The sequence below is a fragment of the Nonomuraea africana genome (assembly GCF_014873535.1).
Taxonomy (GTDB): domain Bacteria; phylum Actinomycetota; class Actinomycetes; order Streptosporangiales; family Streptosporangiaceae; genus Nonomuraea; species Nonomuraea africana.
Genome location: NZ_JADBEF010000001.1, coordinates 2,379,545 through 2,436,752 on the forward strand (window position 1 = coordinate 2,379,545; position 57,208 = coordinate 2,436,752).

Sequence of the window (57,208 nt, forward strand, 5' to 3'; positions counted from 1 at the left end):
CGGCGTCGGCGTGAAGGACGGCGAGCTCGTCCAGTCGCCCGTCCAGGGCTGGAACAACGCCGTCGCGCTCAACGAGGGCGTGGGCCGCGTCCTTCAGATGCACTTCGAGGGCAGCGCCACCCCCTCGGGCGGCGCGCCGATCACGATCACGCAGTTCAACCAGCTCGTCCAGACCGGCGGCGTCGGCCTGTTCACCCCGCTGTGGGGCTCCTACCGGCGCTCGGACGCCGCCAAGGTGACCGAAGTGGTGCTCGTGGACGGCGCGGTCACCGAGGTCCGCACCGGCGCCGGCCAGGGACCCATCCCGGCGGGCACCACGATCCTGGTCGGCAGGGAGGCGGGCGCCGACGCGCTGGCCGCGCTGAAGGCGGGCGACCGCGTTGAGGTAAAGTACCAGCCCAAGCCGTCGGACGGCGGCGCCGTCCAGACCGCGCTCGGCGGCAGGAACGTCCTGGTCAAGGACGGCAAGGCGCAGCCCTTCACCGACACCGACAGCCACCCGCGCACCTCGGTCGGCTTCTCCGCCGACGGCAGGAAGATGTACCTGCTCACGGTGGACGGCCGCCAAGCCGACAGCCGCGGCGTCACGCTCGGCGAGCTGGCCGCGCTGATGGCCGACCTCGGCGCCCACAACGCCCTCGAACTCGACGGCGGCGGCTCCTCCACGATGCTGGCCCGCGAGCCGGGCGCGCCGGCGGTGCAGGTCGAGAACAGCCCGTCCGACGGCGGCGAGCGCCACGTCCCCAACGGCCTGGCCCTCTACGCCCCGCAGGGCAGCGGGAGGCTGGAGGGCTTCTGGCTCGAGACCGCCAGCGACCCGGCCAAGGCGCCGGGCGTCGGACCCGTCGCCGGTGGCCGTCCCGAGCGGGTCTTCCCCGGCCTCACCCGGCGGCTGACCGCCGCCGGATACGACGAGACGTACGGCCCGGCCGAGGGCGCCCCCAACTGGCACGCCGACCACGGCCACATCAGCAAGGACGGCGTCTTCCGCGCCATGCTGCCCGGCACGGCCACGGTCAAGGCCACCAAGAGCGGGGCGAAGGGCAGCATCGAGCTGACCGTGCTCCAGCCGCTGACCCGCCTGGGCGCCACCAAGGACAGGGTGGGGCTGGCGGCCGCCGACGCGACGGGCACGTTCGGCGTCGTCGGCTACGACCGCAACGGCAACTCCGCCCCCATCGAGCCCGGCGATCTCAAGCTCGACTACGACGCCTCCCTGCTGTCCGTCACCCCCGCCCAGCACGGCTACTTCACCGTCAAGGCGCTCAAGGGCGCGGGCTCGGGCCTGATCACCGCCCGCGTGGGCGCGCTGACCGTGGCCGTGCCCGTGACGGTCGGGTTCGAGGATGTCGCGGTCGCCGACTTCGAGAACGCCGCGTCGTGGACCTTCGCCGCCGCCCGCGCGACCGGGTCGCTGTCGGCCGGTCCAGGGCAGAGCGGCGGCGGGCTCAAGCTCGCCTACGACTTCACCCAGTCGACGGCCACCCGCGCCGCGTACGCCTCGCCGCCGCAGCAGCTCGTGGTGCCGGGCCAGCCGCAGGCGTTCGGCCTGTGGATCAACTCCTCGGGCAAGGGGGAGTGGCCCAGCCTCGAGTTCTACGACGGCAACGGGCAGTCGCAGATCCTGCGCGGCCCGTACCTGACCTGGACGGGCTGGAAGTACGTCGAGTTCGCGGTGCCGCCAGGGGTGAGCTACCCGCTGAAGCTGCGCCGCTTCTACGTCGCCGAGACGCGCGGCGACGCCAAGTACACCAATCAGATCACCATCGACGGGCTGGTGGCCAGGGTGTCGCCGACGGTGCAGGCGCCTCCGGTCGCGAAGATCGCCGACCAGGTGGTCAAGCCGACCGTCGCGGCGATGCCGTGGCGGTTCGCGGTGATGTCCGACGCGCAGTTCGTCGCCAGGCAGCCCGACAGCGACATCGTCAGGAACGCCCGCAGGACGCTGCGCGAGCTGAAGGCGGCCGACCCCGACTTCCTGCTGATCAACGGCGACCTCGTGGACGAGGCCTCGCCCGAGGACTTCGCGCTGGCCAAGCGGATCCTGGACGAGGAGCTCGGCGGCGCGCTGCCGTACTACTACGTGCCGGGCAACCACGAGGTGATGGGCGGCAAGATCGACAACTTCAAGGCGGTCTTCGGCGACACCCACCGGGTCTTCGACCACAAGGGCACGCGGTTCGTCACGCTCGACACCTCGCGGCTGAACCTGCGCGGCGGCGGCTTCGACCAGATCGCCCTGCTGCGCGACCAGCTGAGCGCGGCGGCGGAGGACGACTCGGTGGGCTCGGTGGTGGTGGTCTTCCACGTGCCGCCGCGCGACCCGACCCCCGGCAAGGGCAGCCAGCTCGGTGACAGGAAGGAGGCGGCCCTCGTCGAAGGATGGCTGGCCGACTTCCAGCGCACCACCGGCAAGGGCGCGGCCTACCTCGGCGCGCACGTGGGCACGTTCAACGCCGCGCACGTGGACGCCGTGCCGTACTTCATCAACGGCAACTCGGGCAAGAACCCGGCCACGGCCGCAGACGACGGCGGATTCACCGGGTGGTCGCTGTGGGGCGTGGACCCGGTGACGCCGAAGGAGGCCGAGCACGTGCGGCGCAACTGGTTCGTGGACGCGCCCGACTGGATCGGCGCCCAGGTGCGGCCGCACGTGGACACCCTGACGCTGACCGCACCCGCCTCGGTGGCCGTGGGCGCGCCAGGGCAGGTGACGGCCTCGCTCAAGCAGGGCGACCGTACGGTGCCCGTGGCCTACCCGGTCTCCGCCGAGTGGTCGGGCTCGCCGAACCTGCACCTCGGTCCGGTGCAGCGGGCCAAGCCCTGGCACGTGGCCGCGCTCGACCCCGCCACAGGGACGCTCACGGCGCTGCGCGACGGGCAGGTGCTGGTCGCGGTGACGGTGAACGGGGTGAAGAAGGAGGCCGCGATCGCCACGTCGGCCCGCGCCGCCGCCTGAGCCCGTCTGCCGCCTGACCCCATCTCAGGAGCGCGACCCTGAGAAGAGCAGCCGCGAGATCCCGGGCGTTCTTCTCAGGGTCGTCGTTCCGAGGAGGGCGCCCACGTGACCGTCCGGAGCGCGGCGCTACGCGGTGACCTCGACGAGTTCGAGGTCCAGGAGGTCGGCCAGGGCGCGTAGTTCCGCGACGCGGTGCCCCGTGCCGAGCGCCCAGTGGTGCGAGATGCCGGTCGCGCTCCACGCGTCCGTCCACTCGCCGGGGTCGCAGCCGAAGTCCACCCTGGACGTGGTGTTGCCGATCTTCAGGTGCGGACCGTCCACGGTGACGCCCTCGGCGGCGACGAACCCGAACCGGCCGTCGCGCCGCTGCAGCAGGCCGAAGGCGGTCACCGGGCCGTGCGTGACGTCGAACTCCACCGACACGCCCCAGCCGCGCTTGCCGTGGTATACACCGAGGCCGCGCAGCAACGGCCGCTTCGAGCTGATCGCCAGGTGGGCGGGGCCGTCGTGCCCCATCTCCACGTGGCCGCGCAGGAAGTCGAGCGCCTGCAGCTCGGTGAACGACCCGCCCGCGCCCAGCCGGTCCATGATGAGCATGGCCAGCGAGGTGCGCAGCTCGTACTCGCCCGCCGCCGGAACGCCGCGCGCCGTCAGCAGCGAGGCGCCGAGGATCATCCCGGCGCCCAGCCGCTCGTGGATCTCGCCGTCCAGCCCTCGGTGGTAGTAGGCGAGGCTGTCGAGCTCGAAGTCGGCCACCAGGCGGTCGAGGCCGACCGACACCTTCGCGGCCCAGTCGAGGTCCTCGTCCACGACGGAGGCGTCCACGTCGAAGATCTCGCCGGCCTCCCGCACCCTGGCCGCCGTCTCCGCCGCCGTGACCTGCTCGACCCGCACCCGCAGGTCGTCGAACTCCAGCACCTCCACGTGCCCGCCGAAGTTGACCGGTACCAGCGTCAGGTCGGTCGAGACGTCCAGCATGCCGGGGTAGAGGTGCCCCATCAGGCCGTGCCTGCCATGGCGCAGCGCCGCGCGCACGCTCGCCGCCTTCACCCAGCGTTCGATGCGCGCCCAGGCGCGCTCGTCCTCGAGATGGCCGGAGACGGAGCGGAAGGGGATGCCCGCGCGCGTGAACGTGTTGGCCATCTCGGGCAGCGGGCAGGCTCCGCAGTAGGCCAGCCACTGCCCCGTGTCGAAGCTGTCGTGGTCCATGGCGGGGGTGGGCTGCAGGTTGATCAGCAGCACCGGCGCGCCGCTGCGCTGGGCCACGGGCAGCAGCATCGTGGCGGTCATGTACGTGGTCAGGAAGCCCACGATCAGGTCGCACCCCGCCGCGCGCAGCCGTTCCGCGGCGGCCGCGCCCTCCTGCGCGTCGGAGATGAACCCGACGTCGACGACCTCGCACCCGAACCCGTTCATCCGTTCGGAGACGCGCGCGGCCGAGCGCTGGAGCTGGGGGAGCAGGTCGGGGAACTGCGGCCAGTAGGCGCCGAGTCCGCCCGCGACGAGTCCGACTCTCATGAAGGTTCCTCCAGGGGGTGGAAGGTACGCAGGAGGACGGGGCCGAACAGGCCCGTCACCCGCTGGCCGGGGAAGACGAAGTGCGTGGGGCTGACGGCGTCGAGGTAGGGGGCGAGGGTGCCGAGCACGAGGATCTCGATCGTGTTCTCGCCCGCGCCGAGGTCGAGGTCGAAGCGGTACGGCGAGCAGATCCGCACCCCTGCCGCCCCGCCGTTGACGGTGACCTCGGCGGTGCCGCGCACCCTGCCGAGGTCGAGCTCGGCGGGCGTGGGGCGGTGCGCGTGGACGGTGGTGGTGTAGCGCACGCCGCCGCTGTACCCGGCCAGGCCGTGCGACTCCCAGTCGCCCAGCGGCATCCGGCCCGGACCGCACGCGAACCTGACGGGCCCGGCCAGCGCGGCGCCGCCCTCGACGCCGGGTCGCGCCTCGACGGTGAGCTCGGCTCGGGTGGCGCTGCCGTCCAGGACGGCGGGCAGGTCGTGGGCGACGCCGTCGACGACGAGCTGGGCCGGGCCGTGGGTGTCGATGTCCACGCGGACGGCGCCGGGCGGGAGATCCAGCAGGAACCGCTGCACGGGCGCGCCGGGTCCAGGGGCGGGAGGCGCCTGCGCGCCTGCCTGGGTGTCGGCTTCGCGGGGCCGGGCGAAGCGGGCCGGCAGGGCGGTCTCGCGGCCGTCGATCCAGCCCGCGCCCGGAAGCGGGTGCGGGCGGGGGCGCAGGTGCAGGGCGGCGGGGTCGCCGTGCTGCCGCCGCCGCACCAGCGCACCCGCGCCGCCGTCCGACCTCGACAAGCCGGGGTCGCTGTCCGATTTCGACCGGCCGGGGCCGCCGTCCGGTCTCGACCAGCCGGGGCCGGAGACGGCCAGGCCGTCCACCAGGACCGCGCCTGGGCACTCCAGCCTGATCGTGTTGGCGCCCCGGCGGAGCAGAGGGGCGAGGTCGTAGCGGCCCACCCGTGGGATGTCGGCCTCCGCGTAGGGATCGAAGCCGCCCTGGCGGCCCGCCTCCCTGCCGTTCACGAGGATCAGGCAGGGCGCGGTCGAGGCGACCTGAAGGAGACTGTCGGCGCCTCTCTCGACGACGGTCTCCACCACCGGGCCGATGATCCACTCGGGCCTGCGGGCGCGGGCGGGATCGGCGGAGAGCGAGACATGGGCGCGCAGGTCGAGCTCCTCGTCGGGGACGAGCCGCAGTTCCAGCAGATGCTCGCCCGCGGCGACGGGAACGGTGCCGACCGCGAGGTATCCCGCGTCATCGAGCGGCAGCTCCACCCCGTCCAGCCACACGGTCTTCGCCGCCGCCGCGCCCACGACCAGCCGGCCCTCGTCCGGCGTGGTGAGCAGCGCCCGGAAGCGGCAGTCCTGGCCGGCGGAGACCCGGCCGAAGGCGAGGAACTCCTCGGGCACGTGCCCCTTCGGCCCCAGCGTGTCCCGGTGGACGGGGTCCTTGTGGATGCCGCGCGACTCCGACCAGACCGACGGCTGCCAGCCGCCGGCGCCGACCCGCTGCTCGCCGCGCGCGCCGAACGTCGCGTGCGCGATCTCGCCGCCGGGAGTGGCGAGCGTCCACCGCTCGACCGTCGCCGACGTGGCGAAGTCGCCCCACGTGTCGTCCATGGTCGGCACGAGCTCCACGGCCCACTCGCCGCCGAGATCCATCTCGTGCGGGTACGGCTCGCGCGCCGCGCCGACCGGCACGTCCTCGCCGGTGAACAGCAGCATCGCGGCGGGGCCGTCGTCGAACGGGACGACCACCTCCACCACTCCGTCCACGACCGTGTGCGGCAGCGCGCGTGGCGTCCCGCCGAACGGGCCGGCCAGCAGCGGCGTGCCGGTGACGCCCCTGACCCTGACCCGCCTCTCCGCGCGGTAGCGGCCGGGGTCGAAGTCGACGGTGGCGTCCAGCCAGCCGAGCTCGACGCCGCGTTCGCCGGGCCGGCCCACCCGGATCTCGCTCGCCCTCGGGAAGGCGGCGGTGAGGAAGACGAGCGTGGTGCCGTCCACCTCGCGCACCAGTGGAGGGACGTCCGCCTCGACCATCGGCTCGAAACCCGCCAGCGCCTCGCCCAGCCGGTCGGCGCAGGCCACGAACCGCGCCTTGCCGAAGGGCTCGCCCACGGCGATCAGCAGGCCGCCGTCCTCGGCGAACGCCTCCAGCCGGCCGGCGGTCTCCTCGTCCAGGGTGGTGACCGCGGGCAGGATGACGACGCCGTACGACTCGGCCGACACCTTGAGCCGCCCGCCCTCGACCACGGCGCGGGCGACCGAGTCCTCGTCGATCACGTCGGCGTCCAGGCCGAGCAGGTCCAGCGCGCCAGGGACAGTCTGGAACCACGCCATGTCCCCGACGAGCTCGCGGTAGACCCGCTGGGCCCGCTCCGCCGCGGAGCTCACCCCGTCGAGCGCCACGCCCTCCTGCACGGTCGTCGTGGGGAACAACACCGCGATGTCGCACACGTGGCGGCCCAGCGAGAGCGCCGCACACATGCGGGTGACCGCGTCGGCGAAGACCCGGTGATGCCGCCAGTACGGCTGGCGCCAGTCGGTCGACGGCGGCGCCCACTCCCACCACCCCGCCTTGGTCGTGTAGTAGACGGCGTGCGGGTTGTACAGGTTCGCCCCCGCCCGCAGCCATGGCAGCAGCCAGTCGAGGGTCTCCTCGAGCGTGCCGCCCCATCCGCTGGAGTGGAAGGCCTCGATCCAGGTGCGCGGCCTGCCGTACAGGTGGGCCAGAGAGGAGTGCAGCCGGGCGTCGCCGTGGTGGTCGGAGCCCGGAGCGCTGAACCAGCGATGCGTGCGGGTGTAGTCGGCGTACAGCTGGACACCCTCGACGGGATGTCCCGCCCTGGCGGGGTCCTGCTGGTCGCAGCCGTTCAGCAGCCCGTGCCTGGCGTGCCACTCCGCGAGGGGCCGGAAGAAGGCCTCCTCGGCCAGCTCGGCCCTGGTCCTGTGGTAGCCGAGCCAGTCGGGCTCCTCCAGGCGGAACTCGCGGCCCCTGCGGGCCGCGAACTCCGCGGCGAACGTGGCCGACCAGGTCGGCATCGACGGCAGCTCGTCCTGGAACGAGCCGACGATCACGCGGCCGAACCAGTGGCCGAGGCGCCGCTCGAACTCGCCGTGGACGCGGTCGAGCAGCACGGCGCAGGCCGTACGGGACAGGTAGTCGAAGCCGCGCGTGCGCACGGTGCCGTCGGCGGCCAGCCACTGACCGGCGAACTCGGGGCGCTCCCGCACCAGGCGGGCCTGCAGGTCCGCACCCGAGAAGCCGAGCTGGTCGTAGAACCACAGGTAGGCGCCCACCTCCAGCGCGTCCTCGCAGACCCCGTCGAACAGCTCCCACCACGCCTCCGACAGGAACGGCGGCTCGTCGGCGTCGGCGCCGAACAGCGGGCCAGAGGGGGCCAGGTTGAGCACGACCAGCTGGTGCACGCCACCGGCGACCAGGCGCTCCATCTGCCGGCGCAGCCGGTCACGGCGCAGCGGCTCGCCGCTCCACCACCAGATCGCGGCGGGGGAGTGGCTGCGCGGGGGCGCGCCGAGCACGTCGAAGAGGCTCATCCCTTGAGCCCCGAGGAGAAGCCCTTGATCACGTAGCGCTGGAGCACGAGGAAGACCAGCACGATCGGCAGCGCCCCCATGACCAGCCCGGCGAAGACGAGTCCGTAGTCGGAGACGTACTGCCCGACGAAGGAGAAGACGCTGACGGGAACGGTCTCGAAGCCCGAGCCACCGAGGTAGAGCAGCGGAGTGAAGAAGTCGTTCCAGATGAAGACCGCGTTGAGGATCAGCACGGTGCCGGTGATCGGCCGCAGCAGCGGGAAGACCACCCTGGTGAACGCGGTCAGGTGCGAGGCGCCGTCGATCTGGGCGGCGCTGGCGTACTCCCTGGGCAGCGCGCGGATGAACCCGGTGTAGAGGAAGACCGTGAACGGCAGCTGGATGCCGGTGTAGAAGAGGATCATCCCGGCGTGCGTGCCGATCAGGCCGAGATCGGTGACCAGCCGGTACAGCGGGATCATCCCGAGCTGGAACGGCAGCACGATGCCGAGCAGGAACAGCACGTAGAGCCCGTAGCCCAGCCGGGTGTGCGCGCGGGCCAGGAAGTAGGCGGCGAACGAGCCGAGCCCGATCAGCGCCACCAGGCTGACCACGGTGATCACCGTGCTGTTCACCAGTGACGGGCCGAGCGCCGCGGCCGACCAGGCCTTGGCGAAGTTGTCGCCCGTCGGCGGGTTCGGCAGCGCCAGCGGCGTCTGCGAGAGCTGGGCGGGATCCTTGAGCGACAGCGTGACCAGCGCGTAGACGGGGAACAGGAACGCCACCGCCGCCGCGATCATCACGACCTCCAGCAGGAAGGTCCTCCTCACTGAGCCACCTCCCTGGAACGCAGATAGGAGATCTGGACGAGCGAGACCGCGGCCACGAACAGCGCCAGCACCAGCGCGATCGCCGTGCTGTAGCCGAACTTGCCGAACACGAACGCCTGCTTGTACAGCACGGTCGACAGGGTCTCGGTCGCGTAGCCCGGGCCGCCGTTCGTGGCGGCGAAGACCTGGTCGAACAGCTTGAGCCCGCCGATCGTGGAGAGCATCAGGTTGATCGTGAGCGCGGGCGCCAGCAGCGGCCAGGTCACGTACCTGAACCGCTGGAGCGGGCCCGCGCCGTCGATCATGGCCGCCTCGTGCAGCTCGGCGGGGATGCCCTCGAGCCCGGCCAGGAAGATGACCATCGAGTAGCCGGCGTACTGCCACACGACCATCCCGGCGATCGACCACAGCGCGACCGACGGGTCGCCCAGCCAGTCGACCTCGAGACCGAGCAGGCCGTTCAGCCCCGCGGAGGGGTCGGGGTTGTAGACGTACTTCCACAGGAAGGCGACCATCACGGGGCTGACCACGACGGGCGCGAAGAAGACCACCCTGAGCAGCGCGCGGCTCCTGAGTTTCGCGTGCACGCCGAGTGCGAGGAGCAGCCCCACGCCGTTCTGCACGATCACGACCGCGAGCGTGAGCAGCAGCGTGTTGCCGAGCGACCCCATGGCCTGCTCGTCGTCCAGGATCGCCTGGAAGTTGGCCAGGCCGACGAAGGACATGCCCTCGCCGATGCCGCTCCAGTCGGTGAAGGCGTAGAGCACGCCCGCGACGCTCGGGTAGAGCACCACCACCGCGTAGACCAGCAGCGCGGGCGCGGCGAACAGCCAGGACGGCGACAGCGCGGAGAATCGTCTGATCACTTCTGGTAGGCCTCGTCCATCTTCTTCAGCGCCTCGTCGATCGTCGCCTTGCCCGCCAGCAACTCCTGGACGACCGCGAAGTGCACCGGCTGCACCTCGGCGTTGGGCCAGCGCTGATCCATGAACGGCACCGCCCGGTCCTTGGTGAACGGCAGGAAGGACTGCACCGCGGGGTCGATCGTCGAGTTGGCGTCCTGGGTGAGCGGGATGGCCGAGATCGCCTTGGCCCAGCTGTTGATGCTCTCCTGCCTGCCGAGGAAGTCGATGAAGGCCGTGGCCGCCTCGACGTTCCCGCCCTTCGCGCCGGCCCCCAGGCCGACCACCACGCCGGCCGGGATCCACACCTGGTCGGCGCTGTCGGCGCCGGGAACGGGGAACATCGACAGGTCGCCGGGGCTGGAGGCCGACTTGCGGAAGTCGGGCAGCACGGCCGAGACCTGGATCGCCATCGCCGCCCTGCCCGTGGCCACCATCGAGATCTGCTGCTCGAAGGTGGTGCCGTTCGGCTTGTCGTTGAAGAAGCCGCGCTCGTTCAGCTCCAGATACATCTCCATGGCCTGGCGCCAGCCCGACTCGGCGAAGGTCGCCTGCCCCGCGAGCTGCTTGTCGTCGAAGGCGGGATCCTTGGCGTAGACGGTCGAGGGGACCAGCGCGTACGTGATGAGCTGGGTGACCCACGGCGTCTGCGCGCCGAGCGCGATGGGCGCGACCCCCGACTTCTTCAGCTTGTCGCAGAGCGCCAGGAACTCCGTCCACGTGGTCGGGGGCGCCTCGACCCCGGCCTTCTCGAAGACCTTCGTGTTGTAGATGGCGCCGATGACCGACGAGCCCGCCGAGTACATCATGGTCTTGCCGTCCACCTGGAGGGCGGGCTTGAAGCCGGTGGGGATCGTGCCGGTCCACGACTGGCCCGACAGGTCGGCCAGCAGCCCGGCTCCGGCGATCTGCGACATCGACATCGCGCTGCCGTTGCCCGGGTAGACCACGTGCAGGTCGGGCGCGTTGCCCGCGCCGAGCTGGGTGCGCAGCGAGGTCTGGACCTGGTCCGTCGGCGCGTACGACGCGGTGAGCCGCACCTCGGGCCGCACCTTGCGGTAGGCCGCGATCAGCTCGTCCATCGGCGCCTTCTGATCGGCCACCCCCACGAACTTGAGGTCGGTCGCGGCGGCGGACCCGCTCGGGGCGGCGGTCTGCGGTCTGGTCGAGCAGGCGGTCGCCGCGGCGGCCACGGCGAGCCCTCCCATGAGGCGGAGGAACTGGCCGCGGCTCACCTTGGCGTGGCGCAGGTCGGTCATGGTGTGTCTCCTCGGACTGATGCGAAATGGTGGTCCCCCGAGGGCACCCGATGGATCTGGCCATCGGGCAGGTGCACGGTCGCCGAGGCGCCGGGCGGGACGCTCACGTCCAGGTGGAAGGCCTGGCCCGTGCGCTCCCATGAGACGGCGATCCGTCCCCGCACGGATTCGTAGGAGGCCCGCGCCCAGGCCAGGTCTCCAGGAAGGGGGCGGATCACCAGGTCGCGGTAGGCCACCGAGCCCGGCGCCTGGGCGATCCCGGCGACGCCGGAGTACAGCCACTCGCCGACCGACCCGAACGCGTAGTGGTTGAAGGAGTTCATCGAGGGCGGACCCTCGCCGTCCCACCGCTCCCACACCGTCGTGGCGCCGTGGCGCACCTGGTAGAGCCACGACGGCGGGTCGGTACGGCGCAGCAGCGCGTGCGCCAGGTCCGCCCTGCCGGTCGCCGACAGCACGGGGCAGAGCAGGCCGACCCCGAGGAAGCCGGCCTGCGGGCCGTGCTCGGCCACCAGCTCGGCCAGCCGCCGGGCCGCCCTGGGGGCGAGCGGCGGGGGCAGCAGGCCGAAGGCGAGGGCGAGCAGGTAGCCGGTCTGGGTGTCGCCCGCGACCGTCCCCTCCTCGGGATGTACGAACGTTTTAATGAAGGCCGTGCGGATGTCGGCGGCGAGTCGCTGGAATCGCTCCGCGTCGGCGGGCCTGCCCCGCACCAGGGCGGCCCTGGCGGTCAGGTCGGCGCTGCGGTGGAAGAACGCGGTGGCCACGACCTCGCGGGGGGTGGCGGGGCCGGGGGCCAGCCAGTCGGCGTAGTGCGGTCCTGTGCGCTCCCTCCAGATCAGGCCGGGGTTGTGGCGCAGCACGAAGCCGACCCAGGCGCTCATCGAGTCGACGTCGAGGAACCTGGCGTCGCCGTACACCTCGTACAGGTGCCAGGGCACCAGCACGCCGGCGTCGGCCCAGCCGGGCGCGCCCTCCTCGGCGACCCCGGTCAGGCGGGGCGCGACGTTGGGGAAGCCGCCCTCGGGCGACTGCGCGTCGCGCACGTCGCGCAGCCACTTGGTGAAGAAGGCGGCCACGTCGGCGTTGAGGCAGGCGGCCGGCAGGAACACCTGGGCGTCGGCCATCCAGCCGAGCCGCTCGTCGCGTTGGGGGCAGTCGGTGGGGACGCTGACGAAGTTGCCGCGCTGGCCCCACTCGATATTGCGCTGCAGCTGGTTGATCTCGGGGTCCGAGCACTCGAACGTGCCCGTCCACCGGGTGTCGCTGTGCAGCGCCACGGCCCTGACGTCGCCGAGGCTCTCGAGCCCGGATATCTCCGCGTAGCGGAAGCCGTGGTAGGTGAAGCGCGGCTCGAACACCGCTTCAGCACCTGCCGAGATCAGCACGTCGGTGGCGTCGGCGGTGCGCAGGTTCGCGGTGTGCAGCCGGCCGTCGGCGTCGAGCCTCTCTCCGTGCCTGACGGTGACCCGGGTGCCCGGCTCCTGAGCGGGTACGGCCAGGCGGACCCGGCCCGCGAGGTTCTGCCCGAAGTCCACCAGGTGCGTGCGCGGGCCCGTCCTCGTGACGGAGAGCGGCGGCAGCTCGCGCAGCGCCCTGACCGGCTCGTCGCACGAGGACGCGAGCAGGTGGTGGTCGGCGCCCGTCACGGTGACGGGGCTCCAGGACGAGTCGTCGAAGCCGGGGGCGTCCCAGCCGGGCGTCGCGAGACGCAGGTCGTGGCACTCGCCCTTCAGCAGGTCGCCGTGCCTGATGTGCCCCCTCGCGGTGCGCCAGGTGCCGTCGGTCATCACGACCCTGGCCGAACCGTCGGCGAGGGTGAGGTGTAACTCGGCGATGAGCTCGGGGAAGCGGCCGTAGTGGTAGCCGGGCTGCCGTGGATCGAAGCCGGCGTAGCCGCTCCACCAGCCGTCGGCGAGCGTGACCGCGAGCACGTTCTCGCCCTCGCCGAGCAGCCTCGTCACGTCGTGGACCTGGTACTGGACGCGCTGCCGGTAGTCGGTCCAGCCGGGGGCCAGCTCGGCGTCATCCGCCCTGACGCCGTTGATCCTTGCGTCGTAGAGGCCCCTGGCGCTGATGTACAGGCGGGCCGCCGTGACGGCGCGGGGAAGCTCGAAGCTCCTGCGCAACTGCGGGCAGGGGAGCAGCCCGTGCTCGCGCAGCGCCCAGTCGCCCTCGGTGGGCGGGTCCACGTGCTCGACCGCGTCGGGATCGGGCGCGATCCACGAGGCGGTCCAGGCGTCGTGTGCGGTCTCGAACCAGGACTCGGCGGTCCGGGCGGAGCCAGTGGCGTCCCAGAGCGTGACCTGCCAGGTGTGGCGGGTCCTGGGCCGCAACCGAGGCCCGTCGTAGAGGTGGCTGATCGCGGCGGGGTCGTCGACGCGCCCGCTCGACCACTCGTCGCCGATCTCGACCTGGTACGCGACGGGGTCGCTCCCTTCGAGCCGCCATGCCAGCAGCGGCGCGCCCGCCACGCCGAGCGCCGTGGTGCGGTGGTCGCAGCGCAGGTCATGGGGCAGCGCGGATCCCACGGTCACCCCCTCTCGATGCGTGTTAAATCTAACTGAGGTTTCTGTGATGTTGTGATTACCGGGAGGCTACGAGTCACCTCCACGGGTGTCAAGAGTCCCTTTCGCGAGAGAGGGTGGATCGTCCCGGGGGACCGGACCACGACCCGGCACTCACCCGTGGACCATGGGCACCGGACGGCGTCTTGCCGGAACGCCGCCACGACGGCGAGATGGCGACCATGTGAAAACGCTGTGAATTTAACTTAGGTCTTGTTAGATCTATCGCGCTCTTGCTACAAAGTGTGGGCTCCCGTCCCCCCACCCTGGGAGACCCATGGACCGCCGTTCCTTCTTCGGATTAGGCGGGGCCGCCATGGCCCTCGCCTTCACCACCCGCCTGGCCGACCCCTGGACGGCCGAGTCGGCCATGACCCGGTCGGCCGACTACCCCTTCCAGCTCGGCGTCGCGTCGGGCGACCCGCTGCCCGGCAGCGTGATCCTCTGGACCAGGCTGGCCTCCAGGCCGCTCGAACCGCTGGGCGGCATGCCGTACAACAAGATCAGAGTCGAGTGGGAGCTCGCCGAGGACGAGGGGTTCACCCGGCGCGCCGGGCACGGCGTCTCGTGGGCGCTGCCCGAGTACGGCCACTCCGTCCACGTCGACGTCAAGGGCCTGCGACCGGGCCGCGAGTACTTCTACCGGTTCAGGACCGGCGGCGAGCTCAGCCCGGTCGGCAGGACCAAGACCGCGCCCGCCCTCGACAGCAGCCCCGAGGCGCTGACGCTGGCGTTCGCCTCGTGCGCCTCGTGGCAGGACGGCTTCTACACCGCCTACGGCCACCTGGCCGCCGAACGTCCTGACGTCGTCGTCCACCTCGGCGACTACATCTACGAGTACGGGATCGTGGCGAGTGGAGGGAACCGGGCGACGCCCGTGCCCGACCAGTTCAGGGTGCAGTGCGACACCCTCGACCGGTACCGCATCCAGTACGGCCTCTACAAGAGCGATCCCGACCTGATGGCCGCGCACGCGGCGGCCCCGTGGATCGTCACGTGGGACGACCACGAGGTGCTCGACAACTGGGCGGGCGTCCACGGCCCCGGCGGCGAGGTCACCGAGCAGGACTATCTCGTCATCAGGGCCAACGCCTTCCGCGCCTACTGGGAGAACCTGCCCATCAGGGTCCCCGTCGTGCGGGGGCCGGACGCCCGCGTCCACCGCAGGTTCACTTTCGGCGACCTGGCCGAGTTCAACGTGCTCGACACCCGTCAGTACCGCGACGACCAGGTCTGCGGCGACGGCCAGCAGTACGACTGCGCCGAACGGCTCGACCCCTCGCGCCAGATGCTCGGCGCCGAGCAGGAGAAGTGGCTGCTCGACGGCCTGGGCGCGTCGAAGGCCAGGTGGAACGTGCTGGCCCAGCAGATCGCCATGTGTCAGCTCGACTACGACCCCGCCCCGGCGCAGCGGCTCAGCATGGACCTCTGGGACGGCTACAAGGCCGCGAAGGACCGCGTGCTCAACGGTCTGGTCGAGCGGAAGGTCAGCAACCCCGTCGTGCTCACCGGCGACATCCACTACAACCTCGCCGGCGAGCTGAGGACCGACTTCGACGACCCGTCGTCACCGGCCGTCGGCGTGGAGTTCGTCGGCACCTCGATCAGCAGCGGCGGCAACGGCAACCCCGCGACGGGCCTGCCTCCCGGCGGCTCCGACCCGGTCAACCCGCACATCAGGTTCTCCAGCTACCAGCGCGGCTACGTCTCCTGCTCGGTCACCAGGAGCCAGTGGAGGGCCGACTTCAAGGTCGTCCCCTACGTCACCAGGACGGGCGCCCCGATCTCGACAAGGGCCAGTCTCGTGGCGCTCGACGGCGTCCCCGGCCTGCAGGCGCTCTAGGAAGGAGGCACGCAGATGAGACACCTCACCGCCGCGCTGGCCGTCGCCGCCCTCACGGTCACGACGGGCGCCGCCGCCCTGGCCGACCGGGACGATCCCGGGCCCGCCGTCCAGTCGCCGGAGCCGGACCTGCCCTCGGTCTCCTCGCTCAAGGTCACACCGGGCACGAGCAAGGGCACGGGCAGGCTGACTCCGATCGCGGGGGCCGGCCACCTGGTCGCGCCCCTCGGCGTCGACGCCGCCTGCCCGGCCAAGATCGAGGTCGGCATGCGCAGCGACGCCAGGGAAGCCCTGTACGCCGACATGTCCGTCGAGATCGACGCGCCGCTGACCGCCTCCCGCTCGATGCTGTCCAGCTACCTGCCGCCCGGCTACGAGCTCGGCGCGAAACTGCTGGTCGCCGTCCCGCCTGCCACCCCCAAGGGGGAGTACGGCCTGCGGCTCGAGGCGGGGAAGGAGGCGCTGGCCGTTCCGGTGCGGGTGGTCGGCGTGGACGAGCTCGACAACGGCGGCAACCACGCGCTCAGACGCCCCGTCACCGCCTCCTCGCAGCACACCAACGCCAACTATCCGGCCTGCAGCGTCGTCGACGGCGACCGCGGCTCCAACGGCTGGGCCGGCGGGAACGGCTGGAACGACGCCACCGGCAGGGTCTGGCCCGACACGGTCGACATCGCGCTGGGCGGCGCGAAGAGCGTCGCGCACGTCGATCTGTACACCCTCGACACCCAGCGCTACCCGGCGTCCTCCGTGGGGCTGCGCGACTGGGACGTCCAGGCCAGGGTGGAGGGCCAGTGGCGGACCGTCGCCCAGGTGCGCGGCAACACCAAGGGCAGCGCCAGGTCGGACTTCGCCGCCGTCACCACCGACGCGATCCGCATCTCGGCGCTGGCCTCGAACGGCAACAACGACTACACGCGCATCATCGAGGTGGAGGTCTTCTCGTAGCGCCCGTCAGGGCCGGCCCGAATGCGGGGCCGGCCCTGAGGGATCACCCGGGGGGTCAGCCCAGGCCGTTCCTCATCGCGGTGATCAGCTCACCGTTGGCGGTGTCGCCGCTGAGCTCCCAGAAGAACGCGCCGCCGAGGCCCTGGTTCTTCGAGTAGCCCATCTTGCCGCCGATCGTGCTCGGCGTGTCGTAGCTCCACCACTGGTTGCCGCAGTGGGCGTAGGCCGTGCCCGCGACGGTGCCGGTGGCGGGGCAGCGGGTCTTGAGCACCTTGTAGTCCTCGATGCCCTGTTCGTAGGTGCCGGGCGCGGGGCCCGTGGCCGTGCCGCCGGGCGCGGACTGGGTGACGCCGGTCCAGCCCCTGCCGTAGAAGCCGATGCCGAGCAGCAGCTTGCTCGCGGGGACGCCCTTGCTCTTCAGCTTCTGGATGGCGGAGTCGGAGTGGAAGCCCGCGATCGGGATGCCGTTGTAGGAGGTGAGCGGCGAGTGCGGGGCGGTGGGGCCCTGCGCCGCCCAGGCGCCGAAGAAGTCGTAGGTCATGACGTTGTACCAGTCGACGTACTGCGCGGCGCCGCCGTAGTCGGCGGCGTCGATCTTGCCGCCGTTGGTGCCGTCGGCGGTGATGGCCGCGGTGACCAGGTTGCCCGAGCCGAACCGGGTGCGCAGGGCCGACATCATGTTCCTGAACGCGGCGGGCCCGCTGGTGTCGCAGGTGAGGCCGCAGGCGTTCGGGTACTCCCAGTCGATGTCGATGCCGTCGAAGACGTCCGCCCAGCGCGGGTCCTCCACCAGGCGGTAGCAGGACTCGGCGAAGGCGGCGGGGTTCTGCGCGGCCTGGCCGAAGCCGCCGGACCAGGTCCAGCCGCCGAAGGAGAACAGCACCTTCAGGTTCGGGTACTTCTTCTTCAGCTTGCGCAGCTGGTTGAAGTTGCCGCGCAGGGCGCCGGCGTCCCAGGTGTCGGCGACGCCGTCCACGCTCTCGCCCGCCTGGTAGAAGCGGTCGTAGTCGGCGTAGCTGTCGCCGATGGTGCACTGGCCGTTCTGGACGTTGCCGAAGGCGTAGTTGATGTGGGTCAGCTTGGCCGCCGAGCCGCTGGTGTCGATGTTCTTGACGTGGTAGCCGCGCTGGTAGACGCCCCACTGCACGAAGTAGCCGAGGACCTTGTTGCCGCCGCCTCCGCCGCCGCCCGTGGTGGTGGCGGTGACGGCGGCGCTGGCGGCCGAGCGGTTGCCGGCGGCGTCTCTGGCGCGGACGGTGTAGGTGTAGGCGGTGTTGGCGCTCAGGCCGGTGTCGGTGTGGGTGGTGCCGGTCACGGTGGTGACAAGGGTGGTGCCACGGTAGACCTCGTAGCCGGTGACGGCGACGTTGTCGGTGGAGGCGTTCCAGGCGAGGGAGACGCTGCTGGAGGTGACGCCGGTGGAGCGCAGGTTGCCCGGCACCGAGGGCGCGGTGGTGTCGCCTCCGCCGCCGCCCGTGGTGGTGGCGGTGACGGCGGCGCTGGCGGCCGAGCGGTTGCCGGCGGCGTCTCTGGCGCGGACGGTGTAGGTGTAGGCGGTGTTGGCGCTCAGGCCGGTGTCGGTGTGGGTGGTGCCGGTCACGGTGGTGACGAGGGTGGTGCCGCGGTAGACCTCGTAGCCGGTGACGGCGACGTTGTCGGTGGAGGCGTTCCAGGCGAGGGAGACGCTGCTGGAGGTGACGCCGGTGGAGCGCAGGTTGCCCGGCACCGAGGGCGCGGTGGTGTCGCCTCCGCCGCCGCCCGTGGCCAGCCACAGCGCGGGGACGTTGGGCGGCTCCCAGCCGGGCTGGGAGGTGTGACTCTGGCGGCACTCGTACTCGACGCCGTTGTAGGTGACGCGGGTGCCCGCGGTGTAACTCGTCCACGGGGCCCACTCGGCGAAGGCCGCCGAGCCGCTGGAGACCGAGCCGCTGGAGGTCGAGCCGCTGGACAGGGCGGCGCCGTACGCGCCGGGTGGGGTGACGACCGCCGCGGTGAGTGGCAGCAGTAATGCCGCCAGCCCCGCGAGCGCCTTGCTCAGGAGGGTGTTCTTCATGTGCTCCGCCATCCGGTAGGGGGTGTAGGGGGTGGGAGGGGAGGTCAGCGAGGGAACTATTAGGAAGGTTTCCTTTTAATTTGAGTTGACGTTAACCTCTGACCGCTACAGCGTCAATACGTGAATTCCGCGCCAGGGGCCCGTTGGGTGGAGGGGATCCGGGTGCGTCATGATGGCCGAGTGCATGACGTCCTGAAATATGTCGCCTTCACCAGCACCGCTTCCGGCGGCAACGCCGCCGGAGTGGTCCTGGACGCCCGTGGCCTGTCCGACGGCCAGATGCTCGCCATCGCCGCGGACCTCGGCTACTCCGAGAGCGCCTTCCTCTTCCCCGAGGGGGAGCACGCCTACCAGATCCGGTACTTCAGCCCGCTGGCCGAGGTCGCCTTCTGCGGCCACGCCACGATCGCGGCCTCGGTGGCGCTCGGCGAACGCATCGGCCCCGCCGTCGTGGACCTGCGCACCCAGGCGGGTCCCGTCCAGGTGGAGATCACCAAGGGCGACGGCGTCACCGCCACGCTGACCAGCCCGCCCGCCTCGATCCGCCCCGCCACGGACGACGAGGTACGGCGGGCGCTGGCGGCCCTGCGCTGGCCCGCCGAGGACCTGGACCCCGCCTACCCTCCGCACGTGGCCAACGCCGGCAACGACCACCTCGTGCTGGCCGCCGCCACCCGCGAGCGCCTGGCCGACCTCGACTACGACTTCGACGCGCTGGGCGCGCTGATGGCCGAGCGCGGCTGGACCACCGTCCACCTGTTCTGGGCCGAGTCGTCCACCGTCTTCCACGCCCGCGACCCCTTCCCGCCGGGCGGCGTGGTGGAGGACCCGGCGACCGGCGCGGCGGCGGCCGCCTTCACCGGCTACCTCCGGGCCCTGGGCCGTCTCGGTGACGGCGAGGTGGTCACCATCCACCAGGGTGCCGACATGGGCCGTCCGAGCCTCCTGACGACGACTCCGGTTCCCGGCGACACCCGCGTGAAGGTCTCCGGCACGGCCGTCCCCATCCAGTAGCCCTCATCGTGCGGCATGCCTGGAGCGCGCCGAGGTGGGAAGGGCGCCGGCCGCGCGGTCAGGCGGCCGGCGCCCCCCTGTCAGGCCGCTTCCCTGCGGCGCTGGCAGGTCATGCAGTAGCGCGCCAGCGGACGCACCTTCAGCCGTTCGAACGGGATGGCGGCGCCGCAGCCGTCGCAGGTGCCGTAGCTTCCCTCGGCCAGCCGGTCCAGGCACTGCCTGGCCTCGGTGATGGCGTGGTCGGCGGTGGCGACGGCGGCGAGCAGGTCCCGCAGGTCGCCGCCGTCCTCGCCGTCCTCGGCGGACGCCTTGAGGGCGGCCAGCTGGGATACGCGCCAGCGCAGGTGCTCTTCGAGCTCCTCCCGCAGGAGCTGGAGCTGCACGGAGCTGAGTCCGGTGGTCATGTGGGTGGTCCTTTCGACGTGAGGGCGCACAGGCGGGCCCCTTGACGCAGACGTGCAAGGAGCCCGGCGCCGGGCCCGCGGCTCCGCGTGGATCAGCTGGAACAGCGACCGGGGCGCCCCGATGGATGGCGGCGCAGGCGTGGTCCAGCCGCGCCGGATGCCGCGCGACATCGCCTTCTTGGCTTGGTGAAGAGCGAGCCGGGACACGGCTCGGCCGGCCGCCACGAGAGGCCGGGCGGCCGGGTGAGAGGAAGATCGGCTAGATCGCGGGCGGGCTTCGCGGGCCCGCCGTACTGTGCGCGCTCTGGCGCGGGCTGCGCGCGGGATTGACCTCGGGCCAGCCGGCCGGCTGCGGAGACGGCGGGCCGGCCGCGCTCTCCGGCGCGGAGTGGCGCGGTGGCGGCCACAGGGGCAGCACGTGCTCGCGCACGCCCGCGGCGGCCGGCGGCAGGTTCGACGACTGCGCGATCCACGCGCCGGGGGCCCAGACCTCGCCGCCCGTCACGGCGCTCGCGCGGTGCGCGGGGTCGCTGCCGTACCAGGCGGGCGTCGAGCCGACCAGCAGGAAGGCGAGCAGCGTCAGGCCCACCACCAAGGAGAAGGCGGCGGACCCGCGCGGAACCCGCCACGTGGCCATGAAGCCGACCCTAGCTCACGCCGTACGGGATGCGGACTCCGGTGAGGCGCCACGGGGGCCGACCAGGCCATCGACCAGGCCACTGTGAGAGGCGCTCCTCGACCGCACCGGCGACGGACGCGGGTGGAATCCGGTCACCCCGTCCGGCCCACGGAAGCGGCGGGAGCCAGGATGCGCCAGGCCTGCCGCTGGACCGTCCAGGTGCGGCGGGCCGTCGGCGGGCCGAGTTCGCCGTCGGCGTTGACCGGCACGGCCTCGCCCGCGATCGTGATCTCCCCGCCCCGGTAGGTCCGCACGTCGCCGCGCGACCGATGTTCGCCCCTGCGCAGCAGGAGGGCGAAGCCGAGCCGGGCCGGCGGGCTGACGGCGAAGGAGACGACCACGTCGGCCAGGCCGTCGTCGGGCAGTGCGGCGGGGGTCAAAGGGGTCCCGCCGCCGATCGAGGTGCCGTTGCCGATGCCGGCCATCAGGACCCGGCGGCGGCCGTCGGCCACCGGCGTGCCGTCCACGCTGATCCGCAGCCGCCACCCGCGCGCCCGCAGCCCCGCGAGCATCGCCCCCACGGCGTAGGCCGCGCGCCGCAGTACCGGCTTGAGCGCCGTGGCCCGCTCGGAGGCCTGCGCGCCCACCCCGACGTGCACCGCGTTGACCACGATGCCGCCCCTGTCGTCGGTGAGCAGGTCCAGCGCGCGGGTGTGCCCGTCCAGGACGACGCGGGCCGCCTCGCGCGGGTCGAGCGGGATGCCAAGCCCCCTGGCCAGGTCGTTGCCGGTGCCGAGCGGGATCAGCCCGACCGGCCGTCCGGCCAGCTCGCCGCGCGCGGCCAGCGCCGCCACCAGCGCGTGCAGGCTGCCGTCGCCGCCCATCACCACGGGGACGCGGTCGGGGTGCGCCGCCAGCGCGCCGCCCAGGTCGTCCGGGTCCTCGCACGTCAGGACGTCGGCGCCGGCCTCGAGGGTGCGCAGGACCGTGCGGACGCTCTCGTCGTCGGCCCCGCCCGCGGACGAGTTGTGGATCACCAGCAGCTTCACAGCCCTCCTCCCTGCCCTCCCCGGGAGCTCCTAACGCCCAAGTGAGTCAGATAATCCAACTGACTCGCATAGGGTGGATGTCATGAAGACGCAACGTCCGTGCTCGATCGCCGACGCCCTCGCGGTCATCGGTGAGAAGCACTCCTTGCTGGTGTTGCGGGAGGTGTTCTACGGCGTGCGCCGGTTCGACGGTCTCGTGGCCAACATCGGCGCCCCCCGCGACATCCTCGCCGCCCGGCTGCGCCGTCTGGTCGACGTGGGCGTGCTGCGGAAGGTGCCGTACAACGAGCACCCGCCACGCTTCGAGTACCACCTCACCGACGCGGGGCGGGAGCTGCGCCAGGTGCTGCTGGCCCTGATGCGCTGGGGCGACCGGCATCTGGCCGACGTCCCGCCGGTGGTGTTCGAGCACAGCTGCGGGGCGGACCTCGATCCGGTGGTCGTCTGCCGCGCCTGCGGCGAGGAGCCGACCGAGGACAGCCTGACGGCACGCTTCAGGGACGAGGGCTGGACGGCGGCGGGCGCCACCACGTCGTAGCGCGCGGGAGACCGTTCCCCCGCGTGGGGGAGCCCGCTCCCTTCGGCGGGGGATGATCGGGCGCCCGACGGGCTGCGATCTTCGGAGAAGGACGGGCCGTAGCGCCCCCGGCACCGAAGGATCGCACGTGACACCGAACGCCTCATCCCTGACGAGCGCCGCCGAACGCGGGATCCCGCGAGATCCGTGGACGCGGACCTGGCCGTCGTGGGCGCCCTCCGCCGCCGCGGTGTGGGGCGTCCTCTACGCGACCGTGCAGCTCACCTGGGCGGTGACGGGCACCACCGTGCCGTGGACGCCGAGCCGGCCGTACTCCCCGGTGGCGCAGCTCCTGCTCGCCCTGCTCGCCGTCGTCGCGGCCGGGGCCTGTCTCGCCGGCGCCAGGCCGCTCTCCCGTCCGGCGCGGACGGCGGTGACGGCCGTCCTGGTCGCGACCGTCCCGGTCTTCGTGGTGGGCATGATCAGCCTGCCGCTCCACTTCGTGACCCTGGTGTCGGGCTCGGGCGTGGAGAGTGCCACCGGCCTGGCCCATGTCCTGTTCAACACGGCGGGCGCGGGCCTGCTGACCCTCTCGGCGGTGAGCTCCAGGCGCCGGTTGCGCGGCCGGTGCGTCCGCTGCGGCCAGCCGCACCGGGGCTTGGGCAGCGGCCCCCTGGTCCATCCCGCCGCCTCCGCCGCGTCGCGGCGGACCCAGGTCGTGGTGTACGCCCTGATGTGCGGCCTCCTGCCATGGGCAGGGGTCAAGACCATCTGGACGCTGGGCGGCGACGCGCTCGGCCTCACGGCGGAGCGATGGCACCAGATGAACGCCGACGCGCCGGCCTCGGCGCAGGCGCTCGCCTCGGTCGGGATCGACATCACCGTGCTGGCCGCGCTGCTCGCGGTCTTCCTGATCCTCGGCCTGATGTACCGGTGGGGGATGGTCTTCCTGCGCTGGACACTGTTCCTGTCGGGTAGGCGGGTCCCGCGGCTGCTGCCGCTGATCCCCGCCTGGCTGACCGCCGCCAGCCTGTCGGCGTACGGGATCGGGCTCACGGTCTACGCCCCGCTCACCGCGATCGGCGTGCTGCCGAGGATCGAGGCGTCGGGCGGGTTCACCAGCGCGGGCCTGACCTGGATGATCGAATTCGGCGGCCTGGCGTTCGCCGGGCTGGGCCTCGGCCTCGCCACCGCCGCCCGCTCCTACGCCTCGCGTACCCGCCCCGTCTGCGCCATCGGCGGCTGATCAGGGGCTCCCGTTAGGATCGGACGGTGGACGACGACACCGGCACCCCCGCCAGGGACCCGGCGGACGACGCGGTTCCCGCCCAGCTCGTGGCCGTCGCGGACGCCTGGGCGGCGGCGATCGTCTCCAACGACGCGGCGCGGATCGGCGCCTTCATGGCCGACGAATGGGTGATCGTCTCGGAGTCTGGCCTCTCGTCGAAGGAGGAGTTCCTCGCGCTCGTGGCGTCGGGGGAGCTGACCCATTCGGCCATGAGCCTGGTGAACCGGGCCAGGGTGCGGGTCTACGGGGACACCGCGGTCCTCACGGGACGGATCACGAACACGGCCCACTACCGGGGGCGGCGCTTCGACGCCGACGAGTGGACGACGGATGTGTTCGTGAAGAGGGATGGTCGCTGGCTGTGCGTGCTGAGCCATATAACGGCGGCGGCCACCGCGTGACCTCCGGTGCGAACCGGAAGGCCACACGATGGCCGTGTTCTCACCCGCCCTGGAGTGCGAGCCGCGCGTGAGCTAGGCCGACGGCGACAGGAGTCTGAACCCCTCGATCTCTCCGTTAACCTCGTGCTCGCAGTTCTCCGGCCATGCGGGGTTCGGACCCGTGCCCGGTTCTGGGGCGACCGTGCAGCGGGCCTGCAGGATCTGGCCGGTATCACTGCGTACGGTGACGTGGATGTCGGGACCCTGGACCGCCACCGAGACCCCCACCACATTGGCAGGGTGGCCCTCCACCGATGACAGATCGTGCTGTCGGGGAGTCCTGCGCGGGTCGTCGACGATGATGAACGTCCTCCCACCCGATGCGAATCCGACGTACTTCGTGATCTCACGGAAGACCGAGTCGACGCTCGCCGAGGGCCCAGCGGGACCCCTTTCGCCCCTCTCGCCTCTCGGGCCCTGCGGGCCGCGGGCGCCGGGGGGGCACTTGCAGTCATGGTGGCCGTGGTGGTGGTGATGGCAGCAGCGCCGGTGGTGAAAGAAGCCGCCGCAGTGGTGGCCGTGGCAGCGCAGCAGCGGCTTCTCTCCAGCGGGAAGAGCCGGCCGGTTGGCCATGGACTGCGACGACGCCTCGCCCATCGCCTGGCCCGCGGGGACGAGGAGAGCGGTGGTGAAGAGAGTGGCGAGCGCCAGCTTGCGGACGCGTGCGCCACGCCGGGGCAGGGTGGTCTCTATCGTCATTTCTTTCCGTTTTCTGTCAGATGGATCTGAAGAAGCTGTGAATTACGCGACAGACCGCGATAGCTGCCGATCTACCCCGAGAAAGAACGGGTCAGCACCGCCAGTCGTCCACGGAAAGACCAAGATTGGCCGTGCCAACGGAAATAGCGACATACCACGGCAAATTATCAAAATTGCTACGATGTAGCCTTTATAGGCAGGCGTTATTTCCAAAGATTCGCCGACAAGGAGAATTTCATGGGATAATCGCAAAGGATATGGGGGTAACCACTGCGCTGTGTTCAACGATGCTCGATGGGGCGCCGCCCTCGCTCTCGCCCTGGTCTGCGCCACTCCATTGGTCCTCAGCACGCCGGCCCACGCCGAGACGACCCCGCTCCGCTACAGGTCGCGCGGAGCGGCGGTCACCGATCTGCAGAAGGCGCTCCGCGAGCGGGGTTTCCTGTGGAGCAAGCCCACCGGCGTGTACGACTCCCGCACCAGGTTCGCGGTGTGGGCGTTCCAGAAGAGCAGGGGAATGCGCCCGCAGACGCTGGTCGGGCCCGCCACACTGCGGGCGCTGAGCCGCCCGAGCAAGCGCCCCCCGCTGCCCAAGAGCCTGCGCACCGGGGCCGTGATCGACCTGAGGCGCCAGCTGCTGACCGTCTACCGCGACCACCGGAAGGTCATGACGGTGCACGTCTCCACCGGCGCCCACTCGCGCTACTGCCACAGTGGCCGCTGCGCCATCGCCATCACGCCCGTGGGCGACTTCCGTATCACCAAGCGCACCCCCGGCTGGACGACGGGGCCGCTCGGGTCGATGTACAACTCGCTGTACTTCGTCGGCGGCGTGGCCATCCACGGCTCCAGCCAGGTGCCCAGGCGTCCTGCCTCGCACGGGTGCGTCCGCGTCCCGCTGCGCGCCGCGGACCGGCTGTTCGAACTGCTGGACGTCGGTGACCCCGTCCACGTGCGCCGGTCCACGTGAGAGCTCAGCCCATGTGAGACCTGACGTGGTCGATGACCGTCACGAACTCGTTCGTCGGCGAGAAGTCGATGTACTCGCAGTCCTCGATCGCCTCGGGCACGTGACCTGGCGCCCAGTAGAAGGCCTGCCCCGCCTCGTAGATCTCGTCGCCCTCCTTCGTCCGCATCCTCAGCCGTCCCTTGAACATGTATCCCCAGTGCGGGCACTGGCACAGGTCCTCGGGCAGGCCCTTGACCGCCGGGGTCATGTCCGTGCCCTTGGGGAAGCGCACGAAGGCGACGGTCATGCCGCCGCCTACCTCCTGCATGCGTAGCTCCACCCCGTCGCCCTCGATCGCGACGGGCACGTCCATCCGAGTCGTCGCCGTCATGATTCCTCCACGGCCGGCCCCCTGCGGAGCCTCGGGCTCTCCGCCTCATTCCAGTATGAGCCCGAGGCCGTTGCCGGCAGCCCGTCCGAACGCAAAGCCTGACGGCCCGGCGGTCACACCCGCTCACCCCCCGGTGACACCCAGGGCGGGGTGGACCGGGGCGTCGGGCACCCCGGCGGGACGGCGGGCGGCGAACTCCTTCCGCAGCACGGGGATCACCTCCTCGCCCAGGATGTCGAGCTGGTGGAGAACGGTCTTCAGCGACAGCCCCGCGCCGTCCATGAAGAACAGCTGCCGCTGGTAGTCGCCGAAGTGCTCGCGGAAGGTCAGCGTCCTGTCGATGATCTCCTGCGGGCTGCCGACCGTCAGCGGCGTCTGCTCCGTCATCTCCTCCAGCGAGGGGCCGTGGCCGTACACGGAGGAGTTGTCGAAGTACGGGCGGAATTCGCGCACCGCCTCCTGCGAGTTCCTGTGCAGGTAGACCTGGCCGCCGAGGCCGACGATGGCCTGTTCGGGAGCGCCGTGCCCGTAGTGGGCGTACCGCTCGCGGTAGATGCCGATCAGCCGCTGGAAGTGGTTCGTCGGCCAGTAGATGTGGTTGGCGAAGAACCCGTCGCCGTAGTAGGCCGCCTGCTCGGCGATCTCGGGCGAGCGGATGGAGCCGTGCCACACGAACGGCGGCACCCCGTCGAGCGGGCGCGGGGTGGAGGTGAAGCCCTGCAGCGGCGTGCGGAAGCGTCCCGTCCAGTCGACCGCCTCCTCGCGCCACAGCCTGCGCAGCAGCGCGTAGTTCTCGATGGCCAGGGGGATGCCGTCGCGGATGTCCTTGCCGAACCACGGATAGACCGGCCCGGTGTTGCCCCTGCCCATCATGAGGTCCACCCGGCCGTCGGCCAGGTGCTGCAGCATCGCGTAGTCCTCGGCGATCTTCACGGGGTCGTTCGTGGTGATCAGCGTGGTCGAGGTGGACAGGATCAGCCGCTCGGTCCTGGCGGCGATGTAGCCGAGCAGGGTCGTCGGCGACGACGGCACGAACGGCGGGTTGTGGTGCTCGCCGGTGGCGAAGACGTCCATCCCCACCTCCTCGGCCTTGACCGCGATGGCGGTCATCGCCTTGATGCGCTCGTACTCTGTCGGCGCGTGGCCGGTGACCGGGTCGGTCGCCACGTCGCCCACGCTGAAGACGCCGAACTGCATGGTGGTCATCCCTTCTGTCAGGCGGAAACCAGGAGCGCCACGATGGCGGGGCCGAACGCGGTCCCCAGCAGGTAGCACAGGTTGAACAGGCCGATCGCGGCCGCCCTGTGCTCCTCGGGAGCGGCCGAGGTGGCGCGGACCGCCAGCACGCCCTGACCTGAGGCGGCCGCGATCGAGGCGGCGGCCTGGGCGGCCAGCAGGGCGGGCACCCATCCGGTGAAGGCCGCGGTCAGCGCGGCCGCGACGCCCGCGACGACCAGCGCCGTGGTGACGAGCCGTGGCCGTATCCGGGCGGAGGCGGCCACCACGAACCACGACAGACCGCCGCCGAACAGCAGCGGCCACACCATGGCCACGCCGATCTGCGCGGACGTCCAGGTCGTCAGCTCCGTCAGCCGGGCGGGCAGCGCGTAGATCAGCGCGAAGTTGCCCACGGCCAGCGCGAAGGCCGGCCCGGCCGAGCCCAGGAACCGCGGCGACCGGACGAGAACGGCAGGCACGAAACCGTCAGGCGCGCGCCGCAGGTGCAGCGCGAACGCCGCCGCCACGACGATCGCGGCGAGCCCCGCCACCACCGGCTGGTGCGGAACGAACACCAGCGCGGTGACCAGCGCGGTCAGCACGACGGCGCCGGTCGCGTCGAACCGGCCCCGCGACGGCTCCTCGCGCGCCTGACCGAGGACGGCGGGCACCGCCAGCACGGCCACGACCGGCAGCGCGAGCACCACCCGCCACGACAGCAGGTCGCTGAGCAGCGACCCCACCAGCGGTGACACCGAGCCGACCACGGCGAGCGAGGCCGTGGCGACGCCCATCCTGCGAGGGGAGTCGGCCAGGTGCATGGCGAGACCGGTCAGGCCCGCGGCCCCGAGCGCCTGTGCGGCGCTCCCGAACAGGAGGACGGGGAGGGACGGCGCGACGAGGGCGAGGGCCGATCCGGCAAGGACGAGCAGGCCGCACAGCACTGCCGTGGCGCGCACGCCGCGGTGGCCGACCAGCCCCGACATCAGCGGCGTCCCCACCGCGATGCCCCAGCCGAACACCGTCACCAGCCAGGTCGCCGTCGCCGGCGTGCTGCCGAGGCCGCCGGCGACGTCGCCGAGGATGAGCGCGGGGCCGGCGATGCCGAACGACATGGGTCCGGCCAGCACGGCCAGGGAGACGGCGGAGATCTTCGCGTGCCGTACCTGGAGGCTCATCGGAGCTCCATCGCGGGGCAGTCGGTGTAGCCGCGGTGGTCGCCGCCGTAGAAGGAGGCGGGGTCGGCCCGCTGCGCGTAGTACTCGGCCGTCAGGTCGGTCACCAGCCCGCCGTGAGCGCGGCTGCGCGTCATCGGCGCCATCGCCATGCGGTTGGGAAGATCCAGCTTGCCAACGCTGACCTGCTCGAACGGTTCGTTCATGCCGACGAACGTACGAGCGGGGAATGTTCCGGCGCATCAGTAGGATCTACTGGTTCCAGGTACTTGGAGGTTGCGTGCTGTACGGGCGGTCCACTGAGCAGGCCGAGCTCGAATGCCTGATCACCTTGGCACTGCAGGGCGACAGTGGCGCCCTCGTGGTGCGCGGCGAGGCGGGCATCGGCAAGACGGCGCTGCTCGGCTGGGCGGCGGACAGGGCGAGCGCTCTCGGCCTGCGCGTGCTGCGGGTCACGGGTATCGAGCCGGAGGCCGACCTGGCCTTCGGCGGGCTGACGCAACTGCTGTGGCCGCTGCAGGACCGGCTCGACCGGCTGCCCGCGCCGCAGGCCGCCGCGCTGAAGGCGCTGCTCGGGGCCGGCCTGACGCGGGGGCACGACCGCTTCCTCACCGGGCTCGCCGTGCTCACGCTCCTGGCCGACTTGGCGGAGGAGGGCCCGGTGCTCTGCCTGGTCGACGACGCCCAGTGGCTCGACCACGCCAGCGCGGAGGCCATGCTGTTCGCCGCCAGGCGGCTGGCGGCCGAGCGGGTGGCGATGGTCTTCGCCACCCGCGAGGACGGCTTCGCCGCACCCGGCCTGACGGAGCTGCGGCCCTCCAGACTCGACGGCGAGAGCGCGGCCCGCCTGCTGGCCGCGCACGAGGTGGCGCCGGTCCTGCGTGAGCAGGTGATCGCCGAGTCGGCGGGCAACCCGCTGGCGCTGATCGAGTTCGCCGCGGCCAGGCGCGTCCGGTCGACGGAGCCGCTGCACCTGCAGGTGCCGGACAGGGTGCTGTCGTCGTTCCGGGCCCAGATCGGCCGGCTGCCCGAGCGGACCAGGCTGATGGCGCTGATCGCCGCCGCCGAGGGCAGAGGCGATCTCCCCTTGCAGCTGAAGGCGGCCCAGTCGCTCGGTGTCGGCCTCGACGATCTCGAGGAGGCGGAGCGGGCGGGGCTGATCCAGGTCAGCGAGTCGGTCGTCACCTTCCGGCATCCCCTCGTCGCCACCGCCGCCTACCAGGGAGCGGCGCTGGCCCGGCGCGTGGCCGTCCACCGGGCCCTCGCCGAGGCGTCCGACAGCCCTGACTGCCGCGCGCACCACCTGCCCGCCGCGACGGTGGAGCCCGACGCGGGCGTGGCGGCCGAACTGGCCGCCGCCGCCGAGCGCGCCGCCGCCCGCACCGCCTACACCGCCGCCGCCCGGCTGTACGAGCAGGCCGCCAGGGTCGCCATCGACGGGCAGGACCAGGTCGGCTGGCTCACCCGAGCGGCGGCCGCGGCCCTGTCGGGCGGCCATCCCGGCCAGGCCGCCGTCCTGGCCGAACAGGCCGAGCGGGTCGTCGCGCCCGCGCTGCCCGACGCCGAGCTCACCGCGGTGCGCGCGGCGGCGATGTTCGAGCTGGGCGAGGAGGCGGCGGCCGTCCGCCTGCTTCACGACCGTGCCGTCCGCGCGGCCCCGCGCCAGGGGGCGGCCATGCTCCGCACCGGCGTGACCTACGCCTGGTTCACCGGCGACGAGGCCGCGGTGACGGCAGCCGCGGAGAAGCTGGCCGCCCTCGGGAGTCCCGATCCCATGGCCGAGGGACTGTCCCACCTCATGCGCGCCGACTACGCGCGCGGCCTGCCGCTGCTCGTGGACTTCCTGGCCGCCGCCCCCGACACCGAGCGGGCGCTCTACACCGGCCTGATCATCGGGGCCGACGCCGCCACCATGGCCCTGGCCGCCGCCGAGGCGGCGCGCTGCCGCGAGCAGGGCCTCATCGGCGCCCTGCCCCACGTCCTGCAAGTCCTGGCGCAGGCCCAGCTGTGGGCGGGCCTGCACCGCGAGGCCGAGGCCTCGGTGGCCGAGGCCGTCGGCATCGCCTGCGACACCGGCCTGCAGCAGCGCATCGCCTGGCTGAGCGGCGTCACCGCCAGGATCGCCGCGATCGCGGGCGACGAGGCCCGCTGCCGCGGCCTGGTGGCCGCGGCCCCCGACGCCTACCGGGCGACGGGCGCGGCCGTCCTGGGCCTGCTCGAGGTGGGGCTCGGCGACCACGAGGCCGCCCTGAACCGGCTCGAGGCCGCCTGGTCCGGTCCTGGGCGCAACGCCGCGGTGCTGCTGTCGTCCGTCCCCGACCAGATCGAGGCGGCCGTACGGCTGGGGCAGCCCCACCGGGCCGAGGAGCCGCTCGGCCGCCTCCTGGCCTGGGCGGACGCCTCAGGCCAGGCCTGGGCACGGGCCGTGGCCCTGCGCTGCCAGGCACTGACGAGCGATGACGAGACCCACTACGAGGCGGCCCTCCGCCTTCACGCCGAGGGCGGCCGCCCCTTCGAGCACGCCCGCACCCAGCTCCTCTACGGCGAGTGGCTGCGCCGCGCCCGCCGTCCGGGCGAGGCCCGCGGCCCGCTGCACGCGGCCGTGGAGATCTTCACCCGCCTGGGCGCCGTCCCCTGGGCCGGGCGCGCCACGTCCGAGCTCCACGCGACGGGCGAGGCGCCGAGAACCGCCCACCCCGCCCCCGCCGCGGAGCTCACCCCGCAGGAGCTGCACGTCGTACGGCTGGCCGCCTCGGGACGCAGCAGCCGCGAGATCGCCGCCCAGCTCTTCCTCAGCCCCCGCACGGTCGAGTACCACCTGTACAAGGCCTATCCCAAGCTGGGCGTGACGTCCCGGCGCGAGCTCAGCCGCCTGCACCTGGCGTGACGTCCTGGTGTGGGTTCGCTCGACCGGTGGTCAGCTCGCATCGACCGGCCACGCACGAGCGGCGCAACCGGCCCATCGAGATGGTCTGCACCAGGCCGATCGCCCAGCAGGCCGGGCAGCCGCGCAGGGCGAGCAGGCCGACCGGGGCGAGCAGCAGGCTGACCGGCCCGGCCACGGGGACGAGCGCGACCGCCCCCATCAGCGCGCCAAATCCCAGCGCGCCTGCGCGCCCCGCACCAGGTGCCGGGGCAGCGACGTGCCGGCGAAACTTCGATCAGTGCTCATTCCTGCCTCCCATGGCCAGGCCCGAGGTGCCGCTCAGTGTCTGGTTGACCGCCGCGCGGGCCCGATGCAGCCGTGACTTCATCGCAGGGACGCTGAGGCCGAGCGCGTCGGCGACCGTCCGCCCGCTGTACCCCTGGATGTCCCGCATGATCAGCACGCGCCGCTGGTCGGCGGGCAGGGCGGCGATCGCCGCCGCCACCCGGCCCGCTTCGAGGCGCAGCAGCACCTCGTCCTCGGCCGACGGCGCGGGGACGTCCCGGACCGGCGCCCAGTGCCGCAGCACCATCCGCGACCTGCGCAGACACTCGTTGCGGACGATGCGGAACATCCACGACGCCAGCGCGCCGGAGGCCCGCAACATCCCGATCTTGCGGTAAAGGATGATCATCGCTTCCTGCGCGGCGTCCTCGGCGTCCTCGGGCGAGGCGCACAGCGAGTGCGCGAACCGCCGTACGTGCGCGTGCGCGCCGGACACCAGGGCGGCGATCGACTCGACGTCACCGCCCTGCGCGGCGGCGATCAGCCGTTCACCCGGCCAGGCCGTGTCACCCACGTGAACGGCCCCGCCTGCGCAGCACGATGACACTGCACGTGCAGACCAGCACGGCCGCGACGGCGACCAGGGCACCAACGATCACGACAACCTCCGCGTTCTGATCCGGCATTGTCGCCGGACAGATATGAGAGGCGCGAATCCCGCCAAAGGATTCACCCCAGGGCCACCGGGCTACTGCGGCGCAGCCAGTAGGCGAGGACCGCCGCGGCCAGCAGCACCCCCCACAGCGGGTACGGCCAGAGCAGCAGCGCCTCCAGCTGGCCGGTCTCGACCGCGTTGACCACGAGCCCGGGTGAGGCCAGGCAGCAGGCCCCCGCGATCAGCCCGCCCGCGACGACGGGCAGCCGCACGGGGACCGGTCGGCCGTGGAAGAGCGGCACCCAGCGCGGGAACACCTCGCCCCACCTGCTGATGAGCCCGAGGGTCAACACCGTGCCGAGGAGGGCGCCGAAGGCGATGGTCAGGCCCTGCAGCCGGGTGGCGGGGTCCAGCGGCCCGGTCAGGGCGGAGTCGGTGGGCCACGGCGTCAGCCAGGTCAGCCGGTAGAGCGCGTAGGGCAGCGGGCACAGCGCCGCCCCGATCGTGACGAACCGCCCCCACCGGGCCGCCGATTCCGGCCGCGTCCAGCGTGACGGCCCGCCGATCCCGAACGCCCGCACCGCGATAAGCACCCAGACGGCGAAGGCGACGGCGTTGGCCAGCGTCCAGCCCAGCCGTCCCGCGTAGGAGGAGAAGCCCGCGGCGAGGTTGCGCACGAACAGCCCGGCCAGGTCGAGCGAGACCACCCCGGAGACGGCGCCCGCGACCAGCAGAGCGACCAGCGCCACCAGGCCCACGACACCCGACGGCCTGCGGCGGAGGCAGGCCAGCACCACGACGCCGACCAGGGCGACCGGCCCCAGCAGGGCCAGGACGTACCCCAGCGACGACATGATGCCGGCGTCCGACATCACCACCCCGAAGAAGAGGAGTTGCGCGACCGCGCCCACCCGCAGCACCGGCCTCGGCGCGAAGACCAGCGCCAGCCCCGCGAGCCCGGCGGCGACCGTCATCGGCCCCGCCACGTCGTGCTCGATCAGGTGCGAGAGCGACACCGTGACGCGGTCGCGCGCGCCGAAGGGGTAGGCGGCGGGGTTCGTCCACCACAGCGTCCCGACGGCGGTCACCACGAGCGACAGCACCGCGCCGACAGTTCGATCAGTTCTCGTCATGCCGGCCACGCTAGGAACGCAGGCGTCAGGCCACCTCCCCCTGCCGAGGGAGGCCCCTGGATGGGCCGTCGGCTAACGTCGGTCCCCGTGAAGGGCCCTGTCGCCCGCGCCGTGGGCGCGGGCATCTACCAACTCCTGGGCGCCGCGCTGCTGACCCCGGTCGCCGCGGCGCTCGGCCTGGCGATCCTGGCCGAGCCGACACCCGGGCGCGTGCTGGTGCTGTGGGCGGCGTGCCTGCCCGCCGCGGTGCTGCTCGCCATGATGCCGCTGGTCCAGCGCATCGAGGTGGCCGCGCTGGCGGAGCTGCTCGGCGTCGACGTGCCCGAGCGGGCCGACCGGCTCTACCTGGTGGCGCTGACCGGCCTGCACCTGTACGGCGGCGCCACCCTCGGCGGGGGCGTGCTGCTGCTGGCTCCCGGGCTGGTCCGGCTCGGCGACCTGTGGCGCGAGGCGCCCGGTGAGATGGCCGAGGTGCTCCTGCTCACCGCCGCCGCTCTGGCCGCGATGGTCGCCAGCGGCCTCGGCCAGCGGTGGGCGGCGCGCCGGCTGCTGCGCGCCGAGCCGTCCCGCACGATCGAGGAGCTCGGCCGCCGCCAGACCCTCGTGCTGGAACTGCACGACTCGGTCGGCCACGCGCTCAGCGTCGTCCTGGTGCAGGCCATGGCCGCCCAGGCGGCGCTGCAGCGGCCGCAGGCAGGGGTCGCGGAGGCCGACCAGTCGCTCGACCACCTGGTGACCACCGCCCGCGACGCCCAGCAGGACCTCGACGTGCTGCTCCGCGTGCTCGACGACGGCGACACCGCCGAGGGGCCCACGCTCGACGCGCTCGACATGCTCACCCGCGGCCTCGACGTGCGCGCGAGCGTCGGCCGCCTCGACCGCGTCCCCGCCCCGACCTCGCGCGCGGCGTACGCGATCGCCAGGGAGGCGCTCACCAACGCCCTGCGCCACGGGCGCGGCCCCGTCACCCTCGACGTCGCCGTCGGCGACGCGCTGGTCCTGACCGTGGAGAACGCCACGGCGGGCACCCCCGCCAGGGAGGGGCGCGGCCTGACCGGCATGCGCATGCGGGCCCGCCTGGCCGGCGGGACGTGGACACGGAAGGAGGTGGACGGCACATGGCGCATCCAGGCGACGCTGCCGCTGTGATCCGCGTCGTCCTGGCCGACGACGAGAAGCTGATCCGCTCGGGATGGTCGACGATGCTCTCCCTCCACGACGACATCGAGGTCGTCGGCGAGGCCGCCGACGGCGGCGCGGCCATCGAGGCGGGCATCGGCGCGGACGTCGTGCTGATGGACGTCCGCATGCCCCGCGTGGACGGCCTGGCCGCAACCCAGGAGCTCGCCCGCCGCTCGCCCGCGACGCGGGTCATCGTGGTCACCACGTTCGAGAACGACCAGCTGGTCTGGGGCGCCCTGCGCGCCGGCGCCGCGGGCTACGTGCTCAAACGCGCGCCGGCCGGCGAGCTGGTGGACGCCATCCGGCTGGTCCACACCCGCGACGCGGTGCTCTTCCCCGACGCGCTGCGCCGCATCGCCTCCCCTCATCACGGGACGGCGCAGCCGCGCCCCGCGGTCGAGCTGACCCCGCGCGAGCTGGACGTGCTCCGGCACATCGCCCACGGGCAGAACAACGCGGAGATCGCGGCGACGCTGTACGTGTCGAAGGAGACGGTCAAGACGCACGTCCGCAACGTCCTGGACAAGCTCGGTGCCCGCGACCGCACCCAGGCGGCCGTCCTCGCCTACGAACGGGGCCTCGTCTTCGCCGGCACCGGCGACCCGAGCGCCCCCTTCTCCCCGACGGGCTAGCCTCGCATCGGCTCTCCCCGAGATCCCGGGCCCCCGAAGCCGGGGCCCGGCCCGCCCGGAGCGGGCGTGGAGCCGGGCCCCTCGATGGTCAGTACCGTACGGTCACCGCGGCCGTCGCGGTGGTGGTGTTGCCCGCCCGGTCCACCGCCTCGTAGGTGATCGTGTAGACCCGGCTGTCGCCGCCCTCCCGCTCCGCCCTCAGCAGGAAGGAGAGGTCGGCGGTGCCGTACTCGGCCTCCTGGACGTCGTCCTCGCCGCCGGGCTCGTCACTGACGACAGAGACCAGCGTGACCGTCACGGGACCCGCGTCGGTCGCCTCCGCCGCGAGGTCCACAGGGACGAGCTTGTGGTTCGGCGGCCACAGCCGGGTACGGCTCGGCGTCACGGCCAGCGCGGGAGCCGTCCTGTCGACCTGCACGGTGAGCGACCGCGCCGGCTCGACGTTTCCCGCCTTGTCGACGCTGCGGAAGGTCAGCGTGGACCGGCCGTCCCTGTCGAACACGATGGGACGGGAGTAGCCGGCCCACTCGCCGTCGCCGAGGTGGTACTCGGTGCGCGCGACCCCCGATCCCTCGTCGGTCGCGGTGAGCGTGACCGTGACGGGGGCGGCGCTCCAGCCGTCTGGGACCTCGGAGGCGGTGGTGGCCGGGGCCTTGCCGTCCGTCTCTGCGGCATGGTGGATCGTGAAGCCGTCGACGATGAAGTAGTCGGCGCCTCTCTTCACGCCCTTGATCGTGTGCCTGCCCGGCGTCAGGCCCGTCTTGGCGTAGACGACCTTCTGGTAGATCCGGGTGGGGCTGGAGTTGTCGATCGTGGTGTCGAGCTCGCCGTCGAGGTAGATGTCGACCTTGCCCTCGTCGGAGTTGACCTGGGCGATGTACTCCACGCCGGTGCCGTGGAAGGCGAGCTCGAAGGCGTCGCCGTCGGCCTGCGTGGCGTGCAGGTTGTCGAGGCTGGACTTCGCGCCGCCCCGCCGGTCGTTCTTCCAGTCCCAGCCGGAGCCGGTGTAGACGACGCCGGAGACGTTGTCGATCGTCTCGGCGCCGCTGAACCTGGGCACGCTCAGCTCGGTCGGCGCCTGGTTGCGCCAGATCGTCAACGCCAAAGTCCGGCCGGCGGGGACGAGGTTGTAGACCTTCCAGAAGCTGTTCCTGTCGGTGACCTCGACGCCGTCGATCTTTCTGATGACGTCGCCGGTGCGCAGGCCCTTCCGCGCCGCGTAGGAGTCGGCGGGCACCGCCTTGAGGAAGAGCCCGTCGTAGTCGGTGAGCCCCACCGACGACTTCACCTCGTCGCTGTGGATCTCGGTGGCCGTGGCGCCCATGACGGGCTCGGCCAGGCTGCCGAGCGTCATGCCCTGCTCGGCCTGCCGCCAGGTGAGCGGCGGCGGGGTGGGCGCGCCCTGCCTGCCGAAGCCGGTCATCGGGAACGGCTGGAAGCCCAGCGCCAGGGCGGGGGAGTCGGGCTTGAGGGTGTAGTCGAGCTTGGCGGGGTCGGTGTAAGGGCTGGACCCGGCGAACCCGGGGTCGGCGACGACGGAGTGGGTGTCGAGGCCGCGGGCCCGCCAGGCGTCGGTGATGTCGCCGACCGGCCTGCCGTTGTTCCAGAAGAGGTTCCTGTCGTAGACCGTCCTGGACGTCGCCGGGTCGCTCTGGATGAAGTCGTAGGGGTCGTCGGTGACGAAGACGTTGTTCTCGATCAGGTCGCCGTTGTCGGCGTAGGAGACGTGGAAGTGGCCGCCGCCGTTGACGAAGATGTTGTTGCGGACCGTCCTGTGGAAGCCCTCGCGCAGCTTCACCCCGCCGTTGAGCAGCAGGTTGTCGGTGACCTCGTAGTTGGAGGAGCCGTCGTCGAGGTCGACGTCCCAGTGGGAGGAGTGCCAGATCCGGTTGTGCCGGATCCTGGTGGTCTCCATCGCGTCGAGCTTGGCGTAGCCCTTCTTGACCGCGTCGCTCGCGTCGAGCGGCCAGAACCTGTCGCGGCCCCACGAGTTGACCGGGCCGTGGTCGGAGGTCTCCTTGACGCAGTCGAAGATGTCGTTGTCCTCGATCACGTGGCCGCCCCACGTGCCGTCGTTGATGTCGACGCAGGCGCGCGGGCCGTCGTGCACGGTGTTGCCCGAGACGGTGACCCTGCGGCTCATCGAGATCTGCACGCCCGAGGTCTGCTTCTCGAAGCGCCCGTTGCCGGTCATGTGGTTGCCGCTGATCAGGATGTCGCGCGGGTAGTCCTCGGTCTTCGGGCCCGGCGTCGTGTCGGTGATCGTCTTGCGCATGCCGTCCCAGGTGGACCGCTCGCGGACGGCCTCGTGCGAGCCGATCACCGCCACGTCGGTCGCGCCCGAGCGGCGGAACTCGTTGCCGGAGACGGCGTTGGCCTCGTTGTAGCCGTCCATGAAGACGCCGTTGCCGCCGACCTGCTCGAACCGCGAGTCGCGGATGGTGATCTTCCTGGTGTTCTTCAGGTAGACCGCGCCGGCTCTGACGATCGCCCAGTCACCGAGCTGCAACTTCTCGTACGGCCTGCTGAACAGCGTGCGGTGGGTCTGGGTGAAGGTGAACCCGGCGAAGGTGATGTCGTGCACGGGTGCGGCGGGCGAGTCGCCGACGACCTTGATCAGCTCCTCCCGCTCGGCGGTCTCGACCCGCACGCTCGCCAGGTCCACGCCCTGCGGCGGCTGGAGGTAGAGCCTGCCCGCGCTCTTGTCGTAGAACCACTCCCCGGGGGCGTCGAGCTCCTCGAGGACGTTCTCCACCATGCGCTTCTCGGGGTGCAGGCCGCTGCCGCGGTTGTTGTCGCCCACCCATTGCAGCACCGGGGCGCCGTCGGCGGCCACCCCTGTGACCTTGAAGGAGTTGCCGCCCCACTCGCCCTGGTGCAGGCCGCGGACCAGCGCGGTCGTCGGGTTCTTCCACCGGGCGACCCTGGCGGGGGAGATCGCGTCGGCCGCGTAGCCGTCGAGCACGGCGACCTTCGCGTCGACGTTCGGGTATCTGGCCAGGACCTGCCGGTCGCCGTCGAGGAACAACTCGTCGAAGTCGAGCCCCGCCCCGATGTCGGCCACCTTGACGGCGCCCTCGTGCGTGCTCCACGAAGGGGTCAGCCGCCGGCCACCGCTGATCACCACCTGCTCGCCGGGCGCGGCCACGTAGGTCACGGGCGCGGCGGCCGTACCGGAGTCGGCGGGAGTGAAGGTGAGGGGCGCGCTCAGGTAGTGGGTGCCGCCGCCGACGTGGACGCGCAGCGGCCCCGTCGCGGAGGGCAGCGCCTGACGGACGGCGCGCTGGGCCCGCTCGATCGTCCTGAACGGCGCCGCGGCGGTGCCCTCGGCCGCGTCGTCGCCGTCGACGGCGACGTGGAAGGTGGTGTCGGCGGCGAGCGCCGTGGTGGGGGAGAGGACGGCCAGCCCGCCCGCGGCCACAGTGGCCGCAAGCAGGAACCGCCAGGGCTTGCCGGAATTCACGTGCCCTCCAACGTCCTGCGGTGCCATGCGCGATGGTGCGCGCCCGGCCCGGATTTCGCTCATTGTGGCAGCGGGCCTCCGGTGAGGACGATCACGGCGAGATCACATTTCATCCGATCAATAGTGCGGAGATCTCTGACTCATCGCACCTATGTCACCTTGTGTCCCATTAGAGTTCGGATCTCTCTGCAGCTGGCCGTGGAAGATCGGGCCGGTCGCGGCATACCTGCCGGGGGAGCGGGTAGGCACGGCGGCATGCTCGGGAGCGAGACGCGGACGTGGGAGGACACACCATGGGCCTAGACGAGACCACCAGGCAGTTGCAGCTCGCCCTGCACGACGCGCAGGTCGCGTTCGACTGCATCGGGCTCGGCCACCTCGATCGCGCGCACACGCACGTGATCACCGCCAGGGCGGCGCTGGACGCCGCCGAGGCCACGCTGCGTCACGCGTTGGACGAGCTGTCGCCTGCTGCGGCCGCGCGCGAAGGGGCGCAGGTCATGGACGCCCTCGAAGGGCAGGAAGCCGGGCGCTGATCGCGTCCGCCCCAGGCGGTGCGGAGCGCCCACCCCCGATCTGGTTAAGTGATGACTTTGCCGATCGATCGAGGGGACTGTGCACATGGCGCTCACCCACTGGGGTTTCATCTACACGGCCGCCGGCAGCGAGGCCGGTGGATCCGTCAGCGTCGCCGACACGGGTCAGTGCCGCACCGTGCTGGTGGGGGTGCAGAAGCCCGAGGAGGGGATCGAGGTCGCGCGCCGCCTGGTGGCGGAGGGTGTCCAGCTCATCGAGTTGTGCGGCGGGTTCGGGCCGGTCTGGGCCGGGCGCATCATCGAGGCGATCGACGGCGCGGTCCCCGTGGGCACCGTCGGCTACGGACCTGAAGCGGTCGACCAGGTCCACGCGATCTTCTCCTGACCGGCGGCGTGGTCACAGTCCCGAGGTCGCCTCGTCCGGCTGCGCGACGCGGTCTGGCGCGCTCGGATGGGCGGCGGCGTCTCCAGCGGCCCCTCCGGCGGGGTCGCCGGTGTCGCATCGGCCCCGGCAGTAGCCGTTGGTCACGATGAGCCGCCCCCGGACGGAGGTGTAGGCCTCGGGCGGGACCGGAGTGATCACTCCCTGGCAGACCTGACACACGTTCACTTCGCTGGCACTCATCGGCCTCCCCTTCGAGAGCCGGACAGGAGAGGAGGCCGGCCTGCCTCCCCGCACGGGCCGACTGCCACAGAAGGAAGCATAGAGTAGTCGCGTGGTTACGTGAGGTACTTTCACGCCCCTCTTTCAACCCCTCGTCCGCGGGGGGTCGCCGAGCCTGGGGGAGATGTCCAGCGGGGCGGGCGCCCCGGCGCTCACCCCATCAGGTGAACGGCCAGCAGAGTGGTCCAGGTGAAACCGATGGCGACGGTGATCCGCTGGAACAGGCCGCCCAGCCCAACCAGTGACGGCACCTGGGCGAATCCCACGCTGGAGACGGCGAACATGGCGAAGAAGGCCACGCCGGTGGCCACGGAGTAGATGCCCCAGCCGGGCTGACTCCGGTGCAGGAGGTCGACGCCGAGCACGATGGCGGAGATCGGCCAGGCCACGAAGGTCGGGACCGACACCAGGTCGTGCAGCGCGCCATTGCGGGTGTGCTTCTCGAGTCTGTCGGGGGTGCCGGGCGGGTAGCCGCTGATGGGATCGGTGACGAACAGCCCCGCGCCGACGAGTCCCAGCCCGTGCAGGCCGATCAGCACGGGAACCAGGACCGAGTCGAGCGCCTGCCGGAGGCCGACCGCGAAGGCCACGGTCAGCAGGCCCGTGACGATGAAGTTGACCGTCTGGACCCAGCCGTGCTCGCCGAGGGCCAGCGAGCTGACCGGGTGCCGTAACTGGCTGTAGGACCGGCGCACGGTGCCCGCGACCAGGAAGGTGAGGATGAACAGCGGGCCACTGACCGCGCCGCAGACCAGGAAGAACGTCGTCATTGTGCCGCCTCTGCATCGGACTTGTGAGCAACCTACGTTGACTAAACGGTATTAGTCAACTCCAGTTGCTTTTCGAAAGCCGTTGATCGAGGATCGGATGCCCTGGCAGGCTCGGTCGACGGGCCGGCGGGTGAGGAGGACTTCTGTCGTGTCGACGGATGAGAGAGTGCTGCGGCACTACGCGCTGAACGACGAAGCCGGACGGCTCTGGACGACCGCCCGTGGCACGCTCACCCGCCTGCGCACCTGGGACATCTTCGAGCGGTTCCTCCCCGGAGGCGGGCGGGTCGCCGACATCGGCGGCGGCCCCGGCGCCCACGCGTCGCGTCTCGCCGCGCTCGGCTACGACGTCGTGCTGGTCGATCCGGTGCCACAGCACATCGACCAGGCGTCCGGCGTCGGCGGTTTCTCGTGCCGGATCGGAGACGCCCGCAGCCTCCCGCTGCCCGACGCCGGTTTCGACGCGGTGCTGCTGATGGGCCCGCTGTACCACCTCGCTGACGCCGCGGACCGGCGGCTGGCGCTGCGAGAGGCCTTCCGGGTGCTGCGTCCAGGGGGACGGCTGCTGGCCGAGGTCATCGGCCGCCACACGTGGATCGTCGACGCGACCTCCCGGAAGCTGCTGGACGACCCCGGTGTCTGGGACACCTTCGAGCTGAACCTGCGCACGGGGCAGAGCAACGATCCCGGCAGCGTCCCCGATGAGGTCTTCTGGGCGTACTTCCACCGGACGGAGGAGGTGGGGCCCGAGGTGGAGGGGGCCGGCTTCGTCCATGAACGGCTGGTGGCCGTGGAGGGGTTCGCCTGGCTGCTGGGCGATCTCGAGGAGTTGCTCGGCCGACCGGAGAGCCTGCTGCGTGCGATCCGTCTGACCGAGTCGGAGCCGTCCATGCTGGGGGTCAGCGCGCACCTGATGGCAGTGGCCTCGAAGCCGGCCCCAGGCCCACACTGACACCCTGCTCGCATCCGACGGCGACGCGCCCCACCGCGGCGGGCGCGGACGGCGACCGGACCCGCCGCGTCGCGCCGGGGACGGCGTCGACCGCCCTCGCGCGTCGCGTCCGGACGGCGGCGCCTCCTCCTCACGGTGTCGCGCTCCCGGGGTGCCTTCTCGCGCTCAAGGAGACGGCAGGCCGGCGCCCCCGGGACTGGGACAGCGGCGCCTCCTAGCACGTCGCGTCCCTGATGGCGGCGCCTTCTCACGGCGTTGCGCTCCGGGGCGCCTTCTCTCGCTCAAGGAGACGGCAGGTCCCGCGCCGTGCCCCCGGGGTGGGCCGAGGGGTGGCACCAGGCCCGCGGAGTGACCGCGGTCGAGCGCACCCCGGGGGCGAGGCCTCAGTTGTCAGGGGCGCTGGCGTACCGGGTGAACGCCGGTTCCGCCCCTGGCGTACCGGTGAACGCTGGTTCGGCCCCTGGCGTACCGATGAACGCCGGTTCCGCGCCCGCGCTCCTCTGGGCCTGGGCGCATCCGGGTGTGCTCGCAGGGGTGTGAGACTCGCGTCGCCGATGGTCGCGCGACGCCGCGCCGACCGATCTTCGGTGGCGGCTGGGGCCCTACTGGGACCGGATCGCGTTCACCACCAGCGCGATGAAGGCGAGGGTCGCCCCGCCGACCAGGAGCATGCTCCGGACCGCCGACCAGGCCGCCGATCGGGCGCCGGTGATTCTCCCCGCCGCGTCGGCCGCGTCCTTCACCGCTTTGCCCCAGCCTCGCCAGGTGTCCAGCGTCCGCTGGAAGCGACGTCCGACGAAGAACAGGACCATCGCGATCACGATGACGAGAACGACCCGACCGTCCGAGCTTTCCATAGGCACTCTCCCCGCTACGGCTCAACGTGCCGCAAAAATACGACAAAGAACGGGGGCCGGGCCAGAGGAAATCCTCGCCCGGACGGCCCACCGCCCCGCCGTCATCTGGGTGGAACGGAACCGCGCCGGCCACTCCGTCATCTGGGCGGTACGGCGGAGCGGGGGCCGCTCCGTCATCTGGGCGTGCGGCGGAGGCGGTACGGCGCCGCGGAGGCTTCCGGCGAACCGCTCGGGAGGCTAGTGTTTGGGCAAACGACCAAGGCAATCACCCAAATCGCTTGCTCAAGGAGGCTGAAATGGCGGAAGCGTCAGCGGAAAGGGGCCGGGCGACGCGTCAGCGCCTGCTCCAGGCCGCCGTGCCGCTGGTCGGTGAGGTGGGCTGGGGCGCCGTGACCACCCGCCTGGTGGCGGAGCGGGCCGGGGTGAACCCGGCGCTGGTGCACTACCACTTCGCGTCGGTGACCGACCTGCTCATCGCCGCCTGCACCGGCCACGCACGGCTGCTGATCGAGCGGAGCGCGAAGGAGCTGACCGAGCACGCCGACGTGTCCGAGGGCGTCGACTGGCTGCTGGGCGAGCTGTCCCGCTACTCGGGGACGGACCCGGAGTCCCTGCCCCTGGTCGAGGCGTTCCTGGCGGCCGGCCGGATTCCCGGCCTACGGGCCGAGCTGGCCGTCATCGCCGCCGAGTTCCGCGCCCACGTCGCCGAGTGGCTGCGCGCCCACGGGCACGACCACGACGCCGACGCCCTCGCCGGGCTGCTCGCGGCCGTCGTGGACGGCGTGATCCTGCACCGAACCGTCGACCCCGACCTGGACGTCGCCGCCATGGTCCGTCCACTACGCCGCCTGTTCACCCAGGGAGTGACACCGTGAAGACGCTCATCTGTGGAGCCGGTATCGCCGGCCTCACCCTGGCCTGGCATCTGGAGCGCTCAGGCTGGGACGTCGAACTGGTCGAACGAGCGGCCCGCTTCCGCGACGGCGGCTACCTGATCGACTTCTACGGCCCCGGACTGGAGGTCGCCGAGCGGATGGGCCTGCGCGGGCGGCTGGAGGCGCAGAGCTACACCATCGAAGGCCTCACCTACCGGGACGAGCGCGGCCGCGCGTCCAGCCGCCTCGACATGCCGGGCGACTTCGCCCAGCTCATCAGTCTGCTGAGAGGCGACCTCGCCGCGGCCGTGCTGAGCGACGTCCGCGCCCCCATCCGGTACGGCACCAGCGTGGCGGCGGTGGAGGAGCGCGCGGACGGTGTCACGGTCACGCTCACCGACGGCTCGCGGCGCGAGGTCGACCTGCTCGTCGGGGCCGACGGCGCCCACTCCCGGGTCCGTGACCTGGTCTTCGGCCGCGAAGAGGAGTTCGTGCGCTACCTCGGCCACCACATCGCCGTCTTCCTCCTCACCGACAAGGCGCTGAACGCGGCCATCGGCAGGCGCTACCAGGCGCTCACGGTGCCGGGGAGGTCGGCGGGCGCCTACGCGCTGCGGGACGACGCGCTCGCCACGATGTTCCTGCGCCGGGAGCCCGACCCCGCCCTGCCCGTCGACCCGGCCGAGAGCCTGCGCCGGCACTTCGGCGAGCTCGGCTGGCTCGTCCCCGGCCTGCTTGCCCACTGCCCCGACGACCCGGCGGAGATCTTCTACGACCAGGTCGTCCAGATCGAGATGGACCGCTGGAGCCGCGGCCGCGTGGTCCTTCTCGGCGACGCCTGCCAGGCCGTCTCGCTCTTCGCCGGGCACGGCTCGTCGGTGGCCATGGCCGCCGCCTGGGTCCTGGCCGACGAGTTGCGCGGCGCCGGAGACCGTCTCTCCACGGCCCTCGCCGCCTACGAGGATCGGATGCGGCCGACCATCGAGCGCACCCAGGCGCTGGGACGCCGGGTCGTCGACTGGATGGCGCCCTCCACCCGGTGGCGGATCGGCGTCCGCGACGGGTTGCTGCGCCTCGCGACCCTGCCCGGCATCAGCCGCCTGCTCCTCAACTCCCTCACGCCCGGCACGCACAGCCTGGCCGGCCGCCGTCCCACCGAGCTCCGCGACCTCGCCAAGCACTGATCGCGGATGTCTCGAAGCGCCTTGCCACCGTGAGCGGGCAGCCCGCCGTCACCGCCGCGGGCTGCCCGCGCTCTTCGGCCCGCCGTACCGGCCGGGCCACGGTCGTCACCGCCTCGTAAGAATTGACGGGAGCCCGCGCTTCTACGCTGAACACGTGATCACACTGCGAGTGGGAGCCCTCCTGGCATCGGCCGCGTTGCTGGTGAGCGCGTGCGGCAGCGCCGGGCCGGGCGACGCGGCCACCCCGGCCCGAGGCGAGGACCCGATGCCGGTGACCGTGACGTCCGCGCCCGCACCGTCCACCCCTGCACCGAGCCAGGCGACGACGGCGCCGGTGCCCGCCGCGCTGGCCTTCTCCGCCACGACGCTGGACGGCGCCGCCTTCCAGGGCGCGAGCCTGGCGGGCCGGCCGGTGGTGTTCTGGTTCTGGGCGCCCTGGTGTCCCAAGTGCCGGTCCGAGGCGCCCGCCGTGAAGGTCGCGGCCGTGAAGTACGACAAGGTCGCCTTCGTCGGCGTGGCAGGGCTCGACACCGAGTCGGCGATGAAGGAGTTCGTCCAGCGCACGAGGACCGGCGACATCATTCACCTCGCGGACACGAAGGGCGCGGTGTGGACCAAGCTGGGCGTCAGCGAGCAGTCCACGTTCGTGTTCATGAGACCGGACGGCTCCACCGAGAAGGCCTCAGGCCCGCTCGGCCACGACGAGTTGGACGGCCACCTCCGCAAGCTGCTCGAAGGGTAGGGTCCGCCGTGCCCGTCGCCGGTCGGGAGGGGCGCGCGTGAACGTCGCCGACCTGCCCCTCGCCCTGGCGCTCACCGCCGGGATGGTGGCCGCGTTCAACCCGTGCGGGTTCGCGATGCTGCCCGCCTACCTCACCCTGCTGATCACGGACTCCGCGCAGGCCGGTCGACCCCCTGCGGGTGGCGCCACCGGCGGTCGCGGACCCGTCACCAGGGCGCTGATTCTGTCAGCCGCCATGACCGCCGGATTCGTCACGGTCTTCGTGCTGTTCGGGCTCCTCGTCCACGCGCTGGCCGTCTCGGTCGGCCGCTACCTGCCCTGGGTGACCGTCGTCATCGGCGTGGGCCTGACCGTGCTCGGACTCTGGCTGCTGAGCGGCCGCGAGCTCCTGCTGCGCCTCCCCGGGCTCGCCACCGGCCGTCCCACCACCTCGCCGCTGTCGCTGTACGGCTACGGCCTGTCGTACGCGATCGCCTCTCTGTCCTGCACGGTGGGGCCGTTCCTGGCGGTGACGTCCGCGTCGCTTGCGGGCGGCGGCGCGCTCGGCGGCCTCGCGGCCTTCGCGGCGTACGCGCTCGGCATGGGCCTGGTCGTCGCGGTGCTGTCCCTGGCGGTGGCGCTCGCCCGCGCCGCCGCGGTGGCCAGGCTGCGGCGGCTGCTGCCGTACGTCTCCAGAGCCGGCGGCGGCCTGCTCGTCCTGGCGGGGCTGTACGTCTGCTACTACGGCTTCTACGAGCTGCGCGTTTTCGCGGGAGGGGAAACCGACGACCCGATCGTGGGCGCCGCGACAGCCGTCCAGGGCGTGCTGGCCGGCTGGCTGGCGGCTCTGGGGCCTGGTTGGATCACCGTCGCCCTGGCCGCGCTCATCGGCGGCGCCTTCTTCGTCCGCGCGGTACGGCGGCGCGCCCGCGCCTGAGGCCGCGCACCGCCTGCCCGCCGGTTCACCGGGAGGGTGATCAGGATGTGGCGGTTTCCCGTAAGGAGCTCGGCGGAATTCCGCAATGGTCCTGGCCCAGGCGGCGTCAATAGCGTGGCGAAGTGCTGAGAAATACCTTTGCCGCGCTCTTCCTGGCCCTTCTTCCCTCCTCCGGCCATGTCCCGCCACACGACCTCGCTCCTGCGGCAGTGGACGAGTTCATCGGGCACTACCGTGAGGCGACGGGGTTGCCCGGGGTCGCGATCGCGATCACCAAGGGGACGGAGGTCGTCCACGCCGCCGGGTACGGCGAGACCGCCTCCGGTGATCCCGTGACAGCCGACACCCCCATGGCCGTCGCGTCGGTCAGCAAGTCCTTCACCTCCCTCGCCGTCATGCAACTGGTGGAGAAGGGCAAGGTCGAACTCGACCAGCCGGTGCGCCGCTACCTGCCGGAGTTCACGATGGCGGATCCGCGGGCAGCGAAGATCACCGTACGGCAGCTGCTCCATCAGACATCAGGCATGGCCGACTCGGCCTTCCGTGAGAAGAGCCTGCCCCAGCCCGAGACGCTCGAAGGCGCCGTGGCACGGCTCAAGACGGCGAAGCTCGCCGCGGACCCGGGGACCACCTTCAGCTACCACAACACCAACTACCAGGTCGCCGCCCGGCTCGTCGAAGTGGTGAGCGGCCGGCCGTTCGCGGCCTATCTCCAGGCGCAGGTGTTCGCGCCGCTCGGCATGCGCCACAGCACCACCATCGACACCGACCGCGATCTGCCCGGCAGCGCCCGCGGACACCTGTACGTCCTCGGCCAGGCCGTCGCCCTGCCTGAGCCCACCGGGTTCGGCAACGGCTCCGGCGGAGTCCTCAGCACCGCCAACGACCTGGCCCGCTGGCTGATCGCGCAGCACAACGGCATCCTGTCCCCGCAAAGCGTCAAGGAACTGCGCACCCCCTCCAGACAGAACGACACGTATGCCCTCGGGTGGTCGATCGGCAAGACCGAGCGCGGCACCCCTGTCATCGAGCACGGCGGCGACCTTTTCACCTCGACGGCCCATCAACTGCTCATGCCGGAATCCGGGTACGGCGTCGCGATCATGGCCAACACAGGCATGGCCTTCGCCGACGCCGGTGCCCTCATGGACGGCGTCGTCGACCTGATCGAGGGAGGCGCGCCCGAGATCCCCTCCTTGGCGTCCTCGCTGGTCATCGACCTGCTCTTCCTGCTGCTGACCCTGGCGACCGCCGGGCTGGCCGTACGTGGCGTGGCCCGCTCGCGGCGGTGGGCCGCCCGCCGTACGGGATGGCGGCGATGGCGGCTGCTGCCCTATCTGGCGCCGCTCGCGCTGTGCGCGACGATCACCCCGATCTTCCGGGTGCTCGCCCGGGGCGGAGACATCATGTGGGTGCAGGTGGCCTATCTCTACCCGACATTCATGATCTGGCTGGTGGCCGCCGCGACCGCCGGCACGGCGGTGGTGGCCGCACGGCTCTACCACGCCGTCCGGCTGCGACTGCGACGAGTGGGCGACCAGGCATCCTGAAGCACCGCCGGCCGCGTCAGGATTCGCCCAGGCGGCAGGCGAGGTAGTGGGGGATCGACGCGGTGGCCGTGGCGCCGAAGCGAGTGGCACCCAAGCTCCTACGTGGCCGACTGGTACGCACTCAAAGTCGACTTCACCGTCGCAGCACCCGCCCACCCTCCGAAGCCGTCGGACGGCACCGCCTCGACCAGGCCACAGGACCGGCAATCGCCTGGTCAGGGCTCAACCCTCATGACGTGATGTGAGCCAGTAGTAATCACCGGCTGCCGACAGTCCATCGAATGGCCCTGAGGTCGCATCCCCGCGCTGGTGTGCGTCAGTTCGCGATTCGGCCGAGGAAGTCGGCGATGAGCGGGGCGATCTCCGGCAGGTTCTCCTCCAGGGCGAAGTGCCCGGTGTCGAACAGGTGCAGTTCGGCGTTGGGCAGGTCGCGCAGGTAGGCGCGGGCCCCGGGTTCGGGGAAGAACGGGTCGTTGCGGCCCCAGGTGATGAGGGTGGGCGGGGTGTGGCTGCGCAACCACTCCTGCCAGACCGGGTACCGCGCGACATTGGTGTGGTAGTCGAAGGCCAAGGCGATCTGGGCTTCCTTTCGGCCCGGCAGGTCGAGGAAGTGCTGGTCGAGCGTCCACCCGTCCGGCGCGATCAGTTCGGGGCGGGCAACGCCGCTTTCGTACTGACCGCGCGTGCCCGAGAGGGTGAGCAGGTCGCCGATGGTGTCGTCGGCGCCTGGCGTCTGGGGACGCAACGCGATGAAGTCGCGGGCGCCCGCCGACAGGCCCTCCTCGTAGGCGTTGCCGTTCTGCACGATCAGGCCCGCGATCTGCTCGGGGTGGCGTTCGGCGAGCCTGAAGCCCACCGGCGCGCCGAAGTCGAAGACGTACATCACATAGCGGGTCAGCCCGATGCGCTGAACGAAGCCCTCTGTGATGTCGGCGAGCCGGTCGAAGGAGTAGGTGAAGCCCTGCGGCGCCTGGGTGTGGCCGAAACCGGGGTAGTCGGGCGCGATCAGCCGGAAGCGGGACCCCAGCACGTCGATGAGGCGGCGGAACTGGTGAGAGGCGGAGGGGAATCCGTGCAGGAGCAGCAGCGCGGGGGCGTCAGGCCGCTCGGGCAGCGACTCGCGGTAGAAGACGCGGACGCCGTCGACGTCGACGTGGCGGTGAGCAGTGCGGGCGATCAAGGGCAAGGACATGTCTAATGCCTTTCAAGCGTCATGATGCATTAGGTGTAGCGATCACGAGTCTAATGTGTCAAGTCGGCGATGTAGCATTAGGTCGTGAGTAATCTCGCCGCCCTCACCGGAGAGCCGCTGGCCCTGGACCTGGTCAACACCCGCCCGTCCTCGGGTGACCTGCTTGCCACCCCCGACGACCTGCGCGCCTGGCTGGCCCTCCAGTACGACCGCCTTCCCGATGCGCGGGAGTGGGCCGCCGAGCTCGCCGCCCCGGACCTGGACGCCGTGCACGCCGTACGGCAGCACACGGCCGACGCCCTCGAGTACGCCCGCCACGGCACCCGGCCCCCCGACGCCGACCTGGAGGCGCTCAGCCAGGCCCAGCGGGCCGCGCCCGCGATCCACGAGCTGATCTGGGACGGCTCCAAGGTCACCGCCCTCCGGCGGCGCACCGGCCCGGCCGGCGCACGGCTGGCCGCCTGCCTCGCCGAGGCCGCCGCCGACCTGCTGGCCGACCCGGCGGTCACCGGAATCCGGCAGTGCGAGGCCGACGACTGCGTCATGCTGTTCTTGCCCGCCCACCCGCGCCGCCGCTGGTGCTCGGCCGCCCGCTGCGGCAACCGCGCTCGCGTCGCCCGCCACTACCAACGCAACAAGCGCGCCTGAGCGTCAGCAAGGCTGTTGTCGTCGGATCCGTCTCAGCTCAGGCTTCTCCTGCCGCGAGGACCGCGTGCGAGTGCCAGGAGGTCCGGGATGGCCGGGTGCCCCTGCCCCTCGCGCCAGGCGAGGACGACGGGAACGGCCGGCGCGCCCGCGAGCGGGCTGTAGACCAGCGAGGGGTGCGTGTAGTTGCTCGGGGTGGCCGACGTGTTGGGCGGGAGTTTGGCCCGGCCTGACGCAGATGTCAGCCCGAGCGGCATCCGCGGCCACCAACCCACAGCATTCCGCTTTCGTGATGTTGCCGCCACTATTGGGCCCAATACTCAGACTTAGATGACTAAATCTGCATTAAATCGCCTTTAGTCATGCATAAAGCTACATTTGGGCCTTGACGAGTGATCAACGCGCGGTCACAGTTTCTCCAACCCCCTCATTGGAGACCTGATGGACCGTCGACGTTTCCTTACCACGATCGCGGCCACCACCGCCGCCTACTCGCTCCTGCCTGACAGCCTGGTGCACGCACTGAGCCTGCCCGCGCCCACCGGCGGGCTGGAGGTGGTCAAGCACGTCGTGGTCTTCATGCAGGAGAACCGGTCGTTCGACCACTACTTCGGCAGCCTGCGCGGTGTGCGCGGCTACGGCGACCGCAACGCGCTGACCCTGCGGGCCAACAGGAAGCCGGTGTTCTACCAGCCCAACGGCACCGGTTACGTGCTGCCGTACGGCACCGACAGCCACCAGCTGGCCGGCACGCCGCACGGCTGGGCCGACGGACACCAGGCCTGGAACAAGGGCAGGTACGACCAGTGGGTGCCGGCCAAGGGCGCCCACACCATGTGCTTCTACGACCGAAGCGACCTGCCCTTCTACTACCAGCTCGCGGACGCGTTCACGATCTGCGACGCCTACCACTGCTCGGTCATGGGCGCCACCAGCCCGAACCGCAGCTACCACGTCACCGGCATGATCGGCAACGAGCCCGACGGCAGCCGCGCCACCGGCAACGCCGCCTACAGCGAGGACACCCACGCCGGATACACCTGGACGACCTACGCGGAGCGGCTGGAGTCCGCGGGCCGGCCGTGGAAGGTGTACCAGGAGTGGGACAACTACCAGAACAACAACTTCGAGTTCTTCCAGGTCTTCAAGGCGGTGGCGCGCAAGGCGCTGGCCCCGCTGGGACTGAAGAGCATGAACACCTTCTACGGCAGGGTGCGCGCGGCCGGTCAGTCCGAGCGCCAGACGCTGCTCGCCAGGCTCGACGAAGGCGTCAGGACGCTGACCCCGGCCGAGCGCAGCCTGTTCGAGCGGGCGCTGCGCCGGGTGCCGGACGGGCAGCTGACGTCCTCGTTCCGCGCTGACGTCGCCAACGGCACGCTGCCCGCCGTGTCGTGGATCGTCGCGCCGGAGAGCCAGTGCGAGCACCCGTCGTCCGACGGCCCGAGCACCGGATCCGAGCTGGTGTGGCAGGTGCTGGACGCGCTCGCGTCCAACGAGGCGGTGTGGAACCAGACGGTGTTCCTGCTCAACTACGACGAGAACGACGGCTACTTCGACCACGTCCCGCCACCGGTCCCGCCTGCCTCGGCGGCCACCGAGTACGTGAGCGGCCAGCCGATCGGGCTCGGGCCCCGGGTGCCGCTGCTGGTCGTCTCGCCGTGGAGCCGCGGCGGCTACACCTGCTCCGAGCTGTACGATCACACCTCGGTGCTGAAGTTCCTCGAGAAGGTCACCGGGGTGGTGGAGAGCAACATCAGCCCGTGGCGGCGCGAGCTGTGCGGCGACCTCACCGCGGCCCTGGACACCACCACCTCTGACGTCTATCCCGGCTTCACCCGGCCGACGCCCACCGCGGGCACCGGCGCGTCGAAGCCGTCGCCGCCGAGCCCCCAGACGTTCCCGCGCCAGGAGCCGGGCACGCGCCTGAAGCGCAAGCTGCCCTACCAGCCCAACGCCAACGCCAGGCAGGCCAAGTCCACCGGACGGGTATGGATCGACATGATCAACCAGGGCACCGCCACGACCCACTTCACGGTCTACGCCAACGACCACCGCACCGACGGCCCCTGGCGTTACGACGTGAGCCCTGGGCGCACCGTGTCCGACTATTTCAGCGTTCAGTCGTACGGGGGCGGTAAGTACGACCTGACCTGCTTTGGCCCGAACGGCTTCGCCCGCCGCCTCGCCGGCGACCTCAACGCGCCCGGCGTCACCGCCGAGGTCTCCGCCGCCCTCAGCCTCAGCGAGGGCGGCCTGGTCACGCTCACGTTCACCAACACCGGGACCTCGGCGGTGACCTTCACGGTCAAGGCGGACGCCTACCGCACTGACGGCCCGTGGACCTACACCGTCCCCGCCGGCGGGACCAGCTCGGACTCCTGGCGAGCAGGCGCCTACGGCGACCGCTGGTACGACCTGACCGTCACCGTCAGCACCGATGCGAGCTTCGCCAGGACGTTCCGCGGCTACATCGAGAACGGCTCCCACGGCGTCACCGGCTAGCTATCCCCGCCACGCGCTCCGCGCGTCCTCATGCCGGCGCGCGGGGCGGGTAGGGCATCCCGGCCTCGGGCGAAGGGACGTGTTGAGTTCCGCCAGCCGTCCGGCGATGCCTTCAGCGGGCGGTGCGGACGGTCAGCCACGTGGCCCCGACCACGCGGTACCCGAGTTCCGAGAAGAGGTAACCGGCCACGGCCGTCATGTGGTGCGCGCCCCACGGCACGCCCACCATGACGTGCTCGTCGCCGCGCTCCCGGTGGACCTGCGCGATGTGATCGAGCAACTGCCTGTCCCGATCGTGGAGCATGGCCTCCCGCCAGGAGTTCTTCAACCGTCCACCGGCCCACCCGTCATGGCCGGTGAGATCCGTGATGTCGATGGCGCGCCGGGGGAACCTGATGGTCATCAGCCAGTCGGGCACCGCCGTGAGGGCGTCGACGACGACGTCGAACCATCGGGCCGGCCCGGCTTCGCCACCGAGGTCGGGCCACAGGAGAGGAATCCCGAGCGACTCGAGGTCGAGCGCCGTCGTCTGGTGCACGAGGCCGTCGACGCGGATCCTGGCGACCTTCCTGTGCATGGACAGGAAGGTCTTGGGCTCTCCCTCGGCCACGATCAGGTCGCAGCCGCGCAGCAGCTCCGACACCTGCTCGTAGAAGGCCCGTTCGGCGACGTGCACCATGGGGACGAGGAGGAACCTCATCCCCGAGCCACGCCACCCGAAGGTGAGGACGGCCGACCGGACGCCGATGACGCTGGTCTCGATGAACTGCATGGGCCACCGCCGTCGCTCCGGGAAGACGACCTCCGAGAGGATCAACGCTTCCCAGAGCCGTGAAGCTCCCGACGCGGTGAAGATCCCGGTGACTGACATACCGGCCACTCCGGGGGCCGGACCCTCCGCGGCCCAGCTCTGCGCCGCGGCTCAGCTCTGCGCTGCGAAGCTCTGCATTCAGCTCTGCATTCAGCTCTGCGCCAGCGGTTCAGCTCGGCGTGAGCCGTATGACGGCGCGGTCGCCGGCCAGGCTGATTAGTTTCAGCCGTACGCCGTCGATCCGGGCGGGCGCGTCCGGCCGGAGGGAGACCTCGCCCTCGTCGCGGCAGCGGCCGTTGACGCAGGTGCTGGTGACGCTGACGCTCATCCCCTCGACGCTCAGCCCGCCGGAGAAGCCGAGCATCGTGATCACGACCTCGTCCCGATCGAGGGACTCGACGGTGAACTGCCGCACGCCGAACCCCTCGTCGAGCCTGATCCGGTCACCGGTCCTGAGCTCGATCTCGCAGTCAGCGTCCGCGCACTCCTTGCCGTTCGTTTCGGCGGTGGGCTCCGGCGAGGCAGCCGCCGACGCCACGGCCGGTGCGGCCGTCGTCGGCCCCGCCGCGGGGATGGGTGGCGGCGCGGCGACAGGTGTGCGCGGGGCGCTCTGCGAACCGGTGCACGCGGCGAGCACGGATATGAGGACGGCGATGACGAACCGGACAGGAAGCGGCATAGTCATGGTGTGCCCGCCGCTCTCATCCGGTAAGCGGCCCTTCCCCATGGAAGTGGCGGCGCCCGTTTTCGGTAGCCTGTCGGCCATGTTGCACGGGAGGGAGGCCGAGCAGGCGCTCGTCGTCGAGCTTCTCGCGGGTGCCCGCGCGGGCCGGAGCGGCGCCCTGGTGATCCGCGGTGAACCGGGCATCGGCAAGACGGCGCTGCTGGAGTCCATCGCCGCCCAGGACGACATGCACGTGCTGCGTGGAGTCGGGATCGAGTCGGAGGCCGAGCTCTCGTTCAGCGGGCTGCACCTGCTGCTGCACCCGGTCCTGTCCCGCCACCTGCCCGCTCTGCCGGACCCGCAGCGGCAGGCGTTGGAGGGGGCGTTCGGCCTGGCGCTCGGCCCTCCGGCCGACCGCATGCTGGTCGGGCTGGCCGTCCTCACGCTCCTGTCGGAGCTGGCGGAGGAGTCGCCCGTGCTGTGCGTGATCGACGACGCCCAGTGGCTGGATCGTCCGTCGGCCGAGGCGCTGCAGTTCGCCGCCAGGCGGCTGAGTGCCGAGCAGGTGGCCGTGATCTTCGCGGTCCGCGACGGCGAGGCGCCCTTTCCCGCGCAGGGGCTGGCCGAGCTGCGGCTCGGCGGGCTGTCCGCCGAAGCCGCCGCCGCCCTCGTCGACGAGCGCGAGCGTGATCTGAGCCCGGAGGTACGGCGGCGCGTGCTCGCCGAGGCGGGTGGCAACCCCCTCGCGCTGCTCGAGTTGCCCGCGGCGCTGCGCGCCGTCCCGCCGACCGGCGAGCTGCCGCTGACCAGCCGCCTGCTGCGGGCCTTCCACGCCCAGGCCGTCCGGCTGCCCGCGCCGAGCGGGGACCTGCTGCTGGTGGCGGCGGCCGACGACACAGGGGAGCTGAGCGTGCTGCTGCGCGCGGCGGCCGCGTTCGGCGCGGGGGTCGAGGACCTGCCCGTGACGGAGAAGGCGGGACTGCTGCGCGTCGAGGGCGGGCGCGTGTCGTTCCGTCATCCGCTGGTCCGCGCCGCCGTCTACCAGGGCGCCTCACTCGACCGGCGGCTGCGCGCGCATCGGGCGCTGGCCGAGGCGCTGACCGGGCCCGAGCAGGCCGACCGGCGGGCTTGGCACCTGGCCTCGGCGGCGACGGGTCCCGACGGCCAGGTGGCCGCCGAACTGGCCCGCACCGCTCAGCTGGCCGCGGCGCGCAAGGGGTACGCGGCCGCGGCGGCGGCCTACGAGCGTGCGGCGCAGCTGGCGGAGGACGCCGACGAGCGCACGCGGCTGCTGGCCCGCGCGGCCGACACCGCGGCCGAGGCGGGCGAGCTCGTCAGGGCGCAGATGCTGGCCGAACGGGCGGCCGCGCGGGCGCGTGACCCCGAGCAGCGCACCACGCTGCTCAGGATCAGGGCCAACGCGGCGGCCGGGCGCGGCTTTCTGCGCGAAGCCCACGGCCTGCAGTTGGAGGCGGCCGCCAGGCTGGCCGGCGCCGACCCGCGCCAGGCGGTCGCGATGATGATGGACGCGCTGCACACCGCGTGGTTCGCCGGAGATCACGAGCTGACCGCCGCCACCGCCGCCCAGCTGGAGGCGCTCACCCTGCCCGACGGCGATGCCGCCTGGCCGGTGCTCAGGCTCCAGCGCTGGCTCACCTCCCTCGGCACCGGCCAGCCCACCGGACGGCTGGAGCGCCTGGCCGACGTGGTCGAGCAGGCGGCGGCGCTGCACCGGCACAGCGCGCCCGACCTGCTGCTGATCTGCCAGGCCGGCCTGCTGGGCGGGCTGGAGGCGCAGGCGCTCGAGCTGGTGAGCGGCATCGTCGCCCGCTCGCGCGCGGACGGCAAGGTGGGCGTGCTGCCGTCCGCGCTGTGCTATCTGGCCGTCGCCCAGACCTTTCTCGGCCGTTACCGCGACGCGATGACCAGCGCGTCCGAGGCGCTCGACATCGCCATGGACACCGGGCAGCCGCACTGGGCCGGCCACGCCCGCGGCGTCCTGGCCTACCTGTCGGCGGTCACCGGCGACAGGGAGGGCTGCGAGGAGCTGGCCGCCCTGGCGTTGGAGGACCAGGGCGAGCGCGCCTTCGGGCACCGAGCCAGGTGGGCGCTGGGTCTGCTCGAACTCGGTCACGGGCGCGCCCAGGACGCGCTCGACCACCTGATGGTCCTGTACCGCGGCCCCGCCGCCCACCAGCTGCCCGCCGAGCGCAGCCTGCCCGACCTGATCGAGGCCGCGGTACGGCTGGGCGAGGCGGGCCTGGCGGCCGAGGCGCTGGCCCGCTTCGACGTGGTGGCGCGACGGGCGCCGCGGCCGTGGATCGAGGCGCTGCTGCACCGTGGCCGGGCGCTCCTGACCCCTGACGACGACACCTTCGCCCGCGCCCTGCGCCTGCACGAGCACGACAGCCGCCCCTTCGACCAGGCCCGCACCCGGCTGCTGTACGGCGAGTGGCTGCGCAGGACCCGCAGGAAGGCGGAGGCCAGGCGGGAGCTCGCCGCCGCGTTGGAGAGCTTCGACCGGATCGGCGCCAGACCGTGGGCGGACCGGGCCCAGGCGGAGCTCGAGGCCAGCGGCGCGGGGCTGGCCCAGCGCCAGGGCCCCGGCGTGCTGGCGCTGCTCACCCCGCAGGAGCTGCAGATCGTCCGGCTGGCCGCGCAGGGGCTCGCCAACCGCGACATCGCCGCCCAGCTCTTCCTCAGCCCACGCACGGTGGGCCACCACCTGTACCGGGCCTTCCCCAAGCTGGGCGTGGGCTCGCGCCAGGAACTGGCCGGGCTGCTGCTGTCCGACCAGTAGGCCACGACGACTGATACCGGCTCGGGTGACCGGCCGGCGATTAAGTCATCGGGGCCGATTCGGCTGATTCGGGCACTGCCTACCGTGGTGAACGCCACGAGGAGGGAGTCCCGCTTGCCGTACAAGATCCACATCGCGCCGGTGTTCTGGATGCCGGCGGAGCGGGCCGCGGCCTGGCACGCGGTCGTCGCCGCCTCGATCGGGCACGACCTGCCCGGCGAGCCGCCGCCGACGCCCAAGCAGGTGCACGCGCGGCTCACCACGGCCGGGCCGGACGGCAGGCGGCTGTTCTGGCTGGCCACCGAGGATGACGGCGCCGTGGTGGGTGTGGCGGGGCTGCGGCTGCTCACCGAGCCCGGCCGGGACCACCTGGCTGAGCTGGAACTGCACGTGCACCCGGCCCGCAGGCGGCGAGGGGTGGGCGGGCACCTGCTGGCGACGGCGGTCTTCGCCGCCCAGGTGGAGCGGCGGCGCGGCCTGCTGACGTCGGCGGTCGCGGACGGGCCGGGTGCCGCCTTCTGCGGCGCGCGCGGCTTCCGGCGCCGGCTGACGCTCCACCACCTGCTGCTCGATGTCGCGCGGGCGGACGGCAGCGCCGCCGACGCGGGTCGTCCCGGCTACGAACTGACCGCCTGGACCGGCGCCGTACCCGACCACCTGGCCGAGGCCCTGGCCGCGGCCAGGAACGCGGTGCGCGACGGGCCCCCTGGCGAGGCGGACGACGAGCGCCGGACGTGGGACGCGGACCGGGTGCGCACGATGGCCAAGGCGCTGGCCGACGGCGGCGACACGCTGCTGACGGTCGCCGCATTGGCCAAGGAGAGGCCGATCGCCAACGGATTGGCCGGCTATACCGAGCTCGTCATCCGGGCGGGGGAGACCCGCAGGGCCCTCCAGTACGACACCGCCGTGGTGCCCGCGCACCGCGGGCGCGGGCTCGGTTCGTGGCTGAAGGCCGCGATGGTGCGCAGGCTCCGCGCCGAGCACCCCGGCGTCACCGAGATCGAGTCCGTCAACGCCGAGAACAACGCGCGCATGCTCGCCGTCAACCGGCGGCTGGGGTTTCGCCCCTGCCACCGCACGCACGAATACCGGCTGGACGTGACCCCATGAAGATCACTGAAGCCACCGACCGCCGACTGGGCCCGCACCACGCG

49 protein-coding genes (1 of these 49 only partly in view) are annotated in these 57,208 nt (G+C 72.0%); 23 read left to right on the top strand and 26 right to left on the bottom strand.

The window, feature by feature from the left end:
- On the top strand, positions 1-2,959 hold the 3' portion of the coding sequence (locus H4W81_RS11120) for a phosphodiester glycosidase family protein (RefSeq protein WP_225958554.1). The gene continues 422 nt to the left of window position 1, outside the view; the window shows 2,959 of its 3,381 coding nt (coding positions 423-3,381); the start codon falls outside the window, past its left edge; its stop codon occupies positions 2,957-2,959.
- A 126-nt stretch (positions 2,960-3,085) separates the two neighbouring features.
- Here H4W81_RS11120 and H4W81_RS11125 read toward each other — a convergent pair whose 3' ends face one another.
- From H4W81_RS11125 to H4W81_RS11150, 6 genes are read right to left on the bottom strand one after another with little or no spacing between them, the layout of a single operon-like run.
- Positions 3,086-4,477 (bottom strand): L-fucose/L-arabinose isomerase family protein, encoded by a 1,392-nt coding sequence (locus H4W81_RS11125; RefSeq protein ID WP_192774735.1) that lies wholly within the window; start codon positions 4,475-4,477, stop codon positions 3,086-3,088.
- Positions 4,474-8,034 carry a hypothetical protein gene (locus tag H4W81_RS11130; protein WP_192774736.1) on the bottom strand — a complete coding sequence of 1,187 codons (3,561 nt, stop codon included), beginning with the start codon at positions 8,032-8,034 and terminating at the stop codon, positions 4,474-4,476. The genes H4W81_RS11125 and H4W81_RS11130 overlap by 4 nt, the downstream gene beginning before the upstream one ends.
- Positions 8,031-8,843 carry a carbohydrate ABC transporter permease gene (locus H4W81_RS11135; RefSeq protein WP_318781666.1) on the bottom strand — a complete coding sequence of 271 codons (813 nt, stop codon included), beginning with the start codon at positions 8,841-8,843 and terminating at the stop codon, positions 8,031-8,033. The genes H4W81_RS11130 and H4W81_RS11135 overlap by 4 nt, the downstream gene beginning before the upstream one ends.
- Entirely contained in the window at positions 8,840-9,709 is an 870-nt protein-coding gene (locus tag H4W81_RS11140; protein WP_192774737.1) for a carbohydrate ABC transporter permease, read from the bottom strand. Before H4W81_RS11140 ends, H4W81_RS11135 begins: the two co-directional genes overlap by 4 nt.
- Positions 9,706-11,004: an extracellular solute-binding protein gene (locus H4W81_RS11145; protein WP_192774738.1), complete on the bottom strand. Its 1,299-nt coding sequence runs from the start codon at positions 11,002-11,004 to the stop codon at positions 9,706-9,708. The genes H4W81_RS11140 and H4W81_RS11145 overlap by 4 nt, the downstream gene beginning before the upstream one ends.
- Positions 11,001-13,538, bottom strand: a complete 2,538-nt coding sequence (locus H4W81_RS11150; protein ID WP_192774739.1) for a glycoside hydrolase family 78 protein — start codon at positions 13,536-13,538, stop codon at positions 11,001-11,003. The genes H4W81_RS11145 and H4W81_RS11150 overlap by 4 nt, the downstream gene beginning before the upstream one ends.
- Positions 13,539-13,845: 307 nt before the next feature.
- Between H4W81_RS11150 and H4W81_RS11155 the strand changes: the two genes are divergently transcribed.
- Complete coding sequence (locus tag H4W81_RS11155; RefSeq protein WP_192774740.1) at positions 13,846-15,411, top strand: alkaline phosphatase D family protein; 1,566 nt, start codon at positions 13,846-13,848, stop codon at positions 15,409-15,411.
- A gap of 15 nt (positions 15,412-15,426) precedes the next feature.
- On the top strand, positions 15,427-16,359 hold the full coding sequence (locus tag H4W81_RS11160) for a discoidin domain-containing protein (protein WP_192774741.1): 933 nt from the start codon (positions 15,427-15,429) through the stop codon (positions 16,357-16,359).
- Positions 16,360-16,414: 55 nt separating this feature from the next.
- Here H4W81_RS11160 and H4W81_RS11165 read toward each other — a convergent pair whose 3' ends face one another.
- Entirely contained in the window at positions 16,415-18,412 is a 1,998-nt protein-coding gene (locus tag H4W81_RS11165) for a glycosyl hydrolase family 18 protein (protein ID WP_192774742.1), read from the bottom strand.
- A gap of 180 nt (positions 18,413-18,592) precedes the next feature.
- On the opposite strand from H4W81_RS11165, the gene H4W81_RS11170 reads away from it, so the two are divergent.
- Complete coding sequence (locus H4W81_RS11170; RefSeq protein ID WP_192774743.1) at positions 18,593-19,426, top strand: PhzF family phenazine biosynthesis protein; 834 nt, start codon at positions 18,593-18,595, stop codon at positions 19,424-19,426.
- Between the two features lie 80 nt (positions 19,427-19,506).
- On the opposite strand, the gene H4W81_RS11175 is transcribed toward H4W81_RS11170, so the two are convergent.
- The 3 genes from H4W81_RS11175 to H4W81_RS11185 all read right to left on the bottom strand — a co-directional run bounded on the left by H4W81_RS11175 (position 19,507) and on the right by H4W81_RS11185 (position 21,498).
- Positions 19,507-19,830, bottom strand: a complete 324-nt coding sequence (locus H4W81_RS11175) for a TraR/DksA family transcriptional regulator (RefSeq protein ID WP_192774744.1) — start codon at positions 19,828-19,830, stop codon at positions 19,507-19,509.
- 259 nt (positions 19,831-20,089) lie between these two features.
- Positions 20,090-20,467 (bottom strand): hypothetical protein, encoded by a 378-nt coding sequence (locus H4W81_RS11180; protein WP_192774745.1) that lies wholly within the window; start codon positions 20,465-20,467, stop codon positions 20,090-20,092.
- A 134-nt stretch (positions 20,468-20,601) separates the two neighbouring features.
- Complete coding sequence (locus H4W81_RS11185; RefSeq protein WP_192774746.1) at positions 20,602-21,498, bottom strand: diacylglycerol/lipid kinase family protein; 897 nt, start codon at positions 21,496-21,498, stop codon at positions 20,602-20,604.
- Between the two features lie 82 nt (positions 21,499-21,580).
- On the opposite strand from H4W81_RS11185, the gene H4W81_RS11190 reads away from it, so the two are divergent.
- From H4W81_RS11190 to H4W81_RS11200, 3 genes are all read left to right on the top strand, one after another.
- Entirely contained in the window at positions 21,581-22,036 is a 456-nt protein-coding gene (locus H4W81_RS11190; RefSeq protein ID WP_192774747.1) for a winged helix-turn-helix transcriptional regulator, read from the top strand.
- Between the two features lie 127 nt (positions 22,037-22,163).
- Positions 22,164-23,261, top strand: coding sequence for a hypothetical protein (locus H4W81_RS11195; protein ID WP_318781667.1), 1,098 nt, complete (start codon positions 22,164-22,166; stop codon positions 23,259-23,261).
- Between the two features lie 26 nt (positions 23,262-23,287).
- Positions 23,288-23,704 carry a nuclear transport factor 2 family protein gene (locus H4W81_RS11200; RefSeq protein ID WP_192774748.1) on the top strand — a complete coding sequence of 139 codons (417 nt, stop codon included), beginning with the start codon at positions 23,288-23,290 and terminating at the stop codon, positions 23,702-23,704.
- A gap of 72 nt (positions 23,705-23,776) precedes the next feature.
- Here H4W81_RS11200 and H4W81_RS11205 read toward each other — a convergent pair whose 3' ends face one another.
- A complete protein-coding gene (locus H4W81_RS11205) occupies positions 23,777-24,442 on the bottom strand; it encodes a collagen-like protein (protein ID WP_192781464.1) in 666 nt (221 codons plus the stop codon).
- A 277-nt stretch (positions 24,443-24,719) separates the two neighbouring features.
- Here H4W81_RS11205 and H4W81_RS11210 point away from each other — a divergent pair, with 277 nt between their 5' ends.
- Entirely contained in the window at positions 24,720-25,412 is a 693-nt protein-coding gene (locus H4W81_RS11210; RefSeq protein ID WP_192774749.1) for a L,D-transpeptidase family protein, read from the top strand.
- 4 nt (positions 25,413-25,416) lie between these two features.
- Here H4W81_RS11210 and H4W81_RS11215 read toward each other — a convergent pair whose 3' ends face one another.
- From H4W81_RS11215 to H4W81_RS11230, 4 genes are all read right to left on the bottom strand, one after another.
- Positions 25,417-25,782: a cupin domain-containing protein gene (locus H4W81_RS11215; RefSeq protein WP_192774750.1), complete on the bottom strand. Its 366-nt coding sequence runs from the start codon at positions 25,780-25,782 to the stop codon at positions 25,417-25,419.
- A 123-nt stretch (positions 25,783-25,905) separates the two neighbouring features.
- A complete protein-coding gene (locus tag H4W81_RS11220; protein WP_192780740.1) occupies positions 25,906-26,979 on the bottom strand; it encodes an LLM class flavin-dependent oxidoreductase in 1,074 nt (357 codons plus the stop codon).
- 17 nt (positions 26,980-26,996) lie between these two features.
- Positions 26,997-28,178, bottom strand: coding sequence for an MFS transporter (locus H4W81_RS11225; protein WP_192774751.1), 1,182 nt, complete (start codon positions 28,176-28,178; stop codon positions 26,997-26,999).
- Positions 28,175-28,381, bottom strand: a complete 207-nt coding sequence (locus H4W81_RS11230) for an oxidoreductase (RefSeq protein ID WP_420538717.1) — start codon at positions 28,379-28,381, stop codon at positions 28,175-28,177. Before H4W81_RS11230 ends, H4W81_RS11225 begins: the two co-directional genes overlap by 4 nt.
- Before the next feature lie 74 nt (positions 28,382-28,455).
- On the opposite strand from H4W81_RS11230, the gene H4W81_RS11235 reads away from it, so the two are divergent.
- The gene (locus tag H4W81_RS11235; protein WP_192774752.1) at positions 28,456-31,062 is read left to right on the top strand and encodes a helix-turn-helix transcriptional regulator; all 2,607 of its coding nucleotides are present in this window, start codon (positions 28,456-28,458) and stop codon (positions 31,060-31,062) included.
- Here H4W81_RS11235 and H4W81_RS11240 read toward each other — a convergent pair.
- The 3 genes from H4W81_RS11240 to H4W81_RS11250 form a co-directional block, all read right to left on the bottom strand.
- Positions 31,040-31,261, bottom strand: a complete 222-nt coding sequence (locus H4W81_RS11240; protein ID WP_225958555.1) for a hypothetical protein — start codon at positions 31,259-31,261, stop codon at positions 31,040-31,042. The genes H4W81_RS11235 and H4W81_RS11240 overlap by 23 nt on opposite strands.
- Positions 31,262-31,336: 75 nt before the next feature.
- Positions 31,337-31,900: an RNA polymerase sigma factor gene (locus H4W81_RS11245; protein ID WP_192774753.1), complete on the bottom strand. Its 564-nt coding sequence runs from the start codon at positions 31,898-31,900 to the stop codon at positions 31,337-31,339.
- Positions 31,901-32,055: 155 nt separating this feature from the next.
- Positions 32,056-33,114, bottom strand: a complete 1,059-nt coding sequence (locus H4W81_RS11250; RefSeq protein ID WP_192774754.1) for a hypothetical protein — start codon at positions 33,112-33,114, stop codon at positions 32,056-32,058.
- Positions 33,115-33,201: 87 nt separating this feature from the next.
- On the opposite strand from H4W81_RS11250, the gene H4W81_RS49230 reads away from it, so the two are divergent.
- Both H4W81_RS49230 and H4W81_RS11260 read left to right on the top strand, forming a co-directional pair.
- Entirely contained in the window at positions 33,202-34,263 is a 1,062-nt protein-coding gene (locus H4W81_RS49230) for a sensor histidine kinase (protein ID WP_192774755.1), read from the top strand.
- Positions 34,260-34,928, top strand: a complete 669-nt coding sequence (locus tag H4W81_RS11260) for a response regulator transcription factor (protein ID WP_318781669.1) — start codon at positions 34,260-34,262, stop codon at positions 34,926-34,928. Before H4W81_RS49230 ends, H4W81_RS11260 begins: the two co-directional genes overlap by 4 nt.
- 88 nt (positions 34,929-35,016) lie before the next feature.
- On the opposite strand, the gene H4W81_RS11265 is transcribed toward H4W81_RS11260, so the two are convergent.
- Entirely contained in the window at positions 35,017-38,391 is a 3,375-nt protein-coding gene (locus H4W81_RS11265; RefSeq protein WP_192774757.1) for an OmpL47-type beta-barrel domain-containing protein, read from the bottom strand.
- Positions 38,392-38,684: 293 nt separating this feature from the next.
- Here H4W81_RS11265 and H4W81_RS11270 point away from each other — a divergent pair, with 293 nt between their 5' ends.
- A complete protein-coding gene (locus H4W81_RS11270) occupies positions 38,685-38,927 on the top strand; it encodes a hypothetical protein (RefSeq protein WP_192774758.1) in 243 nt (80 codons plus the stop codon).
- A gap of 85 nt (positions 38,928-39,012) precedes the next feature.
- A complete protein-coding gene (locus H4W81_RS11275) occupies positions 39,013-39,312 on the top strand; it encodes a DUF6506 family protein (RefSeq protein WP_192774759.1) in 300 nt (99 codons plus the stop codon).
- A gap of 12 nt (positions 39,313-39,324) precedes the next feature.
- On the opposite strand, the gene H4W81_RS11280 is transcribed toward H4W81_RS11275, so the two are convergent.
- Positions 39,325-39,552: a hypothetical protein gene (locus tag H4W81_RS11280; RefSeq protein ID WP_192774760.1), complete on the bottom strand. Its 228-nt coding sequence runs from the start codon at positions 39,550-39,552 to the stop codon at positions 39,325-39,327.
- Between the two features lie 191 nt (positions 39,553-39,743).
- Positions 39,744-40,361 (bottom strand): DUF998 domain-containing protein, encoded by a 618-nt coding sequence (locus H4W81_RS11285; RefSeq protein ID WP_192774761.1) that lies wholly within the window; start codon positions 40,359-40,361, stop codon positions 39,744-39,746.
- Between the two features lie 148 nt (positions 40,362-40,509).
- Between H4W81_RS11285 and H4W81_RS11290 the strand changes: the two genes are divergently transcribed.
- Positions 40,510-41,313, top strand: a complete 804-nt coding sequence (locus tag H4W81_RS11290; RefSeq protein ID WP_318781670.1) for a class I SAM-dependent methyltransferase — start codon at positions 40,510-40,512, stop codon at positions 41,311-41,313.
- 602 nt (positions 41,314-41,915) lie between these two features.
- On the opposite strand, the gene H4W81_RS11295 is transcribed toward H4W81_RS11290, so the two are convergent.
- Positions 41,916-42,170 (bottom strand): hypothetical protein, encoded by a 255-nt coding sequence (locus tag H4W81_RS11295; protein ID WP_192774763.1) that lies wholly within the window; start codon positions 42,168-42,170, stop codon positions 41,916-41,918.
- Positions 42,171-42,466: 296 nt separating this feature from the next.
- On the opposite strand from H4W81_RS11295, the gene H4W81_RS11300 reads away from it, so the two are divergent.
- From H4W81_RS11300 to H4W81_RS11320, 5 genes are all read left to right on the top strand, one after another.
- Positions 42,467-43,045 (top strand): TetR/AcrR family transcriptional regulator, encoded by a 579-nt coding sequence (locus tag H4W81_RS11300; RefSeq protein WP_192774764.1) that lies wholly within the window; start codon positions 42,467-42,469, stop codon positions 43,043-43,045.
- Entirely contained in the window at positions 43,042-44,229 is a 1,188-nt protein-coding gene (locus H4W81_RS49235) for an FAD-dependent oxidoreductase (RefSeq protein ID WP_192774765.1), read from the top strand. Before H4W81_RS11300 ends, H4W81_RS49235 begins: the two co-directional genes overlap by 4 nt.
- A gap of 154 nt (positions 44,230-44,383) precedes the next feature.
- Entirely contained in the window at positions 44,384-44,971 is a 588-nt protein-coding gene (locus H4W81_RS11310) for a redoxin domain-containing protein (protein WP_192774766.1), read from the top strand.
- Positions 44,972-45,008: 37 nt separating this feature from the next.
- A complete protein-coding gene (locus tag H4W81_RS11315; protein WP_318781671.1) occupies positions 45,009-45,887 on the top strand; it encodes a cytochrome c biogenesis CcdA family protein in 879 nt (292 codons plus the stop codon).
- A gap of 122 nt (positions 45,888-46,009) precedes the next feature.
- The gene (locus tag H4W81_RS11320; protein WP_192774767.1) at positions 46,010-47,437 is read left to right on the top strand and encodes a serine hydrolase domain-containing protein; all 1,428 of its coding nucleotides are present in this window, start codon (positions 46,010-46,012) and stop codon (positions 47,435-47,437) included.
- Between the two features lie 316 nt (positions 47,438-47,753).
- Here H4W81_RS11320 and H4W81_RS11325 read toward each other — a convergent pair whose 3' ends face one another.
- Positions 47,754-48,629: an alpha/beta fold hydrolase gene (locus tag H4W81_RS11325; protein ID WP_192774768.1), complete on the bottom strand. Its 876-nt coding sequence runs from the start codon at positions 48,627-48,629 to the stop codon at positions 47,754-47,756.
- Positions 48,630-48,713: 84 nt separating this feature from the next.
- Here H4W81_RS11325 and H4W81_RS11330 point away from each other — a divergent pair, with 84 nt between their 5' ends.
- Positions 48,714-49,277, top strand: coding sequence for a CGNR zinc finger domain-containing protein (locus H4W81_RS11330; protein WP_192774769.1), 564 nt, complete (start codon positions 48,714-48,716; stop codon positions 49,275-49,277).
- A 32-nt stretch (positions 49,278-49,309) separates the two neighbouring features.
- Here the strand turns inward: H4W81_RS11330 and H4W81_RS11335 are convergent, their stop codons facing one another.
- A complete protein-coding gene (locus tag H4W81_RS11335; protein WP_225958556.1) occupies positions 49,310-49,531 on the bottom strand; it encodes a type 2 periplasmic-binding domain-containing protein in 222 nt (73 codons plus the stop codon).
- Positions 49,532-49,715: 184 nt separating this feature from the next.
- Between H4W81_RS11335 and H4W81_RS11340 the strand changes: the two genes are divergently transcribed.
- Positions 49,716-51,776, top strand: a complete 2,061-nt coding sequence (locus H4W81_RS11340) for a phosphocholine-specific phospholipase C (protein ID WP_192774770.1) — start codon at positions 49,716-49,718, stop codon at positions 51,774-51,776.
- Positions 51,777-51,888: 112 nt separating this feature from the next.
- On the opposite strand, the gene H4W81_RS11345 is transcribed toward H4W81_RS11340, so the two are convergent.
- Together H4W81_RS11345 and H4W81_RS11350 are read right to left on the bottom strand one after the other, a co-directional pair.
- Entirely contained in the window at positions 51,889-52,548 is a 660-nt protein-coding gene (locus H4W81_RS11345; protein ID WP_192774771.1) for a hypothetical protein, read from the bottom strand.
- Positions 52,549-52,756: 208 nt separating this feature from the next.
- Entirely contained in the window at positions 52,757-53,266 is a 510-nt protein-coding gene (locus tag H4W81_RS11350; protein WP_192774772.1) for a hypothetical protein, read from the bottom strand.
- An 85-nt stretch (positions 53,267-53,351) separates the two neighbouring features.
- On the opposite strand from H4W81_RS11350, the gene H4W81_RS11355 reads away from it, so the two are divergent.
- Both H4W81_RS11355 and H4W81_RS48475 read left to right on the top strand, forming a co-directional pair.
- Complete coding sequence (locus tag H4W81_RS11355; protein WP_192774773.1) at positions 53,352-56,051, top strand: ATP-binding protein; 2,700 nt, start codon at positions 53,352-53,354, stop codon at positions 56,049-56,051.
- Positions 56,052-56,165: 114 nt separating this feature from the next.
- Positions 56,166-57,164 (top strand): GNAT family N-acetyltransferase, encoded by a 999-nt coding sequence (locus H4W81_RS48475; protein ID WP_264083147.1) that lies wholly within the window; start codon positions 56,166-56,168, stop codon positions 57,162-57,164.
- Positions 57,165-57,208: the final 44 nt, after the last annotated feature.

Excerpts from the sequence above, each read along its gene's own strand:
- H4W81_RS11125 (WP_192774735.1), bottom strand. The coding sequence starts at position 4,477 with ATGAGAGTCGGACTCGTCGCGGGCGGACTCGGCGCCTACTGGCCGCAG.
- H4W81_RS11130 (WP_192774736.1), bottom strand. The coding sequence starts at position 8,034 with ATGAGCCTCTTCGACGTGCTCGGCGCGCCCCCGCGCAGCCACTCCCCC.
- H4W81_RS11145 (WP_192774738.1), bottom strand. The coding sequence starts at position 11,004 with ATGACCGACCTGCGCCACGCCAAGGTGAGCCGCGGCCAGTTCCTCCGC.
- H4W81_RS11155 (WP_192774740.1), top strand. The coding sequence starts at position 13,846 with ATGGACCGCCGTTCCTTCTTCGGATTAGGCGGGGCCGCCATGGCCCTC.
- H4W81_RS11160 (WP_192774741.1), top strand. The coding sequence starts at position 15,427 with ATGAGACACCTCACCGCCGCGCTGGCCGTCGCCGCCCTCACGGTCACG.
- H4W81_RS11165 (WP_192774742.1), bottom strand. The coding sequence starts at position 18,412 with ATGAAGAACACCCTCCTGAGCAAGGCGCTCGCGGGGCTGGCGGCATTA.
- H4W81_RS11175 (WP_192774744.1), bottom strand. The coding sequence starts at position 19,830 with ATGACCACCGGACTCAGCTCCGTGCAGCTCCAGCTCCTGCGGGAGGAG.
- H4W81_RS11180 (WP_192774745.1), bottom strand. The coding sequence starts at position 20,467 with ATGGCCACGTGGCGGGTTCCGCGCGGGTCCGCCGCCTTCTCCTTGGTG.
- H4W81_RS11190 (WP_192774747.1), top strand. The coding sequence starts at position 21,581 with ATGAAGACGCAACGTCCGTGCTCGATCGCCGACGCCCTCGCGGTCATC.
- H4W81_RS11205 (WP_192781464.1), bottom strand. The coding sequence starts at position 24,442 with ATGACGATAGAGACCACCCTGCCCCGGCGTGGCGCACGCGTCCGCAAG.
- H4W81_RS11215 (WP_192774750.1), bottom strand. The coding sequence starts at position 25,782 with ATGACGGCGACGACTCGGATGGACGTGCCCGTCGCGATCGAGGGCGAC.
- H4W81_RS11220 (WP_192780740.1), bottom strand. The coding sequence starts at position 26,979 with ATGCAGTTCGGCGTCTTCAGCGTGGGCGACGTGGCGACCGACCCGGTC.
- H4W81_RS11225 (WP_192774751.1), bottom strand. The coding sequence starts at position 28,178 with ATGAGCCTCCAGGTACGGCACGCGAAGATCTCCGCCGTCTCCCTGGCC.
- H4W81_RS11230 (WP_420538717.1), bottom strand. The coding sequence starts at position 28,381 with ATGAACGAACCGTTCGAGCAGGTCAGCGTTGGCAAGCTGGATCTTCCC.
- H4W81_RS11240 (WP_225958555.1), bottom strand. The coding sequence starts at position 31,261 with ATGGGGGCGGTCGCGCTCGTCCCCGTGGCCGGGCCGGTCAGCCTGCTG.
- H4W81_RS11250 (WP_192774754.1), bottom strand. The coding sequence starts at position 33,114 with ATGACGAGAACTGATCGAACTGTCGGCGCGGTGCTGTCGCTCGTGGTG.
- H4W81_RS11270 (WP_192774758.1), top strand. The coding sequence starts at position 38,685 with ATGGGCCTAGACGAGACCACCAGGCAGTTGCAGCTCGCCCTGCACGAC.
- H4W81_RS11275 (WP_192774759.1), top strand. The coding sequence starts at position 39,013 with ATGGCGCTCACCCACTGGGGTTTCATCTACACGGCCGCCGGCAGCGAG.
- H4W81_RS11280 (WP_192774760.1), bottom strand. The coding sequence starts at position 39,552 with ATGAGTGCCAGCGAAGTGAACGTGTGTCAGGTCTGCCAGGGAGTGATC.
- H4W81_RS11285 (WP_192774761.1), bottom strand. The coding sequence starts at position 40,361 with ATGACGACGTTCTTCCTGGTCTGCGGCGCGGTCAGTGGCCCGCTGTTC.
- H4W81_RS11295 (WP_192774763.1), bottom strand. The coding sequence starts at position 42,170 with ATGGAAAGCTCGGACGGTCGGGTCGTTCTCGTCATCGTGATCGCGATG.
- H4W81_RS11300 (WP_192774764.1), top strand. The coding sequence starts at position 42,467 with ATGGCGGAAGCGTCAGCGGAAAGGGGCCGGGCGACGCGTCAGCGCCTG.
- H4W81_RS11325 (WP_192774768.1), bottom strand. The coding sequence starts at position 48,629 with ATGTCCTTGCCCTTGATCGCCCGCACTGCTCACCGCCACGTCGACGTC.
- H4W81_RS11335 (WP_225958556.1), bottom strand. The coding sequence starts at position 49,531 with ATGCCGCTCGGGCTGACATCTGCGTCAGGCCGGGCCAAACTCCCGCCC.
- H4W81_RS11340 (WP_192774770.1), top strand. The coding sequence starts at position 49,716 with ATGGACCGTCGACGTTTCCTTACCACGATCGCGGCCACCACCGCCGCC.
- H4W81_RS11345 (WP_192774771.1), bottom strand. The coding sequence starts at position 52,548 with ATGCAGTTCATCGAGACCAGCGTCATCGGCGTCCGGTCGGCCGTCCTC.
- H4W81_RS11350 (WP_192774772.1), bottom strand. The coding sequence starts at position 53,266 with ATGCCGCTTCCTGTCCGGTTCGTCATCGCCGTCCTCATATCCGTGCTC.
- H4W81_RS11355 (WP_192774773.1), top strand. The coding sequence starts at position 53,352 with ATGTTGCACGGGAGGGAGGCCGAGCAGGCGCTCGTCGTCGAGCTTCTC.